This window comes from Mycobacterium sp. (genome assembly GCF_965229105.1).
GTDB lineage: Bacteria > Actinomycetota > Actinomycetes > Mycobacteriales > Mycobacteriaceae > Mycobacterium.
Window position 1 is genome coordinate 2,384,096 of record NZ_OZ245858.1, and the last position, 57,671, is coordinate 2,441,766.

52 protein-coding genes and 1 tRNA gene (2 of these 53 running past the window's edge) are annotated in these 57,671 nt (G+C 64.7%); 27 read left to right on the forward strand and 26 right to left on the reverse strand.

The window, feature by feature from the left end; all coding sequences use genetic code 11:
* On the forward strand, positions 1–386 hold the 3' portion of the coding sequence (locus ADBZ9O_RS11455; protein WP_526531241.1) for an MspA family porin. It extends 364 nt beyond the left edge of the window; only the last 386 of its 750 coding nucleotides appear in the window; the start codon falls outside the window, past its left edge; it ends in the stop codon at positions 384–386.
* A gap of 29 nt (positions 387–415) precedes the next feature.
* Here ADBZ9O_RS11455 and ADBZ9O_RS11460 read toward each other — a convergent pair whose 3' ends face one another.
* From ADBZ9O_RS11460 to ADBZ9O_RS11470, 3 genes are all read right to left on the reverse strand, one after another.
* Positions 416–1,849 carry a neutral zinc metallopeptidase gene (locus tag ADBZ9O_RS11460; protein WP_526533071.1) on the reverse strand — a complete coding sequence of 478 codons (1,434 nt, stop codon included), beginning with the start codon at positions 1,847–1,849 and terminating at the stop codon, positions 416–418.
* A 104-nt stretch (positions 1,850–1,953) separates the two neighbouring features.
* The gene (locus ADBZ9O_RS11465) at positions 1,954–3,972 is read right to left on the reverse strand and encodes an ATP-dependent DNA helicase (RefSeq protein ID WP_526533073.1); all 2,019 of its coding nucleotides are present in this window, start codon (positions 3,970–3,972) and stop codon (positions 1,954–1,956) included.
* 36 nt (positions 3,973–4,008) lie between these two features.
* On the reverse strand, positions 4,009–5,256 hold the full coding sequence (locus ADBZ9O_RS11470) for a nicotinate phosphoribosyltransferase (RefSeq protein WP_526533075.1): 1,248 nt from the start codon (positions 5,254–5,256) through the stop codon (positions 4,009–4,011).
* Between the two features lie 108 nt (positions 5,257–5,364).
* Here ADBZ9O_RS11470 and clpS point away from each other — a divergent pair, with 108 nt between their 5' ends.
* The 9 genes from clpS to ADBZ9O_RS11515 all read left to right on the forward strand — a co-directional run bounded on the left by clpS (position 5,365) and on the right by ADBZ9O_RS11515 (position 12,621).
* A complete protein-coding gene (gene clpS, locus ADBZ9O_RS11475) occupies positions 5,365–5,667 on the forward strand; it encodes an ATP-dependent Clp protease adapter ClpS (protein WP_526531243.1) in 303 nt (100 codons plus the stop codon).
* Positions 5,668–5,697: 30 nt separating this feature from the next.
* A complete protein-coding gene (gene aosR, locus ADBZ9O_RS11480; RefSeq protein WP_526531245.1) occupies positions 5,698–6,288 on the forward strand; it encodes an oxidative stress transcriptional regulator AosR in 591 nt (196 codons plus the stop codon).
* Positions 6,285–7,307 (forward strand): P1 family peptidase, encoded by a 1,023-nt coding sequence (locus ADBZ9O_RS11485; protein ID WP_526531247.1) that lies wholly within the window; start codon positions 6,285–6,287, stop codon positions 7,305–7,307. The genes aosR and ADBZ9O_RS11485 overlap by 4 nt, the downstream gene beginning before the upstream one ends.
* Positions 7,308–7,332: 25 nt before the next feature.
* Positions 7,333–8,004, forward strand: coding sequence for a rhomboid family intramembrane serine protease (locus ADBZ9O_RS11490; protein WP_526531249.1), 672 nt, complete (start codon positions 7,333–7,335; stop codon positions 8,002–8,004).
* A complete protein-coding gene (gene murI, locus ADBZ9O_RS11495) occupies positions 8,001–8,837 on the forward strand; it encodes a glutamate racemase (RefSeq protein WP_526531251.1) in 837 nt (278 codons plus the stop codon). The genes ADBZ9O_RS11490 and murI overlap by 4 nt, the downstream gene beginning before the upstream one ends.
* Positions 8,838–8,917: 80 nt before the next feature.
* Positions 8,918–9,691 (forward strand): cyclic nucleotide-degrading phosphodiesterase, encoded by a 774-nt coding sequence (locus ADBZ9O_RS11500; RefSeq protein WP_526531253.1) that lies wholly within the window; start codon positions 8,918–8,920, stop codon positions 9,689–9,691.
* Between the two features lie 33 nt (positions 9,692–9,724).
* On the forward strand, positions 9,725–10,504 hold the full coding sequence (rph, locus tag ADBZ9O_RS11505) for a ribonuclease PH (RefSeq protein WP_526531255.1): 780 nt from the start codon (positions 9,725–9,727) through the stop codon (positions 10,502–10,504).
* Positions 10,501–11,112: a non-canonical purine NTP pyrophosphatase gene (locus ADBZ9O_RS11510; RefSeq protein WP_526533077.1), complete on the forward strand. Its 612-nt coding sequence runs from the start codon at positions 10,501–10,503 to the stop codon at positions 11,110–11,112. The genes rph and ADBZ9O_RS11510 overlap by 4 nt, the downstream gene beginning before the upstream one ends.
* Positions 11,113–11,148: 36 nt before the next feature.
* Complete coding sequence (locus ADBZ9O_RS11515; RefSeq protein WP_526531257.1) at positions 11,149–12,621, forward strand: MFS transporter; 1,473 nt, start codon at positions 11,149–11,151, stop codon at positions 12,619–12,621.
* Here the strand turns inward: ADBZ9O_RS11515 and ADBZ9O_RS11520 are convergent.
* From ADBZ9O_RS11520 to ADBZ9O_RS11530, 3 genes are read right to left on the reverse strand one after another with little or no spacing between them, the layout of a single operon-like run.
* Positions 12,599–12,964: a DUF3817 domain-containing protein gene (locus ADBZ9O_RS11520; protein ID WP_526531259.1), complete on the reverse strand. Its 366-nt coding sequence runs from the start codon at positions 12,962–12,964 to the stop codon at positions 12,599–12,601. The two genes, ADBZ9O_RS11515 and ADBZ9O_RS11520, sit on opposite strands and share 23 nt — an antisense overlap.
* Positions 12,961–13,338: a hypothetical protein gene (locus ADBZ9O_RS11525; protein WP_526531261.1), complete on the reverse strand. Its 378-nt coding sequence runs from the start codon at positions 13,336–13,338 to the stop codon at positions 12,961–12,963. Before ADBZ9O_RS11525 ends, ADBZ9O_RS11520 begins: the two co-directional genes overlap by 4 nt.
* Before the next feature lie 16 nt (positions 13,339–13,354).
* Positions 13,355–14,146: an LAGLIDADG family homing endonuclease gene (locus ADBZ9O_RS11530; protein ID WP_526531263.1), complete on the reverse strand. Its 792-nt coding sequence runs from the start codon at positions 14,144–14,146 to the stop codon at positions 13,355–13,357.
* 86 nt (positions 14,147–14,232) lie between these two features.
* Here ADBZ9O_RS11530 and ADBZ9O_RS11535 point away from each other — a divergent pair.
* Positions 14,233–14,315, forward strand: a tRNA-Leu gene (locus ADBZ9O_RS11535).
* A gap of 31 nt (positions 14,316–14,346) precedes the next feature.
* Positions 14,347–15,519, forward strand: a complete 1,173-nt coding sequence (locus ADBZ9O_RS11540) for a hypothetical protein (RefSeq protein WP_526531265.1) — start codon at positions 14,347–14,349, stop codon at positions 15,517–15,519.
* A gap of 21 nt (positions 15,520–15,540) precedes the next feature.
* Here ADBZ9O_RS11540 and ADBZ9O_RS11545 read toward each other — a convergent pair whose 3' ends face one another.
* Positions 15,541–17,856: a putative bifunctional diguanylate cyclase/phosphodiesterase gene (locus ADBZ9O_RS11545; RefSeq protein ID WP_526531267.1), complete on the reverse strand. Its 2,316-nt coding sequence runs from the start codon at positions 17,854–17,856 to the stop codon at positions 15,541–15,543.
* A 163-nt stretch (positions 17,857–18,019) separates the two neighbouring features.
* On the reverse strand, positions 18,020–18,685 hold the full coding sequence (locus ADBZ9O_RS11550; RefSeq protein WP_526531269.1) for a potassium channel family protein: 666 nt from the start codon (positions 18,683–18,685) through the stop codon (positions 18,020–18,022).
* A 67-nt stretch (positions 18,686–18,752) separates the two neighbouring features.
* Between ADBZ9O_RS11550 and ADBZ9O_RS11555 the strand changes: the two genes are divergently transcribed.
* Positions 18,753–20,249 (forward strand): potassium/proton antiporter, encoded by a 1,497-nt coding sequence (locus tag ADBZ9O_RS11555; protein WP_526531271.1) that lies wholly within the window; start codon positions 18,753–18,755, stop codon positions 20,247–20,249.
* 8 nt (positions 20,250–20,257) lie between these two features.
* On the opposite strand, the gene ADBZ9O_RS11560 is transcribed toward ADBZ9O_RS11555, so the two are convergent.
* The 7 genes from ADBZ9O_RS11560 to ADBZ9O_RS11590 form a co-directional block, all read right to left on the reverse strand.
* Entirely contained in the window at positions 20,258–22,654 is a 2,397-nt protein-coding gene (locus ADBZ9O_RS11560) for a lysylphosphatidylglycerol synthase transmembrane domain-containing protein (RefSeq protein ID WP_526531273.1), read from the reverse strand.
* Positions 22,655–22,689: 35 nt separating this feature from the next.
* On the reverse strand, positions 22,690–23,694 hold the full coding sequence (locus ADBZ9O_RS11565) for a zinc-binding dehydrogenase (RefSeq protein ID WP_526531275.1): 1,005 nt from the start codon (positions 23,692–23,694) through the stop codon (positions 22,690–22,692).
* A 25-nt stretch (positions 23,695–23,719) separates the two neighbouring features.
* A complete protein-coding gene (locus ADBZ9O_RS11570) occupies positions 23,720–24,601 on the reverse strand; it encodes an LLM class flavin-dependent oxidoreductase (protein WP_526531277.1) in 882 nt (293 codons plus the stop codon).
* A 367-nt stretch (positions 24,602–24,968) separates the two neighbouring features.
* Positions 24,969–25,832 (reverse strand): rhomboid family intramembrane serine protease, encoded by an 864-nt coding sequence (locus ADBZ9O_RS11575; protein WP_526531279.1) that lies wholly within the window; start codon positions 25,830–25,832, stop codon positions 24,969–24,971.
* Between the two features lie 89 nt (positions 25,833–25,921).
* Positions 25,922–26,566: an ANTAR domain-containing protein gene (locus tag ADBZ9O_RS11580; RefSeq protein WP_526531281.1), complete on the reverse strand. Its 645-nt coding sequence runs from the start codon at positions 26,564–26,566 to the stop codon at positions 25,922–25,924.
* A gap of 110 nt (positions 26,567–26,676) precedes the next feature.
* Positions 26,677–27,108 carry a type II toxin-antitoxin system Rv0910 family toxin gene (locus ADBZ9O_RS11585; protein WP_526531283.1) on the reverse strand — a complete coding sequence of 144 codons (432 nt, stop codon included), beginning with the start codon at positions 27,106–27,108 and terminating at the stop codon, positions 26,677–26,679.
* A 164-nt stretch (positions 27,109–27,272) separates the two neighbouring features.
* Positions 27,273–28,823 carry an AMP-binding protein gene (locus ADBZ9O_RS11590; RefSeq protein WP_526531285.1) on the reverse strand — a complete coding sequence of 517 codons (1,551 nt, stop codon included), beginning with the start codon at positions 28,821–28,823 and terminating at the stop codon, positions 27,273–27,275.
* 28 nt (positions 28,824–28,851) lie between these two features.
* Here ADBZ9O_RS11590 and ADBZ9O_RS11595 point away from each other — a divergent pair, with 28 nt between their 5' ends.
* Positions 28,852–29,955, forward strand: coding sequence for a helix-turn-helix transcriptional regulator (locus ADBZ9O_RS11595; RefSeq protein WP_526531287.1), 1,104 nt, complete (start codon positions 28,852–28,854; stop codon positions 29,953–29,955).
* Here ADBZ9O_RS11595 and ADBZ9O_RS11600 read toward each other — a convergent pair.
* From ADBZ9O_RS11600 to ADBZ9O_RS11645, 10 genes are all read right to left on the reverse strand, one after another.
* A complete protein-coding gene (locus tag ADBZ9O_RS11600) occupies positions 29,941–30,147 on the reverse strand; it encodes a ferredoxin (RefSeq protein WP_526531289.1) in 207 nt (68 codons plus the stop codon). The two genes, ADBZ9O_RS11595 and ADBZ9O_RS11600, sit on opposite strands and share 15 nt — an antisense overlap.
* On the reverse strand, positions 30,144–31,490 hold the full coding sequence (locus ADBZ9O_RS11605) for a cytochrome P450 (RefSeq protein ID WP_526531291.1): 1,347 nt from the start codon (positions 31,488–31,490) through the stop codon (positions 30,144–30,146). Before ADBZ9O_RS11605 ends, ADBZ9O_RS11600 begins: the two co-directional genes overlap by 4 nt.
* Before the next feature lie 14 nt (positions 31,491–31,504).
* A complete protein-coding gene (locus tag ADBZ9O_RS11610) occupies positions 31,505–33,013 on the reverse strand; it encodes an aldehyde dehydrogenase family protein (RefSeq protein ID WP_526531294.1) in 1,509 nt (502 codons plus the stop codon).
* Positions 33,014–33,016: 3 nt separating this feature from the next.
* Positions 33,017–34,075 (reverse strand): alcohol dehydrogenase catalytic domain-containing protein, encoded by a 1,059-nt coding sequence (locus tag ADBZ9O_RS11615; protein WP_526531296.1) that lies wholly within the window; start codon positions 34,073–34,075, stop codon positions 33,017–33,019.
* A gap of 1 nt (position 34,076) precedes the next feature.
* Complete coding sequence (locus tag ADBZ9O_RS11620; RefSeq protein WP_526531298.1) at positions 34,077–34,481, reverse strand: hypothetical protein; 405 nt, start codon at positions 34,479–34,481, stop codon at positions 34,077–34,079.
* Positions 34,482–34,625: 144 nt separating this feature from the next.
* Positions 34,626–35,414: an endo alpha-1,4 polygalactosaminidase gene (locus ADBZ9O_RS11625; protein WP_526531300.1), complete on the reverse strand. Its 789-nt coding sequence runs from the start codon at positions 35,412–35,414 to the stop codon at positions 34,626–34,628.
* Between the two features lie 83 nt (positions 35,415–35,497).
* On the reverse strand, positions 35,498–37,078 hold the full coding sequence (locus ADBZ9O_RS11630; RefSeq protein ID WP_526531302.1) for an acyl-CoA synthetase: 1,581 nt from the start codon (positions 37,076–37,078) through the stop codon (positions 35,498–35,500).
* Complete coding sequence (locus tag ADBZ9O_RS11635; protein WP_526531304.1) at positions 37,078–38,169, reverse strand: acyl-CoA dehydrogenase family protein; 1,092 nt, start codon at positions 38,167–38,169, stop codon at positions 37,078–37,080. The genes ADBZ9O_RS11630 and ADBZ9O_RS11635 overlap by 1 nt, the downstream gene beginning before the upstream one ends.
* Before the next feature lies 1 nt (position 38,170).
* The gene (locus ADBZ9O_RS11640) at positions 38,171–39,412 is read right to left on the reverse strand and encodes an acyl-CoA dehydrogenase (protein WP_526531306.1); all 1,242 of its coding nucleotides are present in this window, start codon (positions 39,410–39,412) and stop codon (positions 38,171–38,173) included.
* A 32-nt stretch (positions 39,413–39,444) separates the two neighbouring features.
* Positions 39,445–40,341 carry an enoyl-CoA hydratase/isomerase family protein gene (locus ADBZ9O_RS11645; protein WP_526531308.1) on the reverse strand — a complete coding sequence of 299 codons (897 nt, stop codon included), beginning with the start codon at positions 40,339–40,341 and terminating at the stop codon, positions 39,445–39,447.
* Between the two features lie 269 nt (positions 40,342–40,610).
* Between ADBZ9O_RS11645 and ADBZ9O_RS11650 the strand changes: the two genes are divergently transcribed.
* From ADBZ9O_RS11650 to ADBZ9O_RS11670, 5 genes are read left to right on the forward strand one after another with little or no spacing between them, the layout of a single operon-like run.
* Complete coding sequence (locus ADBZ9O_RS11650; protein WP_526531310.1) at positions 40,611–41,723, forward strand: LLM class flavin-dependent oxidoreductase; 1,113 nt, start codon at positions 40,611–40,613, stop codon at positions 41,721–41,723.
* A 35-nt stretch (positions 41,724–41,758) separates the two neighbouring features.
* Complete coding sequence (locus ADBZ9O_RS11655; protein ID WP_526531312.1) at positions 41,759–44,299, forward strand: 2Fe-2S iron-sulfur cluster-binding protein; 2,541 nt, start codon at positions 41,759–41,761, stop codon at positions 44,297–44,299.
* A gap of 43 nt (positions 44,300–44,342) precedes the next feature.
* On the forward strand, positions 44,343–45,401 hold the full coding sequence (locus tag ADBZ9O_RS11660; RefSeq protein WP_526531314.1) for an alpha/beta fold hydrolase: 1,059 nt from the start codon (positions 44,343–44,345) through the stop codon (positions 45,399–45,401).
* On the forward strand, positions 45,398–46,537 hold the full coding sequence (locus tag ADBZ9O_RS11665) for a 3,4-dihydroxy-2-butanone-4-phosphate synthase (protein WP_526531316.1): 1,140 nt from the start codon (positions 45,398–45,400) through the stop codon (positions 46,535–46,537). The genes ADBZ9O_RS11660 and ADBZ9O_RS11665 overlap by 4 nt, the downstream gene beginning before the upstream one ends.
* Before the next feature lie 15 nt (positions 46,538–46,552).
* The gene (locus ADBZ9O_RS11670; RefSeq protein WP_526531318.1) at positions 46,553–47,323 is read left to right on the forward strand and encodes an SDR family oxidoreductase; all 771 of its coding nucleotides are present in this window, start codon (positions 46,553–46,555) and stop codon (positions 47,321–47,323) included.
* Between the two features lie 14 nt (positions 47,324–47,337).
* Here ADBZ9O_RS11670 and ADBZ9O_RS11675 read toward each other — a convergent pair whose 3' ends face one another.
* Positions 47,338–48,564 carry a TetR/AcrR family transcriptional regulator gene (locus ADBZ9O_RS11675; RefSeq protein ID WP_526531320.1) on the reverse strand — a complete coding sequence of 409 codons (1,227 nt, stop codon included), beginning with the start codon at positions 48,562–48,564 and terminating at the stop codon, positions 47,338–47,340.
* A gap of 630 nt (positions 48,565–49,194) precedes the next feature.
* Here ADBZ9O_RS11675 and ADBZ9O_RS11680 point away from each other — a divergent pair.
* The 8 genes in view from ADBZ9O_RS11680 to ADBZ9O_RS11715 are tightly spaced (at most 29 nt apart) and all read left to right on the forward strand, a layout consistent with a single transcriptional unit that may run on beyond the window.
* Positions 49,195–49,908, forward strand: coding sequence for an MlaE family ABC transporter permease (locus ADBZ9O_RS11680; protein WP_526533079.1), 714 nt, complete (start codon positions 49,195–49,197; stop codon positions 49,906–49,908).
* An 8-nt stretch (positions 49,909–49,916) separates the two neighbouring features.
* Positions 49,917–50,771, forward strand: coding sequence for an MlaE family ABC transporter permease (locus tag ADBZ9O_RS11685; RefSeq protein WP_526531322.1), 855 nt, complete (start codon positions 49,917–49,919; stop codon positions 50,769–50,771).
* A 2-nt stretch (positions 50,772–50,773) separates the two neighbouring features.
* A complete protein-coding gene (locus ADBZ9O_RS11690; RefSeq protein WP_526533081.1) occupies positions 50,774–52,153 on the forward strand; it encodes an MCE family protein in 1,380 nt (459 codons plus the stop codon).
* Between the two features lie 28 nt (positions 52,154–52,181).
* Positions 52,182–53,210: an MCE family protein gene (locus tag ADBZ9O_RS11695; RefSeq protein WP_526531324.1), complete on the forward strand. Its 1,029-nt coding sequence runs from the start codon at positions 52,182–52,184 to the stop codon at positions 53,208–53,210.
* Positions 53,207–54,493 carry an MCE family protein gene (locus ADBZ9O_RS11700; RefSeq protein WP_526531326.1) on the forward strand — a complete coding sequence of 429 codons (1,287 nt, stop codon included), beginning with the start codon at positions 53,207–53,209 and terminating at the stop codon, positions 54,491–54,493. Before ADBZ9O_RS11695 ends, ADBZ9O_RS11700 begins: the two co-directional genes overlap by 4 nt.
* Positions 54,490–55,794, forward strand: a complete 1,305-nt coding sequence (locus tag ADBZ9O_RS11705) for an MCE family protein (protein WP_526531328.1) — start codon at positions 54,490–54,492, stop codon at positions 55,792–55,794. Before ADBZ9O_RS11700 ends, ADBZ9O_RS11705 begins: the two co-directional genes overlap by 4 nt.
* Before the next feature lie 29 nt (positions 55,795–55,823).
* Positions 55,824–56,930 carry a virulence factor Mce family protein gene (locus tag ADBZ9O_RS11710; protein WP_526533083.1) on the forward strand — a complete coding sequence of 369 codons (1,107 nt, stop codon included), beginning with the start codon at positions 55,824–55,826 and terminating at the stop codon, positions 56,928–56,930.
* On the forward strand, positions 56,931–57,671 hold the 5' portion of the coding sequence (locus ADBZ9O_RS11715; protein ID WP_526531331.1) for an MCE family protein. 702 nt of this gene lie beyond the right edge of the window; 741 of the gene's 1,443 nt are visible here — the first part of the coding sequence; it begins with the start codon at positions 56,931–56,933; the stop codon falls past the right edge of the window.

Sequence of the window (57,671 nt, forward strand, 5' to 3'; positions counted from 1 at the left end):
TTGAGGTCGGCTATCAGATCGGTTGCGGGATCGATATGAGCACCTCCAACGGTGTCTCCCTGACCGGCACGATGGGTGTTACCTCATCGCTCGGCATCCTCGGCACCGACGTCATCTCGCCCGAACCCGAGGGCGTCCTGCCAGGCATCGGCGGCAACCTCGGCGGTGGTGTCACGATCGGGCTGAAACCGGGCATCATCAACATCGTTCCGGTCAGCAAGAAGCAGTTCACCGGTGCCGATCCGTGGGTGATGGTGCAGGGTTTCCGGATCAAGATCGACGGCTGCGTCGGGCAGTCCTTCATCCGCTCCTATGCGTTCCTGACCCGGTCGACGAGCATGTCGGATGCGATCCTGGCCTGGTACGGCACGACCAAGGTGGTCTGAGGCCGGCTCGCCGCGGTTATAGGAAGCGGTTACGGGAAACGCTTGAGGCAGCGCTCCTCGTCGCCGAGTACGCCGATGCGGAACGCGTCGATGCGGGAGAAACCCGCAGGCACCGGCTCGCCATTGACGTCACCGGCCGCCAATCCGTTGGTCAGCAGGCCGGCGACCGCTTCGTCGAGGTCACCCGCGGTCAACGCGACGGTGTTGCCGTCGGGCGTGGTGACCTCCCTGGTCAGTTTCGTGGTGGCCACCCCGGTCAGACATGCCGTGCGCAGGCCCGCTTCGGCGGTATCCAAGGCCAATGCCCCGTGCTGAGCCTGTATCGCCACCATGAAGCGCGACATCAGCACCGAGTACGCCGTGTTGTCGCCGGAGAGCACCGACGTCTGATCTTCGCCGCCGGCGGCGCCGAGTTTCTCCAGCTCGGGCAGGTCGACGGTGATGGTGTTGGTCGCGGGACAAAATGACGCAGGCGGACTGGGCCGCGCATCGGGACAGGTGGCGGCCGATGCGGCATCGAGGCTCAGCGTCGGCGGCCGGGCGGGGGTGAACAGGATATTCATCGCGTCCATCACCGCGCGGACCGACTCTTCGGAGACCGGCCATTCACCGGTCTGATCGGACTGCAATTCGATGGGCAGATCGCCGCGCCGTTGCGCGACCTCTTTGGCGTCGATCGCCGCACACGCCGATGCGCCGTCGGTGAAGCCGAACTGGAAGGCGGAGACCCGCTCGAAGGCCGAGCCATGCTCGTCGCCTTCGCCGAAGATGTCGTCGGTGCTCAGAAGGGGATCGCGGAACGAGATCATGCCGGCCAGCAGATTGTTGAGACCTTCGCCGGTGCTGAGGGTGAAGCGTTGGGAGTGTCCCTCGGCGACCCAGCGCATATAGACGCCAGCAAAGCAGTCGGCCTGTTGTTCGGCCACCAGCGTGGTGGTGCCGCGTTTGTTCAGCTTGGCCTGTTTCTGCACGGAGTGGCCGTACTCATGGGCCAGCACCATCGTGATGGCCATATCGCCGTTCGCGCGTTGCAGGGCGGGGAAAAGTTCAGCCCGATCCCAGCCGATCGACTGGTCCAGCGGGCAGAAGCCGGCGTTGACCAACCCGTAGGTGTCCTCTTCGCAGAAGACGCCGTCGTAGTCCTCGGCATCCCAGGACAGCACCTTGCGGACCGGCTTGAATTGCCCGGGGAAGGCGTCTCCGTAGGCGGTCCCCCAGAACTCCTCGATATCGCTGACCGACTGACCGCCGATGTTGTCGATCTGGCCGCCGTCGGTGTCCTCGACCTCGCGGGTCGGCGCCACAGCATCCGGTCGCAGGCCAGTCGGCCCATCGGTGGCCTGCATACCGGCGACTTTGAACGGGTCGGCGAAGACCGATACCGCGGTGCCGTCCAGGGTTGTCGAACAGGACACCGTTGAACCGCACACCAGAGCCAAGATCCCCAGGGTGGCGGCGAACATACGTCCCTGGCGTCGGACACCGAGCTGGTGGAGGAGCCGCACCGCTCGCCCCCTTTACGAATTCAAGTGGGGCCGTCCCCAGGTTGTTGCCAGGATAGTGCGGCTCACCCGCGTTCGGCGTCGACCCGCAATCGCTGCAGCGCCGACCGGACCGCAGTGGCGTCGGTGGTCGACCAGAACGGCGGCAACGACGCCTTGAGATAACCGCCGTAGCGGGCGGTGGCCATCCGGGAATCCAGGACCGCGACGACGCCGCGGTCATCGGCCCTGCGCAGCAACCGGCCCGCACCCTGGGCCAGCAGCAGCGCGGCGTGACTGGCCGCCACTGCCATGAAACCGTTGCCGCCACGCGCGGCGATGGCGCGCTGTCTGGCAGTGAGCAGAGGGTCATCGGGTCGGGGAAACGGGATCCGGTCGATCAACACCAGAGACAGCGACGGTCCAGGCACATCGACGCCCTGCCACAGCGATAACGTGCCGAACAATGATGTCGCCGCGTCGGCACTGAACTGCTCGACGAGTACGGACGTGGACTCATCGCCCTGGCACAGCACCGGGGTGTCGAGGCGTTCGCGCATCGCTTCGGCTGCCGCCTTGGCTGCCCGCATTGACGAGAACAAACCGAGCGTCCGGCCGCCTGCCGCGGTGATCAGTTCGGCGATCTCGTTCTGCTGCTCGGCCGACCCGATACCGTCGCGCCCCGGCGGCGGCAGATGCGCGGCAACGTAGAGGATCCCCGATTTGGCGTGCTCGAAGGGTGAACCCACATCGAGGCCGCGCCACTTCGGTGGGGTGTCGTCGGGCGAGAAGCGGTTCAGCCCCCACCCACCCGCCATCGCCTCGAACGATCCACCCACGGTCAATGTCGCGGAGGTGAGCACCGTCGTCGCATGGGCGAACAAGCGATTCCGCAGCAGTCCGGCGACCGACAACGGTGCCACCCGCAGCACGGGCCTGATCGTCCCGCTTCCCCGCTTCACTTCCTCGTGATCGAGCCACACCACATCGGTCCGGTCGGCCAGCGCGGGCCCGAAAGAAATCAGGATGCGGTCGGCGGTGTCGTGGATTTCGGTCAGGCCGACAACAGCCTCGGCGCGGGCCGCTGCGGCCTTGGGGTCAACGGGGGACGGATTGATCGACGCCCTGGCGGACTGGGCGGCGTCGCGCAACGCGGTCAGATAGGTGGCGAGTTCGTCGTCGAGGTGGTCGATGCGCCCCGGTGTTCCATCGTGGATCGCCGAGGAGAAGGTGGTCGACGCCGCTTCCAGGCGCGCACTGAGCTCAGGCCCGATCAGCCGCGTGCTGCGCCGCAGCGCAACCCCGAGGGTGGCCGAAGTCAGTTCGGCGGTGGCCACGCCGGTCACCCGATCGGCCAGCTCGTGTGCCTCGTCGATGACGAGAAGGTCGTGTTCGGGCAGTACCGAAGCATCGGCGATGGCATCGATGGCCAGCAGTGCATGGTTGGTGACCACGACATCGGCCCGGCCGGCCTCGCCGCGCGCCTTCTCGGAGAAGCACTCGGTACCGAACGGGCAGCGGGCCACCCCGATACATTCCCTCGCCGAGACACTGACCTGGGCCCAGGACCGGTCCGGCACACCGGGTTTGACCTCGTCTCGGTCACCGGTGGCGGTTTCGTCGGCCCAGGCGGTCAGTCGCTGGACATCGCGCCCGAGCGCGGTCGCCGCGAACGGTTCGAACAGTTCCTCCTGCGGCGGTTCGACCTCGTCTGAGGTGCGCTCACCGCTGGCCGAACCGTTGTGAATCTTGTTCAGGCACAGGTAGTTTCCGCGTCCCTTCAACAATGCGAACCGCGGGGCGCGGGGCAGCGCGGCTGAGATGGCCTTCGCCAGCCGAGGCAGATCGCGATCGACCAGCTGGCGCTGCAGTGCGATCGTCGCAGTCGAGACCACCACCGGGCTGCTGTCATGGGCATCACCCTTGGTTGCCATCGCGATGGCGGGAACCAGGTACGCCAGCGACTTTCCGGTTCCGGTGCCTGCCTGCACCGCGAGATGCTCGCCGGATTCGAACGCGTGGGCAACGGCTTCGGCCATGGCAACCTGGCCGCTTCGTTCACTGCCCCCAAGGGCTGCCACCGCCAGGGCCAACAGCTCGGGTATCGCAAGGTCTTTCTGGGTGGACGTGGTTGATTCCCCTTACCGTGGGATGAGCCGGGTCGGTATCGCGGGTTCGCCCTGGGAGAGCTTAAGTCCTTCCCACGGAATGCTTTTCAGGCCGCTGGCGACCAGAGCCCTGGCATCGTCGAGCGTGTCGTGGCTGACCTGCTTACCCTCGCGCACCAGAGGAACTGTCACCACGCGCGACGGCTCGTCGATATCGGGTTGGTGTCCGACGGGGTACACGACTTCTTCGATGATCGTGCCGGTCGACCGGGACAAGCGCATCGCTTTCTTCGCGCCACCGTGAGATTCCTTGTGGCTGCTGCGTTTCTCCACCGGCAGACCGTCGACCTCGACGAGTTTGTAGACCATGTTCGCGGTGGGGGCGCTGGACCCGGTGACCAGTTTGGTGCCTACCCCGTAACTGTCGACGGGTTCGGCCCGCAGGGCGGCGATCGCGTACTCGTCGAGGTCGCCGGACAGCACGATCCCGGTTTTGGTGGCCCCCAGGTCGTCCAGCTGCGCACGGACCTGACGGGTCAGCACACCCAGATCGCCGGAGTCGATGCGCACTGCACCGAGTTCGCGCCCGGCCGCTTCGACAGCGTTGGCGACACCGGTGGTGACGTCGTAGGTGTCGACCAGCAGGGTGGTACCGACACCGAGCGCGGCGACCTGGGCCTTGAACGCCGACAGCTCGTCGGGACCGTCCGCGCCGCTGTAGAGCATGGTGAACGCGTGCGCGCTGGTGCCCATCGCGGGCACACCGTAGGTGTGTTTGGCCTCCAGGTTGGAGGTGCCGTCGAACCCCGCGATATAGGCGGCGCGCGCCGCGGCTACCGCGGCCCACTCGTGGGTGCGACGGGAGCCCATCTCGATCAGCGTGCGCCCCCCGGCGGCGCTGACCATCCTGGCGGCCGCCGAGGCGATGGCCGTGTCGTGGTTGAAGATCGACAACGCCAGTGTCTCGAGCAGGACGCATTCGGCGAAGGTGCCGCGCACCGACAACACCGGTGAACCGGGAAAGTACAGCTCGCCTTCGGCGTACCCGTCGACGTCGCCGGTGAACTGGAAATCTCGCAGGAACGTCAGGGTGTCGGCATCGAGGAAGTCTGTCAGCGATTCCAGGTCGGCCTCATCAAACCTGAACTGCTGCAACGCTTCCAGAAATCGGCCTGGGCCGGCGACCACACCGTAGCGACGACCTTCTGGTAGTCGGCGGGCGAAGAGTTCGAAAGTCGTCAACCGCTGTGCGGTTCCGTCGCGCAGGGCGGCGGAGAGCATGGTCAGCTCGTATTTATCGGTCAGCAGGGCCACCGTCACACGGGAAACGTTAGACGAGCGGGGGAGAGCCTGGTTTCAGCGTGACGAAAGCTCGGTATCCTTACCCCCATGGCTGCGCCAGCAGAGACCAAGCCCGGGGCCGCAGGGCAACGGCAGGCGGACTCCTCGACGGCCGCTCAGCGCCCGTGGGTGACGATCGTCTGGGACGATCCGGTCAACCTGATGAACTACGTGACCTACATCTTGCAAAAGCTGTTCGGTTACGACGAACCGAAGGCCACCAAGCTGATGCTGCAGGTCCACAACGAAGGCAAAGCCGTCGTGTCCTCAGGTACCCGAGAGTCCATGGAGGTCGACGTCACCAAGCTGCATGCCGCCGGGTTATGGGCCACCATGCAGCAGGATCGCTGACCAGGTTATCGGGACGGTCAGGAATTCGTAGTGCGCAAATGGAAGCGGGTAGACACCGCCGACGGCCCCCGTTTCCGATCCACGCTCGACCCGCATGAAGCAGCCTTGCTGCACAACATGGTCACCTCCATGGTTGGCATGCTTGACGAACGGGAAGCGTCGGCGCCCTCGGACGAGCTCGAGCAGATCACCGGTATCCGGACAGGCAATTCGACCGCCCCCGAGGACGCCACCATGGGTCGGCTGCTGCCGGATTTCTTCCGCCCGCACAACAACGACCACCCGGCGGGTTCGACGGCCGCCGACAGTCTCAACAGTGCGCTACGCAGTCTGCACGAACCCGACATCATCGATGCCAAACGTGATGCCGCCAGATGCCTACTGGACACCTGCCCCAAAAGCGGTGGCAAATTCGAGCTGACCGAGTCCGACGCCAACGCCTGGGTCGCCAGCGTCAACGACGTTCGACTGGCGCTGGGCAGCATGTTGAACATCGGTCCTGACGGCCTCGATCAGCTGCCGCCCGAGCATCCGATGGCCGGTCATCTCGACGTCTACCAGTGGCTCACAGTGCTGCAGGAGTATCTGGTGCTCGGCCTGATGGGCAAGCCGATCCGATGACCGGTTCGATCACCGATGTCAGCGGAATCCTTGTCGGACACCACCATCGGCTCGATCCCGATGCCACCCTGGGTTCGGGCTGGGCGAGTGGCAGCACGGTCGTGCTCACGCCGCCGGGCACGGTCGGCGCCGTCGACGTCCGGGGCGGTGCACCCGGCAGCCGGGAAACCGAACTACTCGATCCGTCCAACAGCGTGCGCTATGTCGATGCGGTCCTGCTCACCGGCGGGAGCGCGTACGGTCTTGCGGCGGCCGATGGCGTGATGGGCTGGTTGGAGGAACACGGTCGCGGCGTCGCCATGGACGGCGGAGTGGTACCCATCGTCCCGGGCGCAGTGATTTTCGATCTGCCCGTCGGCGGTTGGCAGTGCCGCCCGACCGCCGAATTCGGCCGCGCCGCCGTCGAGGCCGCAAGCACCGATTTCGCGCTCGGCACCGTCGGTGCGGGTGTCGGCGCGCGGGCCGGAGTGCTCAAGGGCGGGCTGGGCACCGCCTCGATCACCCTCGACATCGGCGTCACCGTGGGTGCTGTCGTCGCGGTGAACTCGGCGGGAAACGTCATCGACCCCGAGACGGGTCTGCCGTGGATGGCGCACCTGATCAAAGCGTTCGGCCTGAAGCCACCGCCGGCCGACGAGATCGCCGCGTACGCCGAACTCGATCGCACCGACAGCCCGTTGAACACCACCATCGCGGTGGTGGCCACCGACGCCGCGCTGAGCCCGGCGGCGTGCCGACGGCTGGCGATCGCCGCTCAAGACGGGTTGGCGCACACCATCCGACCTGCGCACACCCCACTGGACGGGGACACCGTCTTCGCCCTGGCCACCGGCGCGGTCGAGGTGCTGATTGACCCGGCGCCTCCCGCCTCCATGTCGCCGGAAACCAAACTGGTCGCCAAGCTCGGGGCGGCCGCGGCGGACTGCCTGGCGCTGGCTGTGCTGGCCGGCGTCCTCGCCGCCGAGTCGATCGCCGGAATGCCCACCTATCGCGGCATGCTGCCTGGCGCATTCGCCTAGCTGGATTCGCCGGTAGCCTGGACCAATGACCGGCAACGGGTATTCGGCCACGCCGGCGTCGCAGTCGAAGAAGCGACCGGTGTGGATGGTCGGCGGCGCCACCATCGTCACGTTCGTCGCGCTGCTCTACATCATCGAAGCCTGGGATCAGGTGACCGGTGAGCATCTGGACAACAACGGCATCCGGCCGCTGGAGACCGATGGCCTGACAGGAATCCTCTTTGCGCCTCTGCTGCATGCCAACTGGGGGCACCTGGTGGCGAACACCGGGCCCGCCCTGGTGCTCGGTTTCCTGGTCACGCTGGCAGGCATGTCCCGGTTCATCTACGCGACGGCGATCGTGTGGATCCTCGGCGGCCTCGGCACCTGGCTGATCGGCAATATCGGTGCCCCACCCGGGGTGGAGACCAATCACATCGGGGCGTCAGGCCTGATCTTCGGTTGGCTGACGTTCCTGATCGTGTTCGGCTTCTTCACCCGCCATGCCTGGCAGATCGTGGTCGGGATCATCGTCATCTTCGTCTACGGCGGTGTCCTGTGGGGTGCGCTACCCGGCACCTTCGGGGTGTCCTGGCAGGGCCATCTGTGCGGCGGTATCGCCGGTGTGATCGCGGCGTACCTGTTGGCCGGGCCTGAACGCAAAGCCCGGGAAAAGCAAAAGACGTCACCCGCCCAGCTGCCGTATTACAAGTCATGACGCCTGGCCCGCTGAGCCCGATCGGGGTGTTCGACTCCGGTGTCGGTGGACTGACGGTTGCCCGCGCGATCATCGACCAACTGCCCGACGAAGAGATGATCTACGTCGGCGATACCGCCAACGGTCCGTACGGTCCGCTGGGCATCGCCGAGATCCGCGTCCACGCGCTGGCCATCATGGACGACCTTGTCGATCGTGGTGTCAAAGCACTCGTCATCGCCTGTAATACCGCCTCGGCGGCCTGCCTGCGTGACGCGCGCGAGCGCTACGACGTGCCCGTCATCGAGGTCATCCTGCCCGCAGTCCGGCGTGCTGTGGCCACCACCCGCAACGGCCGCATCGGGGTGATCGGTACCCAGGCGACCGTCGCGTCCCGGGCCTATCAAGACGCTTTCGCCGCCGCTCGCGATACCGAGATCATCGCCGTGGCGTGCCCCCGGTTCGTCGATTTCGTCGAGCGGGGCATCACCAGCGGGCGCCAGGTGCTCGGGCTGGCGGAGGGGTACCTCGAGCCGCTGCAGCGCGCCGATGTGGACACCCTGGTGTTGGGCTGCACGCACTACCCGCTGCTGTCCGGGTTGATCCAGCTCGCGATGGGCGACAACGTCGCCCTGGTATCCAGCGCTGAGGAGACCGCAAAAGATCTGCTGCGGGTCCTGACCGAACGCGATCTACTGCGACCCCACCCGGAGAATCCCGACGCGTCGCCGCCTGTGCGGCTGTTCGAGGCGACCGGCGATCCGCAGGCTTTCACCGCGTTGGCCGCCCGATTTCTGGGACCGGCGATTACCCGTGTTGCGCCAGTTCAACGCCATGCCGGTGCGCCCACCTGATTTTCTGGAACGGGTGCCTAACCTTTCTCTGACGAATGCTGTGATGTTTTCGCGCGAGTGAGATCGGGCATGGCAAGCTAGTGACTGTGCGAATCACCGTGCTCGGCTGCTCCGGCAGTGTCGTTGGCCCTGATTCGCCTGCGTCCGGTTATCTACTGACTGCGCCTGACACCCCACCGTTGGTCATCGACTTCGGCGGCGGTGTGCTCGGTGCCCTGCAGCGCCACGCCGATCCCGGCGATGTGCAAGTCCTGTTATCGCACTTGCACGCCGACCACTGTCTTGATTTGCCCGGCCTCTTCGTCTGGCGTCGTTACCATCCGAACCCGCCGGTGGGCCGGGCCGTCATGTACGGCCCCAGCGACACCTGGACCCGGCTGGCGGCGGCATCGTCACCCGAAGGCGGCGAATTCGACGATTTCCGCGATATTTTCGATGTCAGGCATTGGGAAGACGGCAAGGCCGTCACCTTCGGATCGTTGACCGTGCAGCCGCGACTGGTATCGCATCCCACCGAGTCCTACGGCATGCGTTTCACCGACCCGTCCGGAGCGGTCCTCGTCTACAGCGGTGATACCGGAATCTGTGATTCCGTCATCGATCTGGCACGCGACGCCGATGTCTTCCTGTGCGAGGCGTCGTGGACGCATGCCGAGGATCGTCCCGCCCATGTGCATCTCTCGGGAACCGAGGCGGGTCAGATTGCGGCCAAGGCCGGGGTGTCGGAGTTGCTGCTCACTCACATCCCGCCGTGGACGTCGCGCGAGGATGTCATCAGCGAGGCCAAGGCCGAATTCGACGGTCCCGTGCGTGCGGTCGTCAGCGGAGAATCCTTCGACGTGCGTGCCGCCTGAGTCGGCGTCGCCGAGCCTCGTTAGGGTTGCGGGGTGTCCAGACGCGAAGATGGTCGCCTCGATGACGAGCTGCGCCCGGTAGTCATCACCCGAGGCTTCACCGCCCATCCGGCCGGTTCGGTGCTCGTGGAATTCGGCCAAACCAGAGTGATGTGCACCGCGAGCGTCACCAACGGTGTGCCGCGCTGGCGGAAGGGTTCGGGCCTCGGCTGGTTGACCGCCGAATACGCCATGCTGCCCGCCGCCACCCACACCCGCTCCGATCGTGAGTCGGTCAAGGGCCGGGTCGGCGGTCGAACTCAGGAAATCAGCAGACTGGTCGGTCGGTCGCTGCGCGCATGCATCGACCTGCGGTCACTGGGGGAGAACACGATCGCGATCGACTGCGATGTGCTGCAGGCCGACGGCGGGACCAGGACAGCGGCCATCACCGGCGCCTACGTAGCGCTGGCGGATGCGATCACCTACCTCGGCGCCGCCGGTCAGCTTTCCGATCCGCGGCCGCTGTCGTGTGCGATCGCCGCTGTCAGCGTGGGTGTCGTCGATGGTCGGGTTCGCACGGATCTGCCGTACGAAGAGGATTCGCGGGCCGAGGTCGATATGAACGTCGTCGCCACGGATACCGGCACCCTCGTGGAGGTACAGGGCACCGGCGAGGGCGCGACCTTCCCCCGCTCGACGCTGGACAAGTTGCTCGACGCGGCATTGGCGGCGTGCGACACCTTGTTCGCCGTCCAGCGTGCTGCTCTCGAGCTGCCTTACCCGGGCGTGCTGCCCGACGGGCCGCCGTCGAAGAAGGCGTTCGGGAGCTGACCTCTCTACTGGTTGCCAGCCGCAACGCCAAAAAGCTGGCCGAGTTGCGCCGTGTGCTCGACGCGGCCGGTCTGGACCGGGTCACCCTGGTATCGCTCGACGAGGTACCTGCCTACGACGAAGCCCCTGAGACGGGCGCAACCTTTGAAGAAAACGCACTGGCGAAGGCCCGCGACGGCTTCCTCGCTACCGGATTGGCTTGTGTCGCAGACGATTCCGGTCTGGAAGTGGCCGCCCTCAATGGGATGCCGGGTGTGCTGTCGGCGCGCTGGTCGGGCAGGCATGGCGATGACAGCGCCAATACCGCGTTGCTGCTCGCTCAACTCGGTGACGTTCCCGATGACCGCCGTGGCGGTGCGTTCGTATCGGCGTGCGCGCTGGTCTGGGGTCACGGGCCCGACGAGAGCGTCGTCGTGCGTGGCCAGTGGCCGGGCACCATTGCGCGCGAACCGCGCGGTGGGGGCGGTTTCGGTTATGACCCGGTGTTCGTGCCGGTCGGGTCCGACCGTTCGGCCGCCGAGTTGAGTCCGGCGGAGAAGGACGCGGCCTCGCATCGGGGGCGTGCGCTGGCGTTGCTGGTACCTGCGTTGCGCACTTTGCCGGAGTAATTTGAATAGCGTGTCTAACTGCGTATAGTCCACGCGGTGGGGCGGCATACCGAGAAGGCGATCCGCGCCGCGCAACCCCCGCATCCCGGAATTCTGATCGCGGTCCTCTGCCTGGCCGGTATCGGTGTCTCGCTGATGCAGACGCTGATCATCCCGGTGATTCCCGCACTGCCCAAGCTGCTTGACACCAGCCCGTCGAACGCATCATGGGCCATCACCGCAACTCTGCTGACGGCGGCTGTCGCCACACCGGTGTTCGGCCGTCTCGGCGATATGTACGGACCGAAACCGATGCTGGTCGCCTGCGCGCTGGCGTTGACGGCGGGGTCGTTGACCGCCGCCCTGTCGGACTCGCTGCTGCCGGTGATCATCGGTCGCGGGCTGCAAGGGTTCGGCATACCGATCATCCCGTTGGGCATCAGCGTGCTCCGCGCCAGCGTGCCCGCGGATCGGGTCGGTTCGGCCATGGGCATGATGAGCTCATCGCTGGGTGTGGGTGGGGCGCTCGGTTTACCGCTGGCCGCGGCTATCGCCCAGCATTTCGAATGGCATGCACTGTTCTGGTTCGCCGCTGGGCTTGGCGTGGCGGCCATCTTGATGTTCACCTTCATGGTGCCCACGGTCCCCGCCCGGTCCGCCGACAAGTTCGATCCGTTGGGCGCGGTGCTGTTGGCGGTTGGGCTCGTGACTCTGCTGGTGCCGATCACCAAGGGCGCGCAGTGGGGATGGACCAGCACGACCACATGGGCGTTGTTCGGCACCTCGGCCGCGACTTTCGCGGTATTCGGCTACTGGCAGCTCCGAGCCTCGTCACCGATTGTCGATCTGCGCACTACCGCGCGGCGGCCGGTGCTTACGACGAATCTGGCCTCGATCGGTATCGGTTTCGCGATGTTCGCCTCGTCACTGATCGCGCCGCAGGTTCTCGAACTTCCGACCCAGACGGGTTACGGCCTCGGTCAGTCGATGCTGCGTGCGGGCTTGTGGATGGCACCGGGCGGGTTGGCCATGATGATCACCTCCCCGATTGCGGCCAGGATATCCGCCAGGCGCGGACCCAAGTTCACCCTCATCGTGGGATGCCTGATCGTGAGCGGCGGCTATCTGGCCGGACTGCAGCTGCTGAGCAGTCCACTTCGAATAATGGTGATGGGCATCATCATCAGCGTAGGAGTGGGTTTTGCCTACGCGTCCATGCCGGCGCTGATCAATTCTGCGGTGCCCATCTCGGAGACCGCCGCCGCCAACGGCATCAACTCGTTGGCCCGGTCGTTGGGCACCTCGGTATCGAGTGCGGTGATGGGTGCGGTGCTCGCCGGGATGACGATGTCGTTTGCCGGTCATGAGGTGCCCACCTTGCGGGGCTTTCACGTCGCGCTGCTAATCGCTGCAGGCGCCGGGATCGGTGCTGCGCTGCTGGCCCTGCTGATCCCCAAGCCCGCACTCGATCAGGCCGGTGACGTAGCTGCCACCGAGTCAGACCTCGTCACAACTGGAACTGGGCCTTGAGCTTCTTGGTCTGAAAATGCTCGACGATGATGCCAAGCAGCGGGATGGTGCCGGCCAGTAACACGCCGATGGTCTTGCCGATCGGCCAGCGCACCTTGACCGCCAGGTTCGCCGTGAACAACAGGTAGACGAAGTACACCCAACCGTGCACGACGCCGATCCAACTCGGCGGGTTATCCACCTGCACAATGTATTTGACGACCATCTCGTAGCAGAGCGCGATCAACCAGATGCCCGTCGCCCACGCCATCACCCGATAGCCCAGCAAGGCGGTCCTGATCTTGTCGATCGGGGCGGCGCCGGGTACCGGGGCTGGTGCTTCTGGGGGCTCTGCGGCCGTCATGCGGTGGTCCTGTCCTGTCGTTCGTGATCATCCCTGGCGAGTTCGGCCAGATATGCGTTGTACTCCCGCAGGGCGGGATCGTCGGCGGCCGCGGATGCGGCGGCGGGCCGCGGCGGCAACAGACCGTCGGGAATCTGCGTGGTCCCGGTATCCGCAGGTGCCGGCGGTGCTTCCTCGAAGCGGACGAACTTGCGGTAGGCGTACACGCAGAAGCCGGCGAAGAACGGCCACTGCATCGCGTAGCCGAGGTTCTGGAAGGTGCCGGAATTCGATTCGAACCGCGTCCACTGCCACCAGCCCAGCGCCAGGCAGCCGCAGGCGGCGAGGATCACCAGGGCGATCATCGGCCATCTCCGACGGCTTGTAGTGGACACCCTTCGACGGTACCGGTTAGCCGCATTTCTCTGGAATCAGAGGCTGGTCCGTCAGGTCCGGCCGCGGCCCGGATTTGGGCCCGACGAACTCGTCGAGCCGCGCCGTCGCGGCCTTGCGATACACCGCGATCATGTGCCTGCTGTTGCGAGTCCACGTGATACCGAGTGAGTCGAGCGCCCTGGTGAAGAGGTTCAGGATGTCTTCTGAGTGGTTGGTGAAGTGATAGCGCAGGCTGGCGACGCCACGGTCGTTGGCGACTACGCGGCAGCCGTCGCTGTCGATCAGACCGCGGATGAAATCTTCGGTGGCCTGGGCGACGAGCGCTTCCTGCCATGGCGCCAAGCGAATTGGCCGGTCGTGCTTTCTGCCTGGTCCGTGTTGGGGGAACAGGCAAGGCCAGTGTTTGGAGTACATCGAAACGACCATGCAACCGGTGTTGGCAACACGATGGACGGCTGCGTGCTGCCCAGGCATGACGATGTTCATTGCTTCGCGGCAGGCGGTGACGATGCTGGGGTATTTCCTATCCAATGCCACCCGTAGGTGCCACACACGCCGACTACGTGAGATGCAGCCGTCGCCGAGGTACATCCCGAGAAGGTAGACATAGGCACGGGCGGGAAGGTTCGACAGGTCATGTGCGCTACCACACGGCGATGCGCCTGAGGGTCTTCGGCTTCGCGAGCTGCCGCGCCGCCACATAGACACCGTGGTGCGCGGTATGCCCGTCTCGCGTGCAATGGCGCAATCGTTCAGGCCCTTGGCGATGAGGTCCTGGACGGTTTGGTAGTCATCGAGCGATCGCATCCGCGGGCTCCTTCTCGTCTGCTGTCGAATCTAGAAGGCACCACCGACACGGTTGGGCGATCTTTGTCGGTAGGATCTGCCTCGTTGCGGGCGTGGCGAAATGGCATACGCGCGGTCTTTAGGTGTCCGTGTCCGAAAGGACGTGGGGGTTCGAGTCCCCCCGCCCGCACTCTCTGATCAGTCGGCTAGTGTCCCGGGCCATGGCCGACAGAGGTAAGCGCGGCGCAGCCAAACAAGCCAGGCGCGACGCCAGACGCAGGAAAGCCCGCCGCGGGCGCATCGCAGCACAAGAACCCCTCCCCGAAGTGCCGTTGATCGACGAGGTGCGCGAAGCGCTGGACAGCGGTCAGCCCATCGATCTCCTCGGTCTGGTGAGCATGGTCATCGAGGCCACCGCGCCGAAAGCGGCCGTGCTGCGGCGACCCGACGAGGAAGAGACGCTCAGCCTCGACGAACTGGTCGGCTCCTTCATCGACATCAAGCTGCCCGAGACCACCGCCCTGCTGGCAGTACTCGGCGAACTTCTGATCGACAATGACGGGCTGCAAGACCGCTGCCGAAGTGAGGTCGACGCCCGCGACGACGACCTTCCGCAGTGGCTCGGCGAGCTCGGACAGACCAGCGTCCGCCAGGCCGTACGGATGAGCCACGTGCTCGGTGATGGCGATGAGTTGCTTCTGGGAGTTCGACTGACCGACGGGCAGGAAATGACCTGCGCGGTCTACATCGACCACTTGACGATGTCCGAGGTCAAAGACGCGTTCTTCGTGCCGAGTGCTATCGACGCGGTGCTCGACGTCGCCAAAAAGAGCAACGACGATCAGGACACCAGCTTCGTCGAGGTAGGTCCGGCCGACGCCAAAGTGGAGTTGTACAAGGCTCTCTATGGGCCATTGGCGATGTTCGCGCTGGAGGACTCGGACACCTGGCCGGCCACCCGCCCTCTGCTGCGCTGGCTGGTTCGGCTGATGCCCGAAGGTGGTTTCATCCAACGCGGTTCGGCCGATAGCGACGAAATACTCACCCGGTTCTTCGCCTCGCCGGTCGGCAAGGAGTTCAACGGGTCCCGTGACCGTCAACTCCTGGAGATGTGCATCGACGAGGGCACCGGTGATCCACTGCGGTGGAGCGCTCCGCGGTTGCGGCAACTGCTGGAGGAACCGATCGCAGAATTCGACGACATTCCCGCCGAAGATCAGCTCGACGTCCCCGACCTGTTGCGCGCTTTCATTCCATTCGCCCACGCGGAGAGCGGGATTCGGCAGGAGCTGACTGCAGAAGCGTTGGCCGCTATCGACGAGGCGGCCGACAACTACCGGGTGATCGTGCTGGAAGAGGCGCAGGAGTGGGAGCGCGACGAGAATAACGACTGAGGCACGGTTGGGGGCGGCTTCCTACGGAGACGGTGCCATGGTGACCAGTGCCGGAACCTTGTCGGCATCGACAGGCTTGCCGAAGTAGTAGCCCTGGCCGATGTCGCACCCGTGGTCGCGGAGCCAGGTTGCCGTGCCGCCATCTTCGATTCCCTCTGCGACAACAGTGATCCCAAGATCGTGAGTGAGGTCGATGACGGCCCGGACGACTGCGGCGGCGCGGCCGTTGCCGGTGACCGATCCGATGAAGTGACGATCGAGTTTGACCTCGTCAATGGTGAGGTCGCGAAGGTAGGACAGCGCCGAGTAACCGCTGCCGAAGTCGTCGATCGCCACCCTGATCCCCCGACCGCGTAACCGGCGCAGCACCGATGTCACCACATTGAGCTCGTTGAGGACCAAATCCTCGGTGATTTCCACGGTCAGGATGTCTGCGGGCAGGCCGCGGACAGCCATTGCCCGACAGAGGATGTCAGGCAACTGCGTGTCCCGGATGAATGGCGCAAAGATGTTGATCGCCACAGGTATTCGTGCCCCCGAGTCAGCCCAGCCGGCGGCGTCGTCGAGGGCCTTGTCAAGCACCAGGTCGGTCACCGGTCGCATCAGCCCGTGTTGGCGTATCAGCGACATAAACGCATCCGGGCGCAGCAGTCCCATGGTCGGATGCGGCCACCGCAGCAACGCTTCCACCCCCACAATGCGGGTTGTGCGCAGATCGAACTTCGGTTGATACATCATCATGAGTTCGCCGTTGTCGATGGCGTGGCGAAGCTCTCCCAGCAGTCGGATTTTGGCAACCCCGTCGTGGCGAGCCGAGTCGTGCCAATCGGAGGACAGCTCGATCGGATCGGCGCCGGTCATCGCCATGTCAGCGTTGAAGGTGTGCACGCTCGGTGAGCGAGACCGCTTTGCGGCGTGCATGGCGGCGTCGGCACGCCGGATGAGTGTTTGCGGTGTCATCTCCAGGTCCTGGGATGGCGCCACCGCGACGCCGACGCTGGGGCGCAGGAGCATGTGCTGTCCATCGACGATGAACGGCTCGTTGAAGGACTCGACAACTCGTTGGGCGATCAGATGCGAATCATCGACTTCACCTTCCAACAACAGGACGAACTCGTCACCTCCGATCCGCGCGACCGTGTCACCGGGCCGGGCGCAGTCGGCGATCCGGCGTCCGGCCGCGACCAACAAGCTGTCGGCTGCCGGATGCCCGAGACTGTCGTCCACGAGTCTGAAATCGTCGAGGTCCAACGACACCACTGCCACCGAACGGTTGTCCCGCGAGCGCAACGTCATCGCATGCGTCAACCGGTTCTGGAACAACGCGCGGTTGGCCAATCCCGTCAATGGATCCTGCAGAGCCTGGCTTGCCGCCGCCGCCAGCAGGCGCCGGTTTTCCCAGGCTGCAACCGATTGCCGCAAACACACGGTAACGACGACCAGGGGAACGATCACCCTTTCCAGCCCCGACATGACCAGGACCGGGCCCAGCGTGCCGGCCAGTAGCAGCGGAACATAGGGGAGCCATAGTGAGGAATTGGCGGGTACCCGCACCGTCGGCGGCGGGGGCGGACCGCTTCGTCGACTCAGTTGCGCAGCCACCGCGAATGTGACGAGTGCAGCCGCCCAACCGACGTCGGTGAAGCTGCCGGTGTCGTAGCGCTCACTGGCCACGATGTAGGCGAACGCGGTGTCAGTGATCGTCATCAGTGCGATGGCGAGGGTGAGAACACCCAGCACGGTGCGCTGACGGACGTCGGCGCTCGCGAGAATCGCCACAGCGACCGCGAAGGCCACCACATCGGCAACGGGGTACGCCAACGCCAAACCGAGCGCCATCCGGTCGTCGAGATAAGAGTCATAGACCGCGTTCAGGACCAGCATCCAGGCGAGCAGGAACGTGCACAGCGCTACGGTTGTGCCCTCGAGGATGGTCCGTATCCGGGATCGCAGCGATTGCACGGTCCGAAATTGCGCCATGGAAATGGCCGCCAGGACGATGAAGGACAAATAGAAGACGTCCGCGGGCGACGGAAATGGCGTGCGGTGAAAGACCAGTTCGCACAACAGCCAGATCAGGTCCCCAATGGCCCAGCAACCCAGGGCCACCGCCATCGTCGTCCATGCTGCGCGGCTGCGCCGCCCGTAGGCGGACCGGGCAGCAAGACCTGCACACACCGTCGCGTACGTCGACAACCCCAGCACGATGGCATCGTCGAGTACGCGCACGGCGGGGCTTGCGCTGTCGAGCAGCAGCAACACTGCCAAGGCGGCGATCAGCCCGATAGGTATCGATATCGACGGCCTCAGTAGAGCCGGCTGCCAGCCAACATCCATGGCTCTCCTGACGTTGCACGTCCGGTCAGTTCGAACTTGCCCGTAGAAAAGCCGAAACTGTGCCAGATACCGCTGACGACGCTAACTCACCGGACCGGGGCTGGCGTGCAGATGTCGGGAACTCATGCGGTCAAGTTTGCCAATGATGCACACCCGCGCGCTTTCACAGCCCGTGGTGCACGTTGTCGATACCGGCCCAGCCAAGGAGTTGGCTGTTGGCGACGAACAGCATCTCATCTCCGGCCGCAAGCACATCCTCGGGCTTCGGGACGATGATGCCGCCGTCGCGGAACACGGTGACCAGCGTGGAGTTCTCCGGCAGGCCCAGGTCGGCGACGCGTGCGCCGACGAGCGGGTTCTCGGCGGGCAGGGTCAGCTTCATCAGATTGGCTTCGCCTTCGCGCAGGCCCATCAAGCGCACCAGGTGCCCGACGTCGATGGCGCCCTCCACGCCGGCGACCATCGCACCAGGGGCGGAGACCGCGACGTCGACACCCCACGACTGTGTGAACAGCCACTCGTTGCGGATGTCGTTGATCCTGGCGACCACCCTCGGTACCCCGAACTCGGACTTGGCCAGCAACGCGACGACGAGGTTGGCCTTGTCATCGCCGGTGGCGGCGACCAGCACGTCGCAGGTCTGGGCACCGGCCTCCTCGAGCGCAGTCAGCTCGCAGGCATCGGCGATCAACCAATCGGCTGCGGGTACGGTATGCGGCTCGTAGCGGCGGACCTCACGTTCGATCAGCAGCACCTTGTGACCGTTGTCGGTCAGCTCCTGGGCAACTGACCGACCGACTGCGCCGGCCCCGGCGATCGCGATACGCATGACCGCTCTCCTCACCGTCACCACTCCGGGTCGCTACTGTACCTGTGCACAACCTGACAGGACCGAAATGACTTTGCAGCAGCTGTATCTGGCTTTGCTCGTGGGTGGCTTCGTGCTGCTGGCAAGCATTGTCGGTACCCGGGTGGCGACCAAGGTCGGCTTTCCCAGCCTGTTGTTGTTCCTCCTGGTCGGTGTCCTCCTTGGCGAAGACTTCATCGGGGTGAATTTCGACGATGTCGAGCTGGCGCGCAACGTGGGCACCGCGGCGCTGGCCGTCATCCTGGTCGAAGGCGGTCTGACCACCCGGTTCGCCGATGTGCGCAAGGTGCTGGCACCCGCGGGTGTGATGGCCACCTTCGGGGTGCTGGTCTCGATGGTGATCACCGCCGCGGGTGCGCACGTGCTGCTCGGGATCGACTGGCAACTTGCGCTTCTTCTCGGCGCGATCGTCTCCTCGACCGATGCCGCGGCCGTGTTCTCGGTGTTGCGGGTGCTGCCGCTGCCCCGACGCGTCGCCGGGCTGCTGGAGGCCGAGTCCGGATTCAACGATGCGCCCGCGGTGATTTTGGTATTGATGTTCAGCGCGACGCCCTTCGTGTTCGATCCAGAGAGCGCGGTCACCGATCTGGCGTATGAGTTGCTCGCCGGCTCAGCGATCGGCTTGGGTTGCGGGTTTCTGGGTGCGATGACGCTGCGCCGCATTGCCCTGCCTGCGTCGGGGCTCTATCCGATCGCGACGTTCGGGTTGGGCATGGTGGCGTTCGCGGCGGCGGGTTCGGTTCATGCCAGCGGATTCATCGCCGCGTATCTGGCGGCCGTGGTGCTGGCGAACTCCGGGCTGCCACACCGCTCGGCGACGAGGTCGTTCGCCGAGGGGCTGGGCTGGCTGGCACAGATCGGGCTGTTCGTCCTGCTCGGGCTGCTGGTGGATCCCAGTGAGCTCGCCGGCGAGCTGGTCCCGGCGATCGTCGTCGGCACGGTGCTGCTGCTGGTGGCCAGGCCACTATCGGTGATCGGCTCTCTGGTCGGGTTTCGGATTCCCTGGCGCGAACAGGCCTTTCTTTCCTGGGCGGGTCTGCGCGGTGCGGTGCCGATTGTCCTGGCGACGTTCCCGATCGTCGAGGGCGTGCCCAACAGTCATCGCCTACTGAACATCGTGTTCATCCTGGTGGTGGTCTTCACCCTGGTGCAGGGGCCCAGCCTCGGTCCGGTCGCTCGTGCGCTCGGGCTGATCTCGGCCGATACCGCCCGCGAGATCCAGGTCGAGTCGGCGCCCCTGGATGTGCTGGAGGCCGAGCTGCTGACGATGACGGTGCTACCCGAATCGCAGATGCACAGCGTCATGATCCTGGAGTTGCGGTTACCCGATCCGAGCGTGATCACACTGATCATCCGTGACGGTCATACGTTCGTTCCGCAACCCGAGACGCGTATCGCGGTAGGTGATGAGCTACTGATCGTCACCACGTCGAAAACGCGGGCGGCCGCCGAGAAACGGTTGCGGGCGGTGAACCGGCGCGGCAAGTTGGCCTACTGGTTCGATGAGTACGGCGAACCGGATTAGTCGGACGTCTAGATCATGTCTTTCTTTGTCAGCCAACGCATTACCGGCCAACCGATGAAGACCGGCAGCCAGCAGGTCAGCACCCGGTAGAGCAGCACCGAGGGCACCGCGACCGCGGTGGGCACCCCGAATGCGGCGAGGCCACCGATCAGCGCCGCCTCTACTGCGCCGACCCCGCCCGGTGTCGGGGCGGCCGAGGCCAGGGTGCCACCAACCATCGTGACGACGGTGACGGTGATGAAGGTGGTGCCGCCCCCGAATGCCTCCACGCTCGCCCACAGGGCTAGTGCCGCCCCCAATGTAGTTGCTGCGCAACCTAATACGATCAGTGCGAGACGCTTTGGTTCGCGGGCCAGTTCGGCGAGCTCGCCTAACACTTCCGTCAGCCGCGGCCGCACGGCCGTGCCGAGCCATCGTCGCAGCCTGGGGACGAACATGAAGGTGCCGACGACGCCCAGGGCGGCGCCGCCGATCAGGTACAGCACCGTCGCACTCGGCACGAAGTGGGTCAGATCGGCCGAGGTACCCGCCGCGACACTGAAAAAGATCAGTAGCGCAACGTGGGTGATCACCTGAACGGTCTGTTGCAGCGCTACCGCCGCTGTGGCGCGTAGCGCACCGAGACCACCCTTCTGCAGGAATCTGGTGCTCAGGGCGAGACCCCCGACACCGGCCGGGGTGGTGGTGGCGGCAAAAGTGTTGGCCACCTGCATGATGGCCAGATTGCGGAACTTGACCAAGCCGCCGGCGCACGCCCACAAGGCCATCGCCGCCCCGACGTACGTCAGCGCCGACACCGCAAGCCCGAGCAGGGCCCACCACCAGTTCGCGTTGTGCAGTTCGGAGAAGAATGCCGGCACGGTGCTGATGAACGGGTAGGCGACGTAGACCAATGCCACCAGGAGCACCATCTGGATCACCTGGTTGCGGGTGAATCTGGTGATCGTCTCGGCCTTGATCTGGTCGGCACCGGTCTGGTGCATCACCTGCTCTTTGGCTGCGGCGATGACGGTCCCGGCGTCGTCGATCGAATTTCGAACGCGTGCTGGCACAGCCGATTTCGTCAACCGGCGCGACGCCGTCAGGACGGTCGCCTTGCCGAATACATCGATGGCCGCGCGCACCGCCGCTTCGGCGCCGAAGGTGGCGCTCGTCGAAACCAGCAGTTGGGCGATATCGGCCTGCATCTGCACGTCGGACGCGCCGTATTCCGCGCTGCCGAACCCACCGAAAAGGGCGGTGCCGTGATCGATGGTGATTTCCTTTGACCGCAGGTCGCCGTGCGCGATCTGGTGGCAGTGCAGGATGCCCAGCGCCGCCCACACCTGAGCCACCGCCTCTGGGCCTGCGGACGCGTCGACCGCGACGCCACGTTCCGGGGTCCGCGCGTACAACGTCCAGCCCCGGTCGAGGGCGGCCACCGCGATGGGGGTGGTGTTGGCTACGCCAACATCGCCGACGGCAACAGCCATCAGTGCACGATGCTCGACGGCCCGGCGCATCGATGCGATCAACGGTGACGTCTCGCTGTTGCGCAGCCGCAGCCAACGCCACACCTGCCGGAAAAACCCACCGCTGCGCTGGTTGGGGCCGTACATCTCGACGACCGCCTGCAATTCGGGACGGAGCTGGGCGTCCTCGGTGCCGTCGCTGGTGGCGGTCAGTACCAGTGGTCCTGGACCGGCGGGGTGTACCACCACCAGGCCGGTGACCGGGAAGCGCTGACGCAGTAACGCGCGAACCGCGCCGTCGAGGGGCACGTCCAACGCCGGCGTGCCGACGACGAGAATGGTCAGGGCGCCCACGAACCAGCCGACGGCGAGACCGAGTAACGAACGTGCCGGTATCACGGCGCTGACGACCAGGTGGATGGGCACGAATGCCAGTAGCAGAGTCCACCACCACCGTCGCCACCGCGCCGGCTGCCATGGACCGGAAACCGTGAGCACCGCTGCCAGCATGGCGATCCAGCGCGGATCGTCGAGGAACTGGGACAGCAGTGTGCGTAACCGGTCGTCGAGGTCGAAATGCCAACGCGGCGCAGCGATCCCATTGCCCGTGATGGACAACAGGAGAACTGAGATCAGACCGGCCGCGCCGTACGCGCCGAGCAACTTCCACTGCTGGGCGGCGATCAGTCGGATCAGGATCACGAAGGGCAGCGCCAGTATTGCCACCCCGTAGAGCAGGTAGACCAGGTTGGACTGGGTAGGTGTCAGTACCCCGACGATCCCCGAGATCGACTGCTCAAGGGCCACCCAGTCATTGCGGGTGATCAGGGAACTGGTGACGACAGTGACCAGGAATATCGCAGCGAGGACGAATCGGAAAATATCGTTGGTCCTGCGTAGCAACGGCTGCAGCAGGTCACCCGCGACGGTGACCTCCCGTCCATCCACTCGCATCCGGTCAACCTATCGTGGGGATCGCCACGCTTGCCTCAGGGCACCAGCACCACCTTGCCGATATTCTCCCGCGCCGCCAGGATTCGGTGCGCTTCAGGTGCGTCGGCGAACGGGACTGCGGAATGGACGACGGGCGCGATGGTGCCGTCGATCAGCAGCGTCGACAGCGGTGCCGTCCACGGCTCGAGGGTGCCGCGGTCATCCCACAACCCCAACATGTTCAGCCCGATCACCGTCTTCGATTCGTCGAGTTGTTTGAGCAGGTTGAAACCCCGGAACATCGATGCGACCTGCGGCAGTGCGGTGCGCAATGACCGTGTTTCGCCCTGTTGGATCGCCGAGACGCCGTAGGCGGCCAACCGTCCGCCGGGGCGCAGCAGGGCATAGGACCGTCGTAGTGACGTCCCACCCATTGCGTCGAGGACCAGGTCATAGGGTTCGAGACCCTTCCACCAGCCCTTTCGGCGGTAGTCGATGGCACGGTCAACACCGAGTTCGCGCAACCGGTCGTGTTTGGCCGGCGACGCCGTGCCGTGCACCACCGCGCCGGCCGCGCGTGCCAATTGCACGGCGGCAATGCCCACGCCTCCGGCCGCGGCATGGATCAGCACCCGTTCTCCGCGGCGCAGTGAGCCGTAACCCAGCAGCGCCGCCCACGCGGTGGCGTAGTTCACCGGTACCGCGGCACCCTGGGCGAAGCTCAACGAACTGGGCAAGCTGATGACATCGGATGCGGCCACGTCGACGATCTCGGCATAGCCACCGAAACGGGTCCCGGCGATCACCCGTTCACCGATGCGGGCCGGGTCGATACCCGCGCCGACGGCGGTGATTGTTCCCGATACCTCATAACCCACGACCGACGGCACCTTGGGGGCGCTCGGGTAGAGCCCGACCCTGGCTAGATGGTCGGCGAAGTTCACGCCGGCGGCCGCAACCGCGATCTGGATGCGGCCGATGCCGGGTGGTCCAGGATCGGGCCGATTCTGCACCTGCAGTACCGAAGGGTCGCCGTGTTTGGTGATGACTACCGCACGCATGGGATTCTCCTGGGGGTGGGCGAATTCACTTCTGCTGCAACAGTGGACGGATCTCGGTTCCCACGGTGTGCAGGAACGTGGTGATATCGGCCTGCGCGGTCGGCTGCAGCAGGACGGTATCGGCGCCGGCATCGATCCATCGGCTGGTGGCGGTTGCGATATCGGCGGGCTCACCGTAGGCGGCCAGATCGTTGGGGTCGACATCGTGGCTGAACTTCCAGTGCTCGATCTCGCGTCGGATCACCTGTTGTGCGTCCGACCCGATGGCGCAGGGTACGAAGACCACCACCGAGTGGGGACCGGCCGGATTGATATGCGTTATCGCCGTGCGCACTTCGTCGGGTGTGGTTCCGCCGGTGAGGACGGTGCCGGTGGCGAGTTCACCGCTCAGTGCCAAGGTTTTCGGTCCGGTGGCAGCAGCGAGGAGTTCGGTGCCGGGGTCCGGTGGCCACTGCAGGCTGACCTCGCTCAGCGATACGTATCGCCCTGTGTACGTTACCGATTCACCGCGTAGCAGGGCTGACAGGCAGGTCAGATATTCACGCAGCAGCGTCATCGGCGACGCCACCTTTTCTCCGATCTGCGCCATCCACTCCTGGACGCCATGCCCGACGCCGATACGCACCCGACCGGGAAAGGACCGGTTCAGATTGGCGATCTCCATCGCCGCGAGTGCCACATTGCGCATCGGCACCGGCAGCACACCGACACCGACCCGCAGATGTTCGCTGTGCGACAGCGCGATAGCGGCAGCCGAGACTCCGCCGGCCAGGAAACAGTCTTCCCAGAGCCAGAGTTCGTCCACCCCGGCCGCATCGGCGGTCCTGGCCGCAGCCGCGAGTTGCTCGGGCGGAAACTCCGGACGGTAGACGCATCCGATACTGATCTTGCGCGATGGGGCGGTCACCTGGTCTGCCTATCGCCTGGAGTGTCAGATGTCCAGCGCAGCTGCTCGCTAAGCTCTTCGGAAAGCATCGAAGGGGCCACCAGCATGGCGGAGCGCCGCAGGCGATACCGGACGGCGACGGCTGGGTGCTGTGCAGCGTTGGTCGTCGCCATGAGCCCGGCGGTGGTGCCGGTGGCCGCGGCCAATGGCTGCCCGCCCGGGCACCGTTCCAACGCCTATTCGGGGCAGTGTTATGTCTCAGGCAGCGCGCCGACCATCAACGGAATTCCTTGCGTGGCAAGTCACCTCGGAACGTGCAGCTCGTTTGCGCAGAATCAGCAGCCGCCCCGGCGACCCCAGGCGAGGATCGGGTCGTAAACCGCTCCGCTCAGCCCAAATTGAGCGGTCCGCCGAACATCGCCAGAAGCGCGTTGGTGCGCCACCAGATCAGCCCGGCGAAGAGGACGATGACGGCCACTGTCGCCGAACCTTGAATGAGATTGCGGCGTTCCCGCGGCGCGTACACGTAGGCCGCCGCGATGACGGCACCGGTTACCAACCCGCCCGCGTGGCCCTGCCAGCTGATCGAGGGCATGGTCAACGAGATCACCACGTTGATCCCGATCAGGGCGAGCACCCAGCGGACGTCGAGGTTGAGCGCCTTTGCCACCACGAAGGTGGCGCCGAACAGCCCGAACACCGCCCCAGATGCACCCGCCGTCGCGGTGTTCAACGGCGCGATGAGGTAGACCAGCACGGATCCGCCGAGGGCACTGAGTGCGTAGAGCGCGCCGAACCGCAGCCGACCCAGCCGCATCTCCAGCGGCGGCCCGACCACGTACAGCGCGTACATGTTGAACAGCAGATGCACGATGCCGTAATGCAGGAACGCCGAGGTGAGCAGGCGGTAGTACTCGTCGTTGGAGGCGATTGCCGGCGGCCACAGCGTGAACATGCGCTGCACGTCGGATGAGACCGTCTGCGCAATGAACGCCAGCACGTTGAGCCCGATCAACGCGTAGGTGAGCACAGGTTGCTGCGTCGACCGCGCGACGCCGCCGAACTGGGTGCGCGGCGTACGAATGGTCTTGGCGCCGTCGGCGACGCATTCCGGGCACTGATGACCGACAGCGGCGTCGCGCATGCATTCCGGGCAGATATAGCGCTGGCAGCGGGCGCACCGGACGTAGGTCAGGTGACCGGGGTGCCGATAGCAGGTCGGCGCCTCGGCGGGGGAGCTCGGCATACTCATCTCGATGTGGCCCTCATGATCTGCGGAATGAGGGCTCGACTATATGCGTTCCCTGCCAAGGCGCAGGTAGGGCCGTTGCGGTTGAAAACTCACACCGGTCCCGCGGCATCGGCGTTGAGCAGAATATCGTCGAAGCTCGCGCGGTGAACGTCACTCACGGTGATCTCGTCCAGGGCTCGCTTGACGATGAGCTCACACAGCGCCCGGATCTTGGTGTTGGTCTGTTGCGAACGCCACCTGAGCACGTCGAACGCTCGGTCGGCGGGGATGCTGTAGGCCAACATCACCATGCCCTTGGCCTGTTCGATGATCGCGCGATGCGTGGCGAACTCGGCTACCGCGACGTCCACCGCGTCATCGACCTGGCCGGTGAACACCGCGGTGATATCGACGTAAAAACCCTGGACGCCGACCGCGGCACCTGCGTCGTCGAACGTGGTTTTCGACACCACGACGACATCGTGGACTTCATCTGCGGTGTCGATGATGCGGTGCCGGCTCGACGGGGCCATCCGCGTCTCGATCAGTTCGTTGAACAGCTCCCGGACCCGCGCCCGATCGTCAGGATGTTTGTGCGCCATTACCAGCTCGGCGGGCACCTCGACCGCTTGCGCGGCGTATCCGTGGATGGCGGCCACCTCAGCTGACCACTGGAAACGCTGGGTGGCGAAATCCATGGTGAAGCTGCCGACCCTGGCGGCAGGAAATGTGCCGGCTAACTCGCTGCGCACCATGCTGCGACCCCGCCTTTCGGTACGTCGGCCGATTTCAGCCTAGTCTTCGACGGCAACGTCAATCGAGATATCTAAGCCGATCGGCAATGTCACTTCAAGCCTTACCGCTGTCACGCGTGCAGTGCCGCGAGATTCTCCACCGATCTGCGGACATCGGATTCGAGCACTCGCGCCACGAGTGAGCCCACGGGGCCGTTCAGCAGGGCGCCGCGCAGGTCTGCGGTCAGGTGGAACGTCGAGCCGGGGCTGCGGTCGGTGACGGTCATGGTGAGCGCGATCCGTACACCGCCACGTCCGCTGCCTTCCAGGGCGATCTTCTTGGGTGCGTCGTAGCCGGTGACCTGCCAGTGGATGACGTTGCGGAAACCCTTCACCTTGATCAAGGAAGAGACCGCCGTGCCGACCTCGATATCGTCGGGCACCACGCTCTTCCAACCGGCGAAGATGGTCAGCCACTCGCCGAATCGGTCCAGGTTGGACGCCAGCGCCCAAGCCTGTTCCGGGTCCAGGTCGGATGACACCGACACGTCAACGCTCGCCATGTACGCACCTTTACCCGCTGCATCGGATTACTACGCTCGGCGGACCAGCGTAGTTCAGACGGAGTGGGGCTCAACCTCCGCGCGGATCTTGAGTGTCTCCTCCGGTAACAGCAGATCGTCGAAGAGGCGATCGGAGGTACGGGGCAACCCGGTGAGAGAAGAACTCACAGCGACGTCCTTTCAGGTGAGCTGAATTGTTGGCGCAAAGGGCCTTTGACGAGCTTTCCGGTGGCGGTCCGGGGTAGCGATGCGACGAATTCGATGCGCCGCGGCACCTTGTAGCCGGCGATTCGTGACCGGACATGCGCGACGAGCGCTTCGGCGGTCGCGCCGTCGGCCGGCACGTTCGGGTTGAGGTGCACCGCGGCGAGCACTGATTCGCCGAACTCGGCGTCGGGCACTCCGAGCACCGCGACATCGAAGACAGCGGGATGCAGTGTCAGGCAGTCCTCGATCTCCTGCGGGTAGATGTTCACTCCGCCGGAGATGATGGTGAACGCCTTGCGGTCGCGCAGGAACAGGTATCCCTCGGAATCGACGTGGCCGATGTCCCCACACGTGGACCACGTCGGCTCCGACGGGTGCTGGGCGGCGGCGGTTTTGGCTGGGTCGCGGTGGTAGCAAAATGGCATCTCGTCCCGCTCGAAATACACCAATCCTGGCTCACCGGTGGCCAGTTCGCGGCCGTCGTCATCACAGATGTGCAGGACGCCCAGTTTCGCGGTTCCGACCGACCCGGTTCGGGTCAGCCACTCCGCGGCGGAGATCATGGTGATGCCGTTGGCCTCGGTCGAGGCGTAGTACTCGTGCAGCACCGGGCCGAACCAGTTCAACATCTGCTGCTTGACCTCGACGGGGCACGGAGCGGCGGCATGGATGGCGTAGCGCAGCGATGACAGATCGGCCGCCTGGCGAATCTCCTCGGGCAGCCGCAACATGCGCACGAAATGTGTTGGTACCCATTGGCTGTGGGTGACCTCGAACTCGTCGATCACCCGTAGACATTGCGCGGCGTCGAATCCGCGGCTGATCAGCACAGTGCCACCGAGGGCCTGGGTGATCATGCCGAACCGCAGAGGTGCCGCGTGATACAGCGGGGCGGGGGAGAAGTACACGGTATCGGCGTTCATTTCGTATGCCGTGCCGAACGCTCCGACATGTGGATCGCCGGGAGCCCCGACCTGACGCTGTGGCAGTGGCGGTTTGATGCCCTTGGGCCGCCCGGTGGTGCCTGAGCTGTAGAGCATGTCGGCACCTCGGGGCTGGTCTGCAGGTGCTGTGGGCGAGCCCGATGACACGAACGCCTCGTATTCCTCGAAACCGTCGACGTCACCGCCGTAGCTGAAGCGCAGACGTAGCCCCGGTACCTGGTCGGCGGCGGATCGGGCCAGATCGGCGAGGTCGGCGGATGCGACGAGAGCTTTGGCGCCACAGTCGTCGAGGATGTACGCCGACTCGGCGGCCGTCAGGTGAAAGTTCACCGGCGTCAGATAGAGCCCGCTGCGCAGGCATGCCCAGTAGACCTCGAAGACTGTGACGGCATTGGTCGATAGCAACCCGACGACATCCCCGGTCACCAGACCGGCGGCCCGCAACGCGTTCGCCAGTCGAGTGGAGCGGTCTTCCAGCTGTGCGTAGGTCAGCGTGGCGCCGGTATCGACGACAGTGACGGCCGGTTTGTCTGGCGAGGTGGAGATGTGCGCCCCGGGGTACATGGCTGGACTCCTGACTTAGGATTGTGCGGTGGATCACAACGAGGCGCGGGTGCGAGCGGTGCTCGACGGCCTGCGGGGTGTCTTGGACGGCACCGATCCACATGCGGATCTGCGGTCGCCGGATGCCAGGGCCGTTATCGACGGCGCCTGGGACGCGCTCTACGAGGTGCTGGGTGATTCGGCGTCCGACGGCGGGGCGGCGATCGAACTGCTCACGGCGCTGCATCGACTCGGCGATATCGACCATGCGCTGGTCGCCGCGGGACAGGCCGACCAGGGCGAGATCAGCCACCGACTCGGCGACGTGCTGGCTCAACTGGAGGCCGCCCCGTGCTCGGTGGATGAATTGGTGCGACTCGCACCTGCACTGATCGCCGACCTGGGCTTCGACCGGGCCATCATTTCCCATATCGCGGAGGGCATGTGGGTGTCGCAGGCGGTATTCATCGCCGACGACCCGCAGTGGGCGCAACGGATCAACCTGGTCGGTCAAGAACAACCCCAGCCACTGGTCCCCGGATTGTTCGAGACGGAGGTCGTCCGACGGCGCCAGGCCGTCGTCGTCACGAATGTCCAACATGAGTCCCGGGTGCACCGCCCCATTGCCGACGCATCCCGGTCGACGTCGTATGTGGCCGCCCCGATCATCTCGGGCTCCCGCGTCGTGGGACTGCTGCATGCCGACCGTTATCTGCAGGGCCGGGATATCGACATGGTCGATCGCGAGGTTCTGCTCGCCTTCGCCAACGGGCTGCGGCTGGCGTTGAGCCGGGCTACCGTCGCCGAGCAGCTGCAGGCTGCCGGCGATGCCCTGAAGTCCGCGGCGGCCGATGCCGATGCGGCATTGGCCGGCATTCACGAAGTCTCGCTGGATATTTCGGCTGGTCGCACCGAGCATCTCGCCGGCCAGACAGTACGTGTGGCGTCGACATCCCTGCACGACGTGCTGACCAGGCGCGAGCTCGAGGTGCTGCGGCTGGTAGCCGAAGGGCGGACCAACGCTGGAGTTGCGGCCACGCTGGTGATTTCCGAGGGCACCGTCAAACAGCACGTGAAGCACATCCTGCGCAAGCTGCGGGTGGGCAACCGCGCCGAGGCGGTATCGCGGCTCTATCAGTCAGCCGACCGCTGAGATGGTGATGGACTGCGTCGGGCAATTCAGTGCCGCCTCTTCCAGTTCCTGACGTCGCTCGATCGCAAAATCCTCGCCCGTAAGGTGCATCAGCCCGTCGTCGCCGATCTCGAAGACATCGGGTGATACCGCTTCGCACAGCCCGATCCCGCTGCAACGGGTGCTGTCGAAGGTGACTCGGCAGGTGCTCATCCCGACAGTCTCGGATCGAACGGCATGCTGACCACACCCCGAATGAAGTTGGTCTTCACCAGGTTGGGTTCACCGGCCACGAAATCGGGCATCTGCCGGTGCAATTCGCGGAACAGCGACCTCAGCATCGATTTGGACAACTGATTGCCCAGGCAGAAATGGGTGCCGCCTCCGCCGAAGGCGATGTGCGGGTTCGGGTTCCGGTTCAGCTGGAAGCTATCGGGGTCGGCGAAGACCGTCGCATCCCGATTGCCCGAGCTGTACATCATCACCACCTTGTCCCCGGGCAGGATCTGCTGACCGCCCAGGGTGTACTCCGCCACGGCGGTGCGCCGGAAATTCTGGACCACCGATCCCCAGCGCAGGAATTCCTCGACCGCAGAATCGATCCGGCCTTCGAAGTCCTCCCAGAGCCACTGCCGTTGCTCGGGAAACTCGGTCAGCGCCTTGGCCGCGAAGCTTGCGGTATGTCGAGTGGTGTCGGTACCGGCGACTGCGCACAGCACCATGGTGGCGCAGATCTCGAAGTCCGACAGTTTCTCGCCGTCGATCTCGGCGTTGACCAGACTGGTCAGCAGATCATCGACAGGGTTGTCCCGACGGGCGGCAATCAGTTCCTCGGTGATCTCGTGGATCCGCAGGGCGCCCTCGATCTGCACCTCGGCCGGATCACGCCCGCCGAGCAGTACCGGATCGGCCCAGGCCTGGGTTTCATCGGCGGCATGGGCGACCTCGGCGCGCAGTTCGACTGGCACACCGAACATGTCGCCGAACATCTCCACGGGCAGATGCTTGGAGACATCCTCGACGAAGTCGACGGCCTCACCGTCGCGGGCCTTGCGTGCAGCCGCGGCGACGATCCGCTGCGCCCGCGACGCGATATCGTCATCGATGCGCTTGATCTGGCGTGGGGTGAACGCCGAACTGACCAATCGGCGTACCTTGCTGTGTTTCGGATTGTCCATCGCCAGAAACGACATGGCCATCTCCAGGAACACCGCCGGCAGCATGTCGAACATCACCCCGTAGCGAGAGACGAACACCTCGGAACGCTGACTGACTTCGATGATGTCCTTGTGCCGCACCACAGCCCAAAAGCCCGGATCATCGGGGTCGGGCGCCACGGCGGTCTCGATCGGCGGCTGCCAGCTGACCGGACGTTGCCGGCGCAGGGTCTCGAAGATCGAGTCACGCTGTGGCAGATCCAGCGCCCAGAACGCATCGCTGGACACATTGAGTTCGTCGTAGGGGCGGGTCGCTGCCACATCGTTGACGGGTGGGTAGTCGACGCCGTCGTCATCGTCGTCATCGAAAGACAGGGCGAGCTCTTCAAAGGTGGTCATGGCGTGGTTGTCCTCTAATCGGCGTGACTGAGCAGGATGTCATAGGGTTTGGCGGCGCGACCGCCCGACAGATCCAGGTGAACGGTCTTGACTTCGGTGTAGGCGTCCAGGGCGTCTGGGCCGAGTTCACGTCCGACGCCGCTCTGCTTGTAGCCGCCGAAGGGCACCTGGCAGTTGATCTGATGGGCGTCGTTGATCCATACGCTTCCGCTCTGAATGCGCTGTGCCACAGCCAGACCGCGCGCATTGTCCGCAGTCCAGACACTGGCGGCCAGGCCGTAGTCGCTGTCGTTGGCGATGGCAACCGCCTCGTCGTCCCCGTCATAGGGGATGACCACCAGCACCGGACCGAAGACCTCTTCGCGGGCGATCCGCATCGCGTTGGTCACGCCGGTGACGATGGTCGGTTGCACCCAGAACCCGGGTCCGTCCAGTGTTTGGCCACCCAAGGCAACTGCGGCGCCTTGCGCCTCTGCGCCGCGGATGAAGTCGAGAATGCGGGCTTGCTGGGTGCCGTTGATGACGGGACCCATATCGGTGTCCCAGTCCCGGGTCGGACCCATCTGGATGGTCTTTGCGCGCGCTACCAGTCGCGCCACGAATTCGTCGTAAATCCTCCTGGGAACCAGTGCGCGCGTGCCTGATTCGCAGACCTGCCCGGAATAGACAAAACACCCGTAGAGCACACCGTCGACTGCCATGTCCAGATCCGCGTCGTCCAGCACGATCGACGGACCCTTCCCCCCGAGTTCTAAGGTGACGTGTTTGACGGTGCCGGAGGCAAGCCGCATGATTTCGCGGCCCACGGCGGTCGACCCGGTGAAGGCAATTTTGCCGATATCGGGATGGCTGGCCAGTCGGGCGCCGGCTTCGCGCCCGTCGCCCGGTACGACATTGAGTACCCCTGGCGGCAGACCGTTTCGTTCGGCGATGCGGGCGAACTCCAGGATCGACAGGGGAGTGTGTTCGTCTGGTTTGACGACGACGCTGTTACCCGCCGCCAATGCGGGCCCGACCTTCCACAGCGTCAACAGCAGGGGGAAGTTCCACGGGGCGATCGCGCCGACGACGCCGATCGGTTCCCGGTGCACCACGCTCTGGGCGAGCGTGGGAAAGGTGGCAATGGTCGCGGGTCGCTGCCAGGTGTAGGTATCGGCGAGATCGGCGAAGTAGCTGAAATGCGTTAGCGCATAGCCGATGTGGAATCCGGTGGCTTGGCGAATGGTGGCCCCGTTACAGGACATTTCGAGCTCGATCAGGTCTTCGATGGCGTCGTTGGCGGCATCGACGATCCGGCGCATCACCGTGGCGCGCTCCTGGGGTGTCTTGCGTGACCATTCACCCGCGTCGAATGCGGCCTTTGCCGCGGCGACCGCGGCATCGATATGGGACGCATCACCGCGGGCGACGGTGGCGACAACGTTTTCATCGCTGGGATCGATGAGGGTCATCCGGCGGTCCGAGTCGACGTCCCGACCGCCGATCCGCATCAGGTGGTGGCGCACCTCTGTCACGGTGGTCATGTGTTAGCTCCTCGGGTCAAGGACGATCTTGGTGGCCTCGCGGGCCTCGAACAGCCGATAGGCCTCGGAGACTTCCGATAGACCCATCCGATGCGAAATGATGCTGCTGGGCTTGAGTTTTCCCGCCACCGACAACGCGATGACCTCATCGATGTACTCGGTGATGTGCGAGACGCCCATCTCGACCTTGACGCCCTTGAGGTACAACTCGGCGAAGGGCAGAGTCATCGACTCCTCGGTGTAGACCCCGGGTATCGATAGGGTGCCGCCCGCGCGCACCACCGAGATCGCCGACACCAGTGCGCTTTCGTGCCCGACGGCATCGACAACGACGTCCGCGCCGCGCCAGTCCGTCAGATCCAGCACTGCGTCGGTTGCGTCGGTTTCGGATGCGTCGACTGCGACGGCCCCGTCGTTCTCGGCTTCCTTGAGCCGCGCCTTTACCCGGTCGATGACGATGACCTGGCCTGCACCAAGGGCTTTCGCTGCCATCGCGGCGCACAGACCGACCGGTCCCGCGCCGACCACGGCCACGGTGTCACCGGGCCGCATCGCCCGGACGACTGCTTCGTAGCCGGTGGTCATGATGTCACCGGCGAACAGGATGTCGTCATCGTTGGCCGTCCCGGTAGTGGGGATGACGCGAGCGTTGATATCCGCCGACGGGATGACGACGTACTCCGCCTGGCCGCCGGGCAAATCGCCCAGTGCCAGACCCAGCCCGAAGATCCTTGAGCCGGCGCAGTTTCCGGGCTGGTGCCGTCGGCACTGGTAGCAGGCGCCGCAGCTGACGACGCAGGACGCCACCACCCGGTCACCCTCGGTGATCTGCGTGACCGCAGCCCCGACCGCCTCGACGGTGCCGAGGAACTCGTGGCCGAGGATGACATCCGGCTCGATCTCCAGACGCCCTTCATACGGGTGCAGATCGGTGCCACAGATCGCCGTTTTCTCAACGCGGACAAGGATATCGGTGGGCTGACTGATCACGGGCCGCGGTACCGCGGCCACCTCGACGGTGTGGGGTGCGCGCAGCACGGCGGCGTCCATCGTCACTGCCATGTCAGGACACCGCCTCGGCGTCCTTTTTGGCAACCTTGTCGCGGTACATCGGAAACAGCGGCTTGGTCAGCGGTACCAACTTCAGGATCTTGTTCACCGGGCCCTTGGCCTTCACCTGGCCTTTGGCCAAGCCGACGGCCAGGTTGTAGTCGCCGCGCCAGAACTGGTCGGCGGTGTCACCGCGCATCAGCAAGGTGATATCCGGTTTGACGTCGGTCGGTCCGGTGATCACCTGGTAGTCGTCGCGGAAGGCAATCGTGACCTCGGCCTCGGGATCGGTGTAGAGCACCCGCATGACGATGTTGGCCGCGCGCAGCTTCGGGCCCGACTCGGGGTGATCGCCCGCGTCCCGGAATACCCCACCGATGTACTCGTCGAGTTCGGCTGCGTCCTTGAAGAAGCCCATGTCGGTTGCTCCCCTTCGATGGTGATCGGCCTCACATAGGCCCGTGCCACCATGCAATCACCGCAGGCTGGCACCGTCTGTTCCCCGAAGGTGATGTTTAGGGGTAACGAACGGGATAGCGCCTGCCGTCCGTCGACTGGCGGGTCAACACCACTGAGCGAGGTGGCCGTCTGCGCCTCTGGGAGCCAATGCGCGGTCGCGGCGGACGACGGATATTCGTGAGCCGTTTTCACGGCAGGCCTCGAGAAAGTCCGTTGCGGGTTGGTCGCCGTACTCGATGTCGATCACGGCCGGCCCGTAGACGTCGGTGAAGCTGTCGCATTCGTTGTAGTGCTGGCATTCCTCGGCGATGACGAAGTCGAACCCGCTGTCGCGGCCACGACGGCCGAGTTCGGCGGCGTTCTTCTGAGCGGCGGCGAGGCCGTTGTGATGTGCGGCGGCCACGAGTGTGCGCGCCAGCGCAAGGTTGTCTTCAGGGGTCAACAGATCGTCAGAACGCGACCAGGAGTCCAGATTGTCGAACTCGACTGCGCGATATCCGGCGCGGCCGCAGTCGGCGATCCATCCGGTGATGACGTCCGCGATGGCCGCGCGGCCCGCAGGGTGCGAGGTGTCGAGCAACACCTCATTCCAATCGGGGTCTACCACCTGGTTCCCGGCCTGGTCGCGAAGGGTGAGGTCCTGCCCGTCGATGATCCATCTGGCTTCATCGCCCGGCTGTGCTTGAAAAGCATTGAGGTAGCACACGTTATAGAGTCCCTCGACGGGAACGGCGGTGTGATCGCGGACGACCACCCGAACGCCGGTGTCGGGTGGGTAGGGGCCACCGAGTTGGTAGTCGACCCGCGCGGCGACTGGCGGCGGCTCGACTGCGGTGGTGACTGCCGAGGGCCGGGGGTTGGGCGGCGCGGACGCGCACGACGTCAAGATCAAGAGGGCCACCATCAACACTGTGCTGACAACAAGCGCGACAACGTATTTCAGTCTGAGCGTAGAGGTACCCGGGTAACGCAGGCTCACGGTGTCGCTTCGACTACCCGCTCGGACGCGTAGCGGTCCCGTAGGACGTTCTTGAGCACCTTGCCCGCCGCGTTGCGGGGCAGCGCATCCACGACTGCGATGTGTCGTGGACGCTTGTAGTGCGCAAGGTGCGCACGGCAGTGCGTTTCGATCTCGGCGTGACTTGGCGGGTCAGCGCTATCGCGTGGCACGATCACCGCCAACGGAGTCTCACCCCATTTCGGATGAGGCACACCGATAATCGCGACCTCGACGACCTTCGCGTGCGCGGCCAGGACGTTCTCCACCTCGGCGCTGTAGATATTCTCGCCGCCGGAGATGATCATGTCTTTCTTGCGGTCGACGACGTAGATGAACCCGTCCTCGTCCTGGCGGACGAGGTCACCGGAGTGGAACCAGCCCCCGCGAAACGCCTCGGCGGTTTCCTGTGGCTGATTCCAATACCCCGTCATCACCAGCGGTCCGAGGTAGACGATCTCACCGATATCGCCGGGTGCGACATCGTTGCCCTCGTCGTCGACGATACGGACCTCGACATTGAGCATCGGGGTACCTACCGAGCCGATCTTGCGGATCGCGTCGCCACCGTGGAGCAGACAGGTAATCGGGCTGCACTCGGTCTGCCCGAAGGCGGCGACGATCTCGGTATGACCGAACGCGTCGATCATCGCGCGCAGCAGTGTCGTCGACGCTGGTGCGGCCCCCCACCAGATCCTCCGCAATCGGGTCACATCGTGAGCGCCAAGATCCGGCAGGGCACAGACGAGTTGCCACTGTGCAGGTGTCATCCAACACGAGGTGACCTGCTCGTCGGCGATCGTCCGCATCACCGCAGCGGGATCGAACCCGCCCGACGGCGGAATGACGACCCTGTTGCCGCACAGGAACATCGGCAGCATTCCGGATACGCCAGCAGTGTGGAACAGCGGTGCCACCCCCATCCAACAGTCGTCGTCGGCGCGGTGCCCGAGCGTGGCGATCGAACTGAAGGCGTGCAGATAGAGATTGCGGTGGGTCAGTACCGCACCCTTGGGGAACCCGGTGGTGCCAGAGGTGTACATGATGAATGCCGGTGCATTGTCGTCGCTATCGAGGTGAATCGGCGCGCCATCAGCGCGCGCGATGACGGCGTCCAGATCACCGCCGATCGTCACGACCGTGTGGACTGAGGGCGCCTTCGTCCGGGCCTGGGCGACGACAGGTTCAAGCGCCAGGTCGACCACCACTGCGGTAGCGCCGCTGTCGGCGAGCACAAAAGCGATCTCGTCGACGGCCAGGCGGAAGTTCACCGGCACGGCAATGGCGCCGAGGCGCAGTGCCGCGATCCAGGCTTCGATGAGTTCGAGGCTGTTCACTCCGAGCACGGCGACTCGATCGCCACGACACACCCCGCGTGCGGCCAGGGCGTTCGCCAGCCGCGTGACCCGGTCGTCCATGGCGCCGAAGCTGGCCCGGCGGTGGGGATCGACGAACGCAATCGTGTCAGGACGGACTCTGGCATGTCGGGACAACACGTCGCTGAGAGTGATGCCCTGTTCGAAAGATTCTGCGGTGGAGGCGATCTGTGCGGGAATCATCAGAATCCCACCCGGTCGGCGAGCAGTGCGCGCTGGCCGGCGCTGCCACCGAAGAGCGCCGCGGTGGACCTGGCCCGGCGGAAGTGCAGGTGTAAATCGTGTTCCCAGGTGAAGCCGATACCGCCGTGCACCTGGATGGCCGAGCCAGCGCTCAGCAGATAGGTGTCAGCGGCCTGCGCCTTCGCCAACGGTCCGGTGATCGCCAATTCGGTTGGTTCACCGGCAGTCATCCCGGCGTACATCACCACCGCCTGCGTCGCATCGATCTCGATCATCATCTCGGCGCAGGTATGTTTGACCGCCTGAAACGAGCCGATCGGCCGGTCGAATTGGCGCCGGTGGCCGGCGTAGTCGACGGCCATCGCCAGGCACGCCTCGGCGCCACCGAGCATCTCGGCGGCCAACAGCACCCGCGCCACATCGCGCACCCGCTCGATATCGTCGGTTGTCCCCGCCCCCAGTAGTTCGGCCTTGGCCTGCGCCAGTTGGATTCTCGCGACGGGGCGGGTCGTGTCGAATGAGGGCAACCGGGTGACGCTCACCCCAGGAGCGTGCGCGGACACCACGTATAGGGCGATAGTGCCGTCGTGGTGCGCGGGCACCACGACGACATCCGCGACGTGGCCGTGGAGGACAGGGCAGGCGTCACCGGTGAGGACGGTATCGCCACCGTGGTATTCGGCCCGGATGGTCGATGCTGAGGCAGTGTCGGCCCCAACGGAGGCGAAGGCTCCGATCTGTATGCCGGACAGCAGGGGAGGAAGGAACCGTTGACGCTGGCCTTCATCGCCTAGGCGCAGGATCGCCTCGATGGCAAATGTATTGGCGGCCATCGGAACCGGTGTGAGCGCACGGCCGAGTTCGGCGAAGGCGATCGCCGTTTCGGACAGCGTCGCACCCGCCCCGCCGCACTCCGTCGGAACGTGCAGACCCGACAGGTCCAATTCGGCGCACAGTCGACGCCACAGCTCGTTGTCGTGACCGTTCTGTGCACTCACCTCGCGCACCCGCGTCGACGGGGCCTGGTGTGTGAGGAAACTCCGCAGTGACGCGCGGAACGCGTCCTGTTCGGTGCTGTAGCGGAAATCCATCTCAGCTCCCGCTCCCGGCAACTGACGGTGCCTTGGGTTCTTTGGGCAGGCCCAAGAGTTGTTCTCCGATCACGTTGCGCTGGATCTGTGAGCTGCCCGCGTAGATGGTCGCCGCGCGCGCATAGAGCAACTCGTCCATCCAACAGGCGGCGGTGTTCGGCGTCCCAGCCTCGGCAACCATGAGCGCGCCGCCGTTTCCGGCCCCTTGCGGATACAGCGCCTCGAGCCCGAGGATATCGGCGGCGAGATCGGTGTAGCGCCGAAAGTATTCGCTCCAGATGACTTTGGAGATGGCCGCGTCGGCTCCTGGTCGTTCGCCGTTGAGCAGTGCGGTCAGTCCGCGGTATCCCCGGTAGCGCATGATCTGGACCCGGGAATAGCACCACGCCAAGCCATCTCGGACACGAGGATCGGTGGTGAGGCCCCGTTCGGTGGCGAGTTCGGCCAGTCGGTCCAGATCCCTGCCGAATTCGATGGCCCCCGTGGTGACCTGCGATCCGCGCTCGAAGCCGAGCAAGGCCATCGCGATGGGCCACCCGTCACCGGGTTTGCCGACGATATTGGCCGCCGCCGTGCGGGCCTCGGTGAAGAAGACCTCGTTGAAGGCGTCGTGTCCGGCCGCGTTGACGATCGGCCGGACCACCACACCCGGTTGGTCCATCGGGACCAGCAGCAACGAGATGCCTTTGTGCTTCGGTGCCGCTGGATCGGTACGGGCCAACACGAAGATCCAGTTCGCCGTTGAACCGGCGGATGTCCAGATCTTCTGCCCGTTGATCACCCACTCGTCGTCATCGAGTGCGGCTCTGGTGCGCACCGACGCCAGGTCGGAGCCGGCGTCCGGTTCGGAGAAGCCTTGGCACCAGCGGTCTTCGCCACTGAGAATGCGTGGCAGGAAGTACTCCTTCTGGTCCTGCGATCCGAACGCGATCAAGGTGTTGCCTAGCAGGTCGATTCCGAATCCGTCGTTCTCAGCCCTGGCTGGTGCGCCGGCCAGAGCGAATTCCTCGGCCAGAACGACCTGTTCAATGGCCGACAATCCGCCGCCGCCGAACTCGGTGGGCCAGGAGACGGCGACCAGGCCGCCGGCCGCCAGGCTCTGGCGCCATTGTCGCGCAAACACCTCTCGGTCAGCAGACGGAAGCGCCCCGGCACCGGACCAGTCCGCTGGGAGGTGTTCGGCGAGAAACGCCCGGATGTGCGCTCGGAAGGTCTCCGCCTCGGGTGGGTAATCGACGTCCAACGTTGCGTCGCCTTTCAGGGGCCGGGACCGCCTCAGGGGCGGTGCTTGGTGGCGGGCAGGATATCCGGCGCAAGACGCCAGTCCTCCAGTCCGTTCTCGACGGTGCCATAGGACAGCGCTCCGCCGGTGACCTCACTCCAATGCGCGTGGTTGAGCTGATGGAGTCCGAAGCAGGTGTCGAGTGCGGCGGTGAAACCCATGGCGTCGACGGTCTTGTTCACCGAATCTTTGATCAACAGGGCGGCGATCGTCGGTAATTTGGCGATTCGACGCGCGAACTCGACGGTTTGCGCCGATAACTCCTGCTCGGGGAAGACCTTGCTCACCATGCCGAGCCGGTGTGCCTCGTCCGCACCCAGTGAGTCACCGGTGAACAGCAGCTCCTTCGCCTTGCGCGGCCCGAACTCCCAGGGGTGGCCGAAGTACTCCACCCCGCACATACCGAGTCGGGTGCCCACCACGTCGGCGAAGACGGTGTCCTCGGCTGCGACGATCAGATCGCAGCACCATGCCAGCATCAGGCCGGCCGACAGCACCTTGCCGTGTACCTCGGCGACGGTCACCTTGCGGAGATTTCGCCACCGCTTGGTGTTCTCGAAGAAGTAGTGCCATTCCTGCCGATACCGTGACTCGACCCCGCCCAGGGTTGCACCGTTGCACCCGTAGGTCGGGTGCTGATCCGGTCCCGGTGTGCGTTCGCGGATGTCATCTGACGAGCCGAGGTCATGTCCGGCAGAGAACGATTGTCCTGCCCCGCGCAGGATGACGACCCGGACGGTGTCGTCTGTTTCGGCGAGCTCGAAGGCAGCACCGAGCTCTACCAGCAGGCCGCGGTTCTGCGCATTGTGCTGTTTGGGACGGTCGAGCGTGATGACCGCGATCCGGCCGTCGTCGATGACTTGGTACCCGATGTATCGAAAATCCGGCACGCACCCAGGTCGGCAATCCGGCGCGAACTCAGTTGCAAGATCAGGCTGGTGATAGTGCACGTGGAACTCCCCTCTGACCCCCGACGACGCGTGTGCCGGGATGTCCGTCAAACACTTTATGTCCATCAACGATACGCATAACTTGAAACCAAAGTAAGGCTAAATGCCTAGAAAACTGCCACTTGCGTCCGAACGATGTATCTTGCTAGTACTGTGTTGTACATTACTGGTAAGCACGAGGATCCGACTAGGACTGAGGAGTGTTGACGATGGAGATCGGGCTGTTCTTGATGCCGGCGCATCCGCCGGAGCGAAGCCTTTTCGACGCGACGCAGTGGGATCTGGAGATCATCGAGTTGGCCGACCAACTCGGCTACGTCGAGGCCTGGGTCGGTGAGCACTTCACCGTGCCGTGGGAGCCGATCTGCGCTCCGGATCTACTTCTGGCCCAGGCGTTGTTGCGGACCACGACCATCAAGCTGGCCCCGGGTGCGCATCTGTTGCCCTATCACCATCCGGTCGAATTGGCGCACCGCGTGGCCTATTTCGACCATCTCGCTCAGGGCCGGTTCATGCTGGGCGTAGGCGCCAGCGGCATTCCGGGAGACTGGGCGCTGTTCGACGTGGACGGTAAGAACGGTGAGCACCGCGATATGACCCGGGAAGCTCTGGAGATCATGCTGCGCATCTGGACCGAGGACCAGCCGTGGGAGCATCGCGGAAAGTACTGGAACGCCAACGGTATTGCGCCGATGTTCGACGGCTTGATGAGACGCCACATCAAACCGTTCCAGAAACCTCATCCACCGATTGGTGTGACGGGATTCAGTGCGGGCTCGGAGACGCTGAAGCTCGCCGGTGAGCGTGGCTATCTGCCGATGAGCCTCGACCTCAACGCCGAATACGTCGCCACCCACTGGGATGCGGTCCTCGAAGGTGCCGCCCGCAGCGGCCGTACCCCTGACCGCAGGGACTGGCGCCTGGTGCGTGAGGTCTTCGTCGCCGAAACCGACGAGCAGGCATTCCGGCTGGCTGTCGACGGGATGATGGGCCGCAACATGCGCGAGTACGTCCTGCCCACTTTCAAGATGTTCGGCATGACCAAGTTCTACAAACACAACTCCGACGTGCCCGACGCCGATGTCACCCCCGAATACCTCGCCGAGAACACCTTCGTCGTCGGATCTGTCGAGACCGTCGTCGACAAACTCGAAGCCACCTATGACCAGGTCGGCGGTTTCGGACATCTGCTCACCCTCGGCTTCGACTACAGCGACAACCCGGGACCGTGGAAAGAATCCATGCGCCTGCTGGCCGAAGAAGTGATGCCACGTCTGAACGCCCGACTCGCCAAGAAGCCGGCAGGAATAGCACTCGTCTGACGACGCGATACCAGTGTGAAAGGACAATCTCCGTGATGGAACATCAGGTCACCGTCCGCTACCTGGACGGGACGCAGAAGCAGATGCCCGTCGAGCCGGATCAGTCGATTCTGGCGGCCGCGGAGGAGCATGGCATCGCGATAGTCAACGAATGCCAAAGCGGAATCTGCGGCACCTGCGTCGCCACCTGTGCGGTAGGCGACTACGAGATGGGCCGCACCGAAGGCCTGTCCGATGTGGAGCGGGCGGAGCGAAAGGTCCTGACGTGTCAGACCTTCGCTCAATCCGACTGTCTGATCCAACTGCAGTATCCAGCGGATGACAATGCGGCGCATCTGAGCACGGGGACCGGGGTGGTGACCGGCGTTGAACACGTCTCGCCGACCACTGTCATTCTGCGACTGGATGTTTCGGCCATGGCAGGCCCCTTGGTCTACAAAGCCGGCCAGTTCGCGCAGCTCCAGGTTCCCGGAACGGCGTCATGGCGCAACTACTCCTATGCGCATCCGGCCGATGGTCGCGATGAGCTGGAATTCATCATCCGGCTGCTGCCGACCGGGGTGATGTCGGACTATCTGCGTGAGCGTGCCGCGGTGGGCGACCGTATCGCGCTGCGATGCAGCAAGGGCGGTTTCTACCTGCGCCAGTTGGTGCGGCCGGTTGTCCTGGTAGCTGGCGGCACCGGGCTGTCCGCGATCCTGGCGATGGCCCAGAGCCTCGCGGCGGATCCCGATTTCGCTTCTGCGCAACCCGTCCACCTCCTGTATGGGGTGACCAGCTACGCAGACCTGTGTAAGTCCGAGGCGCTGGCCGAACTCGAACGGGTGGTACCGGGTCTACAGGTGCAGGTCATCGTCGCCCAGCCGGATGAGAACTGGTCTGGGCGAGTCGGATTCGTGACCGATCTGTTGGACGAACATCAGCTCAACGGCGGTGACGTCGATATCTATCTCTGCGGTCCTGCCGCGATGGTCGAAGCCACCAGGACGTGGCTGGAAGAACACGGTGTCCATCGGGTCGGCCTGTATTACGAGAAGTTTGTCCCCAGCGGCGCCGCCCGCCGCCGCGTCCCGGCGCAGCTGGACTACACCGCGATCGACCTGCCACAGGTACGCCGCGATGGCAGGCGGACGGCGGTCGTCATCGGCGGCAGCATCGCCGGCATCGCCGCGGCCAAGGTGCTCAGCGAATCCTTCGAGCGCGTCATCGTTCTGGAGAAGGACGGTAGGCATCCGCGCCGTGAGGGCAGACCCGGCGCCGCGCAGGGCTGGCACCTGCACCATCTGCTCACCGCAGGACAGATCGAATTGGACCGCATCTTTCCCGGCATCATCGACGATATGGTCCGCGAGGGGGCATTCAAAGTCGATATGGCCGCGCAGTACCGTATCCGGCTCGGTGGTACCTGGAAGAAGCCCGGCACCAGTGATATTCAGATTGTCTGCGCCGGACGACCGCTGCTCGAATGGTGTGTCCGGCGTCGCCTCGACGACGAGCCGAGGATCAGCTTCCGCTACGAGTCGGACGTGGCCGACCTGGTCTACGACCGTACCGACAACACCGTGGTCGGGGTCGCCGTCGAGCGTGGTCAGGCCGGATCCGATGCCACGGCACTGGAAGTCGTACCCGCCGAATTCGTCGTCGACGCCTCGGGTAAGAACACCAGGGTGCCGGAGTTTCTGGACCGAATCGGTATCGGCGCCCCCGAGATCGAACAGGACATCATCAACTGTTTCTACTCGACGATGCAGCACCGGGTGCCTGCTGAGCGGCAGTGGCAGGACAAGGTGATGGTGATCTGTTACGCCTACCGGCCAAATGAAGACACCTACGCCGCGCAGTACTACACCGACAGCTCACGCACCATCCTGTCCACCTCGTTGGTGGCCTATAACTGCTATGCACCGCCGCGGACCGCGCGCGAATTCCGCGAGTTCGCCAACTTGATGCCGTCGCCGGTGATCGGCGAGAACCTCGACGGGCTCGAGCCGGCATCGCCGATCTACAACTTCCGCTACCCCAGCATGCTGCGCCTGCACTACGAGAAGAAGCGGAACCTCCCGCGTGCGTTGGTGGCGGTCGGCGATTCCTATACCAGCGCCGACCCGGTGTCCGGACTGGGGATGACCCTGGCACTGAAACAGGTCGGACAACTACAGCAGCTGTTGGCGAAATACCCTGCCGCACATCCGGATTTACCCCGGCGCTACTACCGGGCGATCAGCAAGGCCGCCGATACCGCCTGGTTCGTGATCCGCGAGCAGAACTTGCGCTTTCCCTGGATCAAGGATGTGGACAAGAAGCGGCCGTTCTACTTCGGCGTCCTGACCTGGTACATGGACCGGGTGATGGAACTCGTTCACGACGACCTGGATGCCTACCGCGTTTTCCTCGCGGTCGTCCATCTGGTGAAACCGCCATCGGCCCTGATGACACCACGGGTCGCCGGCCGCGTGCTCGGGAAGTGGGCGCGTACCAGATTGTCCGGGCAGCAGACGATGATCGCCCGCAACTACGAGCCACGCACACCGGATGAGATCACCGTCAAAGAGGTTGCGGCGGGCCAGCCGCTCTAAGACCGTCCCGGTGGCGGGCCAGGACTGAAAGGACGATACGACGATGGTGCAAACGCATCGAATGTTGAATTGCCGGGGTACCCGGATCCACGCGGTCGAAGAAGGAGAGGGGCCGTTGGTGATACTCATCCACGGATTCCCCGAGTCCTGGTATTCCTGGCGGCATCAGATTCCGGCGCTTGCGGCGGCAGGCTATCGGGTGGTGGCAATCGACCAGCGCGGCTATGGGCAGTCGTCGAAGTATCGGGTCCAATCGGCGTATCGCATCAAGGAATTGGTCGGGGACATCCTCGGAGTGCTGGATGCCTACGGCGCCGATGACGCGGTGGTGATCGGCCACGACTGGGGTGCACCGGTGGCCTGGACCTTCGCCTGGTTACATCCGCAACGGTGCGCGGGTGTGGTGGGTATCAGCGTGCCGTTTGCCGGCCGCGGTGTCATCGGACTGCCCGGCAGTCCGTTCGGCGAGCGGCGTCCCGACGACTACCACGGCGAACTGTCCGGCCCTGGAAAGGTCTGGTACCAGGTCTATTTCTCCGAGCAGGATGGCATCATCGCCGAGATCGAAGAGGATGTCCGTAGCTGGCTGCTCGGTCTGACCTACACCGTCTCCGGTGACGCGATGAGCGCGGCCACCGCTTCTGCGGCCGCGGCCGGTGTCGACCTTGACGCCATGGATCCAATCGACGTGATTCGCGCCGGGCCGCTGTGTATGGAAGCGGGGGCGCGGCTCAAGGATGCCTTCGTCTACCCCGAGCGGATGCCGGACTGGTTCACCGATGCTGATCTCGACTTCTACACAGCCGAATTCGAACGATCCGGCTTCGGCGGTCCGCTGAGCTTCTATCACAATCTCGACAACGACTGGCATGACCTTGCCGAGCAGGCAGGCTTGCCGTTGACGCCGCCCGCGATGTTCATCGGCGGCCAGTACGACGTTGGAACCACCTGGGGCGCGCAGGCCACTGAACGCGCACACGAGGTGATGCCGAACTACTGCGGCACCCACATGGTGGCGGGCGTCGGGCATTGGATCCAGCAGGAGGAACCCAAGGAGACCAACCGGCTCCTGCTCGACTTCCTGCGGGGCCTACGTTCGTGAGAACCACCGATACCAGGGTCAGGCGGGCCATCGCGGCGGTGGCGGCCGGGCGTCCTGTCGTCGTGACAGACAACGCTGTGACAGGCGACGCTGTGACTGGCGACGCGGGCGACGGCGCGGGGCATCTGGTTTTTGCCGCCGCCGCGGCCACCCCGAAACTGTTGGCCTTCACCATTCGCCACACCTCGGGCTATGTGCGTATCGCGATGCCCGCCAACGCCTGTGACCGCTTGGCGCTACCGCCGATGTGCGCTGATGCGCCAGCGGATACCGGCGCCGGCGCGGACCGGGTCACTGTCGACTGGTGCGGGACAGGCACCGGGATCTCGGCGACCGACCGGGCCGCCACGATCGCCGCCCTGGCGGCGCCAGAATCCCGTGCGTCGGACTTCCAGCGGCCCGGCCACGTGATACCCGTCCGGTCCGGCACTGGCGGCGTGCTCCGCAGGCCCGGACCCGCTGAAGCCGCCGTCGACCTGGCTCGGCTGGCGAGGCGGTCCGAGGCCGGGGCACTGTGCGATATCGTCTCCCGTGACCGGCCCAGCGCCATGGCCAGCGCTGCCGAAGCGGTGGTGTTCGCCGATGACCATGGGCTGGCGCATGTGTCGATCGCCGACCTTGCGGCGTACCGGCGGCGCACCGAACCGCAGGTCCTGCGTATTGCCGAGACGGTGATGCCCACCAGGAGTGGCGATTCGCGGGTCGTCGGGTACCGCGACGCCTCCGGCGGTAGCGAGCACCTGGCGGTCATCGTGGGGCCGGCAGACCCGGGTCTGGCGCTACCGCTGCACGTCCACGTGGAATGCCTCACCGGTGACGTATTCGGTTCTGTTGGTTGCCGATGCGGTGTCGAACTCGACGAGGCACGGACGTTGATGGCAGCCGGATGTGGGGGAGTGGTCCTCTACCTGCGCCCCTTCGCATCGCCGAGGGCCTGCGGTCTATATGACAGTGACAGTGGCACAGCGTCAGAGGCGATTTCAGACACCGCAGCGTGGATACTGCGCGACCTGGGGCTGTACACGATCAGGCTTTCCGAGGACGCGCCTGCGCTCGGACTGGTGATGTTCGGGGCGATCCGCGGACAGGGCCTGTCCGTCGAGTCTGCGCTGGCACCATGCGTACTCGTGGGATGACAAGGAGGTGATGCGATGAGCCATCCTGACCTGGCGGGTAAGGCCGCCATCGTGACCGGAGCAGGCGCGGGTATCGGTCTGGCCATCGCCGAGCGACTTGCCGCCGAGGGCGCCAGGGTGTTGTGCGCCGATATCGACGGCGCCGCAGCCGATTCCGCCGCCGCCAGAATCGGCGGAGGTGCGGTCGGGCACCGCGTCGATGTCAGCGACGAACAGCAGGTGATCGCGATGGTGGCGGCATGTGTGAGCGCATTCGGCGGCGTGGACAAGCTGGTATCCAACGCGGGTGTCGTGCATTTCGCCTCGATCATGGACACGACGGTCGAGGATTTCGACCGGGTGATCGGTATCAACCTTCGCGGTGCGTGGTTGTGCACCAAACATGCAGCGCCCCGGATGGTCGAGCGGGGCGGCGGGGCGATCGTCAACATGTCGTCGTTGGCGGGTCAGCTCGCTGCCGGTGGTTCGGGCGCGTATGGGATGTCGAAGGCCGGGATCATCCACCTCAGCCGTATCACGGCCGCCGAATTGCGTTCGGCCAATGTTCGTTCGAATGCACTGCTCCCTGCATTCGTGGACACCTCGATGCAGCAGACGGCGATGACGATGTTCGACGAGGCACTGGGCCCCGGCGGCGCGGGCGCGATGATCGAGCGGCTGCAGGGCCGGCTGGCGGGACCGCAGGAGATGGCGGCCGTGGTGGCGTTTTTGCTGTCCGATGACGCCTCGATGGTCAACGGCACGGCTCAGATGGCCGACGGCGGAACGGGTTCCGCACTGTGGTGAGCATGCCCGCCTTCTCAGGCTGGCGCGCTTCGGCTGGTCAGGATCGACAACGCGAGGGTGGTGATCTCCTCTGCCACACCGGCGTTGCGGGTCAGGTGCCAGGTGCGCGCCACGTCCTCGATGAAGCTGACAGCTGCCGCGACGAGCAGTCGCGCCTGCGGTGTGCTTGTCGCCGGGACCAGTGTCTTGATCAGATCGATCCACTGCGCCTCACGGTCGGTGCGATTCTTCACATACGTCTCATTGACATCGGCGGATGCGTGCGGCAACTCGGTGATGGATACCGCAACCAGGTCCGGGTCGTCCAGGCTGATGCGGACCTGCCCTTCGACGAGCCTGCGCAGGGTGTCTGCTGGTCCCCGGCCGGTCCGTAATGCCCGGATGCTCTCGATACTCCACCACTCGTCGAGCCGTCGAATGAGCGCATCCAGAATGGCCTGCTTGGAGGAGAACGAGCGATACAACCCCGGGCCGGCGATCCCGGCACCTTTGCCGATCTCACTGGTGCTGACCGCGGGGTATCCGTGCGCGCGGAACAACCGCGCTCCCGTCGCCATCAGGGTCTCACGGCGGGAGAACCGGCCGCGTTCCTCGCCGGCCGGCGCATATTCGGGCGCTGGCGTATCCAGCGCCGCCGTAGGCGGGGTTCGTGCCGCGGCCAGGCAGGCCCGCGACAGCAGTTCGGCAAGTTCGTCACCCGGCAGCGTCAGGCTGTGTAAGCCCAGGCTGGTCAGCGTGCTCGACACGGCCCACGCCCTGAGCTCGTAGTGCAGCGGGCTCAGCCCAGGTATCTCCAGCCGTACGCCTGCATCGATGCCCGCCACGATCGCGTTGATGCGGTGTCGGACCTCGCGCCGGTCGGCGTCGTTGAGATAGCGCGCCTCGCGCTGCCAGAGCACCGCCAACGCCCGGGTGGCAATGGCTGCGGCCACGAGGTCGGGCAGCTGGGCGCTCAGCGGCGATGCGGCCGCAGCGGTGTCGTGCCCCGCTGGTCGGCTGACGCTGAGGTACTCGTCTTGGCTTGCCAGAATCGCCGCGGTGAGGAGCGCCTGCTTGTTGTCGTAATGGCGGTAGAGCGCACGCGCGGTGACCCCGGCCGCTTCTGCGATCTCCTCCAGCTTGACCGAATGGAAGCCGCGTTCGATGAAGAGCGCGACAGCTTGCTCCAGGATCTGATTCTTGCGGTCCTTGGGTCTACGCCGTACGGGGGGCGGAACGTCACCCTCGAGGGAGGTCTCCATCGTCGCACTCACCTCCTTGACCTGATTCAGTGCCGGAACCCCTAAATCCTGCCAGACACGCCTGGCAATACCCGGGAGCCGGCGTTTGGTGTGCGGCCGGCGTCACTATCGCCGCATCTTCTGATACTCGTAAAGTACATTCTCCTTCACTGTGGCGACATTGCATGGCAATTAGTCGAAATCATCAGCAAAATGTGCGTATCGTCTATGGACATAATCTGATCGCGCGGCGTAATCTCACGGACAGCAGCCATTCGCCACGGGTGGGCACCCGGCACTGCGGCCTATGGGCGGGCAGCAATGTCGCAGCTGTTTACCTGCCGTGAGTGTGGGGCTAACACCTAGGAGGCAGTTATCTACTCCAAAGGGGCTATTAGCAGGCCATTGGGGTTCAAATCGGGTAGCGCAAGGGGGTACGTTCCCTCCGCAGCAGCCCTGTGGCCCTAGTCACTGTCAGAGCCGAGAGCGAATGCGTTCACGGCCCATGTACCGGTAGGAGGAGCATCCCATGTGGAACTACCGTGTTCGCTCGACGAGTGCGTACGAGGGTAGGGCCACGCGGTGACAGATGCAGCGACGGCGGTAACCGTCGCCACCAAACCGGTTCGTGCGCTTGGTGGTTTCTTCGCCATGGCGCTGGACACGTTCGTGGCGATGTTCAAACCGCCATTTGCCTGGCGTGAGTACGTCCTGCAGTCCTGGTTCGTGGCCCGGGTCTCGGTGGTGCCGGCGTTGATGCTGACGATGCCCTACTCGGTGCTATTGGTGTTCACCTTCAATATTCTTCTCAAAGAGTTTGGCGCAAGCGATTTTTCGGGTACCGGCGCGGCGATCGGCACGGTCAATCAGATTGGTCCCATCGTGACGGTGCTGGTGGTCTCCGGTGCGGGAGCGACCGCGATGTGCGCCGATCTCGGTGCGCGCACCATCCGAGACGAACTCGACGCGTTACGTGTGATGGGCATCAATCCGATCCAGTCGCTGGTGGTACCCCGGGTGCTTGCGGCCACCACCGTCGCGCTGGCGCTGTCCGCGACCGTGATCATCGTTGGGCTGGCGGGTGCCTTCGCCTTCTGCGTGTTTATCCAGCACGTCTCGCCCGGGGCGTTCATCACCGGTCTGACACTGCTTACCAGCGCGGGCGATGTGATCGTCTCCCTCACCAAGGCAATGCTTTTCGGGCTCGCTGCGGGTCTTATCGCGTGTTACAAGGGCATCTCTGTCGACGGCGGTCCCGCCGGTGTCGGTAATGCCGTCAACGAGACCGTCGTGTTCACCTTCATGGTGCTGTTCGCCATCAACGTGATCGTGACCGCGGTCGGCATCCAAATCACGGTCTCATAGGTGACGCGATGACCCAGGCCCTACCCAGTGCTCAGCATCCGCGGTTACGCCGCGTTGTCGATGACGCGATAAGTGGTTGGAACCGAATCGGAGCGCAGACGCAGTTCTACGCCAAGACGCTCGGCGCCATCCCGGACGCGATCCTGCACTACCGCACCGAACTGCTGAGGCTGATCGCCCAGATGGGTTTGGGCACTGGAGCGTTGGCGGTCGTCGGTGGCACCGTCGCGATCGTCGGGTTTTTGACAATCACCACCGGCGCGCTCGTCGCAGTGCAGGGATACAACCAACTGGCGTCTGTCGGATTCGAGGCGCTGACGGGATTCGCCTCGGCATTCTTCAACGTCAGGTTGATCGTGCCAGGCACCACCGCCGTCGCGCTGTCGGCGACCATCGGTGCAGGCGCAACCGCGCAACTCGGTGCCATGCGGATCAACGAGGAGATCGATGCGCTCGAGGTGATCGGTATCCGCAGTGTGACCTACCTGGCCGCCACCAGGCTGGTCGCGGGGATCGTGGTGGTTATTCCGCTGTACTGCGTCGCGGTCATGATGGCGTTCTTCGCTGCACGGGCCGGCACCACCGTGATCTACGGGCAGGGCTCGGGCGTGTACGACCACTACTTCAACACCTTCCTCAGCCCCACCGATCTGATCTGGTCCTTCGCGCAGACCGTCGCGATCACCGTCGTGATCATGTTGGTCCATACCTACTACGGATACACCGCGACGGGCGGCCCGGCAGGCGTCGGTGAGGCCGTCGGGCGCGCGGTGCGCACATCGATGGTGGTCGCCGCCGTCGAAATCGTGATGATCTCGCTGGCCGTGTACGGCCAGACCGGCAACTTCAACCTGGCGGGTTGACGATGGAGTCGCGCCCGGGGGAAAACCGCATTCACACCGCGTGGTGGACGCTCATCCTGCTGACGGTAATCGTCGTGTTCCTGATGGTGACGGCGGGCTTTTTCAGTGGGGTCTACCATTCCTATGTTCCGGTGACGCTGACCGCCGAGCGTTCGGGGCTGGTGATGGAGCCCGGCGCCAAGGTCAAGCTCCGCGGCGTCGAGGTGGGCCGGGTCAAGGATATCGCCGGTGACGGCGTACAGGCCCGACTCGAACTCGAGCTCTATCCCGATCAGGTGCAGTTCATCCCGGCCAACGTTTCGGCTCAGATCATGTCCAGCACCGCATTTGGGGCGAAGTTCGTCGACTTCGCGCTCCCGCCTGATCCGAGCCCTGGCCATATCACCGCGGGCGCGGTGCTCCGTTCGCAGAATGTCGCCAGTGAGGTGAACACGGTCTTCGAGAACGTGGCGAACCTGCTGCAGATGATCGATCCGGCCAAGTTGAACGCGGTGCTGACCGCGGTCGCAGACGGGGTGCGCGGTCAGGGTGAGCGAATGGGTCAGGCGACCACAGACCTGAACGACGTTCTCACGGCGCTGAACTCCCGCAGCGACACCATCCGGGCGGACTGGCGGTCGTTCGGGAAATTCAACGACACCTATAGCGCTGCCGCGGAGAACATCGTCTCCATCCTCGACGCCGCGAGCACGACGAGCATCACCCTCAATGATCACACGAAAGATCTGGATGCCCTGCTGCTGAACACGATCGGGATGTCGAATTCTGGCACTGCTCTGTTGGCGGCGAGCAAAGACAACATCGTCAACGCCATCAACACCTTGGAGCCGACGACGGAGTTGTTGTACAAGTACAACCCCGTCTACACCTGCTTCCTGCAGGGGGCCACATGGTTCCTCGACCACGGTGGTTACGACGCGTGGGGCGGCAAGGACGGCAAGTCGATCCAACTCGACGTCGGTCTGCTGCTGGGTAACGATCCCTACAGCTATCCGGAGAACCTGCCGATCACCGCGGCCAAGGGTGGCCCTGGCGGCGCACCCGGATGTGGGTCACTGCCGGATGCGACGAAGAACTTCCCGGTGCGCTCGCTGATCACCAACACAGGTTTCGGCACCGGGCTCGATCTGAGGCCCAATCCTGGTCTCGGCCATCCGTGTTGGGCCGACTACTTCCCGGTGACCCGCGGCGTGCCCAAGCCACCCAGCATTCGAGCTTGCCTGCCAGGACCCGCGCCGGGCCCAGTGGTCCCGCCCGGAGCACCGCCCTACGGCGCGGCGATGTACGGCCCCGGTGGAGTGCCGCTGTGGCCGGGCCTCCCACCTGCGCCGCCGCCCGCAGATCCGGCGCCGGCCGCCGACGTCGGGGGACCCACACCATGAGCGCACACGCACGGCGAGAGGCGATGTCGTGAAGGACAACTTCACCGGCGCCGCCTGGCGGCTCGGGATCTTCCTGACCGTCTGCGCATTGGGTGCCTTCGCGTTGCTCAGTGTCTTCGGGCAGTTCAGATTCGACAGCGGCAACACGTACTACGCCGTTTTCGCCAATGTGTCGGGTCTGAAGAACGGCAACCTGGTCCGCATCGCGGGTGTGGAAAGCGGGAAGGTGGAGAACATCTCGTTCAATCCTGATGCCACTCTGCGGGTAGAGTTTTCGACCGATTCCTCGGTCGTGCTCACCGAAGGCACCCAGGCCGCCGTCCGCTATGACAATGTGATCGGCGGACGCTACCTGGCACTGGAGGAAGGCGCAGGCGGACTCAAGAAGCTCGGGGCCGGGCAGACGATTCCGTTGGCCCGGACCCAGCCCGCGCTGGATCTGGACTCAGTCATCGGCGGCTTTCGCCCACTGTTTCGCGCGCTGAATCCCGATCAGGTCAACGCGCTCAGTGGCCAGCTGATGGCCGCGCTGCAGGGTCAGGGTGCCACCATCGGGTCCTTCCTGGCCCAGGCGTCGGTGGTCACCAACACCCTGGCGGACCGAGATCAGTTGATCGGCGAAGTCGTCAATAACCTCAATGTGGTCCTGGGATCGCTTGGTGGCCAGAGTGATCGGCTCGACAAGGCGGTCACCTCGCTCTCAGAACTGGTCGCGGGCCTTGCTGACCGCAAGGGTGATATCTCCAATGCGGTGGCCTACACCAATGCCGCCGCAGGCTCGATCGCTGATCTGCTGCAAAACATTCGGCAGCCCGTCGCGAAGGTGATACACGAAGCGGATCGCGCCGCTGCGATCGTCGATGCCGATCACGAGTACTTCGACAACATCCTCAATACGCTCCCCGATCGATATCAGGCTCTCGGCAGGCAAGGCATGTACGGCGATTTCTTCAGTTTCTACCTGTGTGATGTCGTGCTCAAGATGAACGGAAAGGGTGGTCAACCGGTGTACATCAAGGTGGTCGGCCAGGACACCGGACGGTGCACCCCCAAATGAAGACTTTCGCCGAGCGAAGTCCGTTGATCATCGGTGCGGTGGGGGCCGCCGTCGTCGGGGTCATCGTGGTGGGCGCACTGGAGTACCAGAAATTACCGTTCCTCAACAACGGCAAAACCTATTCCGCGTACTTCGCCGACGCGGGTGGATTATTCACCGGCGCAGGCGTTCAGGTATCGGGCTTCCCGGCGGGCAAGGTCTCGAGTATCGGACTCGACGGTAACCGGGTCCTGGTCACCTTCACCGTTGATGCGAACGTGACGATGGGTGACCTCAGTGAGGCCTCGATCAAGACCAAGAGCCTGCTCGGCACCAAGATGCTCGATGTCGTGCCTCGTGGCGCTGGTGAACTCGATGGCCCGATCCCGTTGGATCGCACTGTGTCTCCGTACCAGCTACCCGATGCATTGGCCGACCTGTCCACCACGATCAGCGGGCTGGACACCAATCAACTCTCGGATTCGCTGGCGACGGTGGCGCAGACGTTCGCCGACACTCCAGCCGATCTGAAGAGTGCGATCGCCGGGGTGGCCCGGTTCGCCCAGACCATCAACGAACGCGATGACCAACTGCGCACCCTGTTGTCGAATGCGGCCAAGGCGACCGGAGTGCTGGCCGACCGCAGCAATCAGGTGGCGAGTCTGGTCAGCGATACCAACGGGCTGCTGGCCCAGCTGCGCACGCAAAGCGATGCGATGGAACATATTTGGAGCAATATCTCCGCTGTCTCAGTTCAGCTGAAGGCATTCATCGGCGAGAACAAAGAAGCGCTCAGACCGGCCCTTGACAAACTCAACGGCGTGCTAGCCATCGTCGACAACCGCAAGGAGCGCCTGCAGAAGGCGGTCACACTGCTCAACGGGTACGCCATGTCACTGGGTGAATCGGTGTCGTCTGGCCCGTTCTTCAAGGCGTATGTGGCTAATTTGCTGCCCGGACAGTTCGTGCAACCGTTCGTCGATGCCGCATTCTCCGACCTTGGCGTGGATCCGAATGTGTTGTTACCGTCGCAACTTGACGACCCGGAGACCGGTCAGCCCGGCACCCCTGCTCTGCCTATGCCCTATCCGCGTACCGGCCAGGGTGGCGACCCTGCGCAGAATCTGCCGGATGCCATCACCGGCAACCCCGGCGATCCGCGGTATCCGTACCGCGAGCCGCTACCGGCGCCACCTCCGGGTGGCCCGCCGCCGGGACCACCCGCGCCCACCCCGCCGGGAATCGCGTCCACACCCCAACCGTCGCCCGCGCCGTTCTACGTACCCGCGCCAGGTGAGCAGTGATACGCGGAAACCGTCTGCTACGAACCGGTTTGGCGGCAGTGCTGGTGGTGACACTCGCGGCCGGTCTGTTCGTGGTAGTCCGGCACACAGAGCGCATCGCCAAGACATGGGTGACCGCCTACTTCGACAACAGCAACGCCCTGTTCGCCGGTGATGATGTGCGTATCCTCGGTGTCCCGGTCGGCAAGATCGACACCATCGAACCGCAAGCCCACCGCGCGAAGGTCACCTTCTGGGTGGATCGGGACTACGAGATTCCCGCCGACGCCAAGGCGGTCATCCTGTCCCCGCAACTGGTCACCGGCCGCGCGATCCAACTCACGCCCGCCTACACCAGCGGCCCCACCATGGCCAGCGGAGCCGTCATCGACCGCGATCGCACCGCGGTACCCGTGGAATGGGATGACTTCCGGGTCCAGCTGGAGCGGCTCACCTCATTGCTTGCTCCCACCGAGCCGGGTGGAGTCAGCACCCTCGGGTCACTCGTCAACACCTCGGCCGACAACCTGCGTGGGCAGGGGGGAAACATTCGCGATGCGGTGATCAAACTGTCGCAGGCACTGTCCACCCTCGGTGATCACAGCGACGATATCTTCACCACCTTCCGGAATCTGTCCACGTTGGTGGGCGCACTGCATGACAGCGCCGACCTGCTTGAGGCACTGAACACCAACCTGGCGTCGGTGACGTCGTTGATGGCTGACGATCCGAAGAAGGTCGGTAAGGCCGTCGAGGACCTCAATGATGTGGTGACCGACGTCCACGACTTCGCCTCCGATAACAGCGAGGCGGTTGGCACCACATCGGATAAAATCGCCTCGATCAGCACGGCGCTGGTCGCCAGCCTCGATGACATCAAGCAGACGTTGCACGTCGCGCCGAGCACCATCGCGAACTTCTACAGCATCTACGAGCCGGCCAACGGGTCCTTGACGGGAGCCTTGGCGGTCAACAACTTTGCCAACCCGATCAGCTTCATCTGCGGTGCCATCCAGGCCGCCTCCCGGTTGAATGCCGAACAGTCGTCGAAGCTCTGTGTCCAGTACCTGGCACCGATCGTGAAGAACCGCCAGTTCAACTTCCCGCCGCTGGGGGAGAACTTATTCGTCGGTGCCGAGGCCCGACCCAACGAGGTCACCTACAGCGAGCCGTGGTTGCGACCGGACTTCGTCCCGCCCGCTCCGGCGCAGCTGCCGGCAGCACTGGCGGCCGAATCGACAAGCCCTCCAGATCAATCGGTGAGTACCGATCCCGCCGCGGGTCTGCCCGGCCTGATGGTGCCCGCGGGCGGTGGCCGGTGATTCGACGGTGGCTGCGCCGCTCACCAGCCATGCTGGTGAGTCTGGCTGTCCTGGTTGGGATATCGGGTTGTCAATGGCGCGGACTGAACTCGTTGCCGATGCCCGGCACACAGGGCGGCGGCGACGGTTCGTTTGTGATCTCCGCCCAGATGCCGGATGTCAACAATATTCAGCCGAACTCCCGGGTGCGGGTCACCGATGTCGAGGTCGGCGCCGTCACCAAGATTGAACGCCAAGGCTGGCACGCCCTGGTCACCATGCGGCTCAACGGCGATGTGAACCTACCCGCGAATGCGATTGCCAAGATCGGCTTGACCAGCCTGCTGGGCTCTCTGCACATCGAGTTGGCGCCACCGACCGACGAGGCACCCCAGGGCAGGCTGCACAACGGATCGCTTATCGAGTTATCGCATGGCGCAGCGTTTCCCAGTACCGAACAGACACTGGCCGCGCTGTCGATGGTCCTCAACGGTGGCGGACTGGGCCAGGTGCAGGACATCACCGAGGCATTCAGCACCGCGTTCCGCGGTCGCGAGAACGATCTGCGCAGCATGATCCAGCAGCTGGACATCTTCACCAGAGACCTCAACGACCAGACCGGTGACATCATCGCCGCCACCGAAAGTCTCAACGACTTCGTCGGCAAGTTCGCCGCGAAGCGACCCGTACTCGATCGTGCGCTGGCGACCATCCCCGAGGCACTCGCCGAGCTGAACAAGGAAAAGGACAATCTGATCGAGGCCGCCGACAAGCTGGGTCAATTCAGTGCTCTGACGGTCGACACGGTCAACCAGTCCAAAGAGAATCTGGTCAAGGAACTCAAACACATTGGGCCCGTGCTGGAGTCGTTGGCGAACGCGGGACCCAGCCTGACCAGATCACTGAGCTTCATCCCCACCTACCCGTTTCCCAACGAGACCATCGAGAAGTGGCAACGCGGTGATTACGCCAACCTGACGGCGATCGTCGACCTCACCTTGAGTCGTCTCGACAGCGGTTTCTTCACCGGCACCCGGTGGGAGGGCGACCTCACCGAGCTCGAATTGCAGTGGGGACGCACCATCGGCCAGTTCCCCAGCCCGTACACCGGAGGCAATCCGCTGATCGCGCCCTATCGCTTTGATCAGGGGCCCTAGATGCGACTGCACAGGCAGATGAAGATCCAGCTCGCACTGTTCGCGATCATCGCGATCATCGCGGTCGGGCTGATGACACTGCATTTCATGAAGCTGCCGGCGATGATCTTCGGTGTCGGGCGCTACACGGTGACCATGGAGTTGCCGCAGACCGGTGGCCTCTACAGCGGCGGCAACGTCACCTACCGCGGTACCGAGGTGGGCCGGGTGGAATCGGTCGGGCTCACCCACACCGGGGTGCAGGCCGTGCTGTCGCTGAAGTCCGGGATCGACATCCCCTCTGATCTGAAGGCCGAGGTGCACAGTCAGTCCGCGATCGGTGAGCAGTACGTCGCGTTGTTACCCCGCACAGCGGACGCGCCACCACTGCGTGACGGCGATGTCATCCCACTGGCCGATACCTCGGTGCCGCCCGATATCAACAAACTGCTGACGGCTGCGAACAGGGGTCTGGAGGCGATCCCGCGTGACAACCTCAAGACCGTGATCGACGAGTCTTACACTGCGGTCGGCGGTCTCGGGCCGGAGCTGTCTCGGATAGTCAAAGGCGGCTCCGATCTCGCGATCGATGCCAGGAAGAACCTGGACCCGTTGATCTCGCTGATCGACCAGGCGCAACCGGTGTTGGATTCGCAGACCGACACCTCGGCGGCCATCCAGTCCTGGGCGTCAAATATCGCGACAGTGACAGATCAGCTGCAGACGCATGATCCGGCCGTGCGAGGGATCCTCACCAATGGT

Coding starts and splice junctions, on each gene's coding strand:
- ADBZ9O_RS11670 (WP_526531318.1), top strand. CDS start 46,553: ATGAGCCATCCTGACCTGGCGGGTAAGGCCGCCATCGTGACCGGAGCA.
- ADBZ9O_RS11650 (WP_526531310.1), top strand. CDS start 40,611: ATGGAGATCGGGCTGTTCTTGATGCCGGCGCATCCGCCGGAGCGAAGC.
- ADBZ9O_RS11520 (WP_526531259.1), bottom strand. CDS start 12,964: ATGACGGCCGCAGAGCCCCCAGAAGCACCAGCCCCGGTACCCGGCGCC.
- ADBZ9O_RS11635 (WP_526531304.1), bottom strand. CDS start 38,169: ATGGATTTCCGCTACAGCACCGAACAGGACGCGTTCCGCGCGTCACTG.
- ADBZ9O_RS11600 (WP_526531289.1), bottom strand. CDS start 30,147: ATGAGCACCTGCCGAGTCACCTTCGACAGCACCCGTTGCAGCGGGATC.
- ADBZ9O_RS11580 (WP_526531281.1), bottom strand. CDS start 26,566: ATGGTGCGCAGCGAGTTAGCCGGCACATTTCCTGCCGCCAGGGTCGGC.
- ADBZ9O_RS11555 (WP_526531271.1), top strand. CDS start 18,753: ATGACTTTGCAGCAGCTGTATCTGGCTTTGCTCGTGGGTGGCTTCGTG.
- ADBZ9O_RS11470 (WP_526533075.1), bottom strand. CDS start 5,256: ATGCTCTCCGCCGCCCTGCGCGACGGAACCGCACAGCGGTTGACGACT.
- ADBZ9O_RS11560 (WP_526531273.1), bottom strand. CDS start 22,654: ATGCGAGTGGATGGACGGGAGGTCACCGTCGCGGGTGACCTGCTGCAG.
- ADBZ9O_RS11565 (WP_526531275.1), bottom strand. CDS start 23,694: ATGCGTGCGGTAGTCATCACCAAACACGGCGACCCTTCGGTACTGCAG.
- ADBZ9O_RS11685 (WP_526531322.1), top strand. CDS start 49,917: ATGACCCAGGCCCTACCCAGTGCTCAGCATCCGCGGTTACGCCGCGTT.
- ADBZ9O_RS11630 (WP_526531302.1), bottom strand. CDS start 37,078: ATGATTCCCGCACAGATCGCCTCCACCGCAGAATCTTTCGAACAGGGC.
- ADBZ9O_RS11590 (WP_526531285.1), bottom strand. CDS start 28,823: ATGTACCCCGGGGCGCACATCTCCACCTCGCCAGACAAACCGGCCGTC.
- ADBZ9O_RS11605 (WP_526531291.1), bottom strand. CDS start 31,490: ATGACCACCTTTGAAGAGCTCGCCCTGTCTTTCGATGACGACGATGAC.
- ADBZ9O_RS11585 (WP_526531283.1), bottom strand. CDS start 27,108: ATGGCGAGCGTTGACGTGTCGGTGTCATCCGACCTGGACCCGGAACAG.
- ADBZ9O_RS11675 (WP_526531320.1), bottom strand. CDS start 48,564: ATGGAGACCTCCCTCGAGGGTGACGTTCCGCCCCCCGTACGGCGTAGA.
- clpS (WP_526531243.1), top strand. CDS start 5,365: ATGGCTGCGCCAGCAGAGACCAAGCCCGGGGCCGCAGGGCAACGGCAG.
- ADBZ9O_RS11700 (WP_526531326.1), top strand. CDS start 53,207: ATGAAGACTTTCGCCGAGCGAAGTCCGTTGATCATCGGTGCGGTGGGG.
- ADBZ9O_RS11545 (WP_526531267.1), bottom strand. CDS start 17,856: ATGGATGTTGGCTGGCAGCCGGCTCTACTGAGGCCGTCGATATCGATA.
- ADBZ9O_RS11490 (WP_526531249.1), top strand. CDS start 7,333: ATGACCGGCAACGGGTATTCGGCCACGCCGGCGTCGCAGTCGAAGAAG.
- ADBZ9O_RS11615 (WP_526531296.1), bottom strand. CDS start 34,075: ATGGCAGTGACGATGGACGCCGCCGTGCTGCGCGCACCCCACACCGTC.
- ADBZ9O_RS11485 (WP_526531247.1), top strand. CDS start 6,285: ATGACCGGTTCGATCACCGATGTCAGCGGAATCCTTGTCGGACACCAC.
- ADBZ9O_RS11660 (WP_526531314.1), top strand. CDS start 44,343: ATGGTGCAAACGCATCGAATGTTGAATTGCCGGGGTACCCGGATCCAC.
- ADBZ9O_RS11550 (WP_526531269.1), bottom strand. CDS start 18,685: ATGCGTATCGCGATCGCCGGGGCCGGCGCAGTCGGTCGGTCAGTTGCC.
- ADBZ9O_RS11575 (WP_526531279.1), bottom strand. CDS start 25,832: ATGAGTATGCCGAGCTCCCCCGCCGAGGCGCCGACCTGCTATCGGCAC.
- ADBZ9O_RS11690 (WP_526533081.1), top strand. CDS start 50,774: ATGGAGTCGCGCCCGGGGGAAAACCGCATTCACACCGCGTGGTGGACG.
- ADBZ9O_RS11620 (WP_526531298.1), bottom strand. CDS start 34,481: ATGGGCTTCTTCAAGGACGCAGCCGAACTCGACGAGTACATCGGTGGG.
- ADBZ9O_RS11655 (WP_526531312.1), top strand. CDS start 41,759: ATGGAACATCAGGTCACCGTCCGCTACCTGGACGGGACGCAGAAGCAG.
- ADBZ9O_RS11610 (WP_526531294.1), bottom strand. CDS start 33,013: ATGACCACCGTGACAGAGGTGCGCCACCACCTGATGCGGATCGGCGGT.
- ADBZ9O_RS11710 (WP_526533083.1), top strand. CDS start 55,824: ATGCTGGTGAGTCTGGCTGTCCTGGTTGGGATATCGGGTTGTCAATGG.
- ADBZ9O_RS11540 (WP_526531265.1), top strand. CDS start 14,347: ATGGCCGACAGAGGTAAGCGCGGCGCAGCCAAACAAGCCAGGCGCGAC.
- ADBZ9O_RS11460 (WP_526533071.1), bottom strand. CDS start 1,849: ATGTTCGCCGCCACCCTGGGGATCTTGGCTCTGGTGTGCGGTTCAACG.
- ADBZ9O_RS11680 (WP_526533079.1), top strand. CDS start 49,195: ATGGCGCTGGACACGTTCGTGGCGATGTTCAAACCGCCATTTGCCTGG.
- murI (WP_526531251.1), top strand. CDS start 8,001: ATGACGCCTGGCCCGCTGAGCCCGATCGGGGTGTTCGACTCCGGTGTC.
- ADBZ9O_RS11530 (WP_526531263.1), bottom strand. CDS start 14,146: ATGCGATCGCTCGATGACTACCAAACCGTCCAGGACCTCATCGCCAAG.